The 57,671-nt window shown below is 69.4% G+C and carries 3 protein-coding genes (2 of these 3 only partly in view); all 3 read right to left on the minus strand.

Annotated elements, in window-relative coordinates; all coding sequences use genetic code 11:
* A protein-coding gene (locus JYK02_RS07255) for a non-ribosomal peptide synthetase (protein ID WP_207050171.1) crosses the window boundary here: on the minus strand, positions 1-25,349 show its 5' portion. 4,000 nt of this gene lie to the left of the window's left edge; only the first 25,349 of its 29,349 coding nucleotides appear in the window; its start codon is at positions 25,347-25,349; its stop codon lies beyond the left edge, outside the window.
* Positions 25,350-25,740: 391 nt separating this feature from the next.
* Positions 25,741-45,627 (minus strand): non-ribosomal peptide synthetase, encoded by a 19,887-nt coding sequence (locus tag JYK02_RS07260; protein ID WP_207050172.1) that lies wholly within the window; start codon positions 45,625-45,627, stop codon positions 25,741-25,743.
* 470 nt (positions 45,628-46,097) lie between these two features.
* Positions 46,098-57,671, minus strand: partial view of a non-ribosomal peptide synthetase gene (locus JYK02_RS07265; RefSeq protein WP_207050596.1) — the 3' end only. The gene runs 17,808 nt beyond the window's last position; only the last 11,574 of its 29,382 coding nucleotides appear in the window; its start codon lies beyond the right edge, outside the window — the gene reads right to left on this strand; its stop codon occupies positions 46,098-46,100.

A 57,671-nucleotide genomic window follows, 5' to 3' on the forward strand; every position in this document is an offset into this window, starting at 1 on the left:
AGTTGCGGCGCGCTGGTGCGAGTGAGGCCCTTCAGGCGAATGGCGAGGGCCTCCACGGTGGGCGACTCGAAGAGGGCGCGCAGCGGGAGTTCCACGCTGAACTCGGCGCGCACGCGTGACACCACCTGGGTGGCCAGCAGCGAGTGGCCACCCAGCTCGAAGAAGGAATCCTTCACGCCCACCTGGGGCAGACGAAGGACCTCCGCCCAGATGGATGCAAGCTTCGCCTCCGTCTCTGTGCGAGGCGCTTCGTAGGTGCTGCGCGACCGCGGGGCCTCCGGCTCGGGCAGGGCCTTGCGGTCGACCTTACCGTTGGCATTGAGGGGCAGGGCCTCCAGGACGAGGAGCGCGGACGGCACCATGTACTCAGGCAACTGCTGCCGGAGATGTGCCTTCAGTGACTCGGAGTCCAGCGAGTGGCCATCGCGCGCGGTGACGTAGGCGACCAGCCGCTTATCGGCGGCTTCGCCCATCGCGACGACGACCGCGTCCTTGAGACCGGGCACACGGCGGAGTGCCGCTTCGATTTCGCCCAGCTCGATGCGGAAGCCACGCACCTTCACCTGGAAGTCGATGCGGCCCAAGTACTCCAGCCGCCCATCCGCGCGGTAACGGACGCGATCGCCTGTGCGGTACATGCGGCCGCCAGGAGGACCGTAGGGCTCCGGCACGAAGCGTTCCGCGGTGAGCTCCGGGCGCAGCAGGTAGCCGCGTGCCTGGCCTTCACCCGCGAGGTACAGCTCACCGGCGACGCCTACGGGCACCGGCTGCAACGAAGCGTCCAGGACGTAAGCACGTGTCGCGGGAAGCGGACGCCCAATGAGGGGCACCTCGTCGCGGCCGACGAGCGAGGCCGTGGAGTAGGTGGTGTCCTCGGAGGGGCCGTAGAGGTTGTAGAGCTTCTGCACCGTGGGGACTGCGTAGACCTGCTTCGCCAACGTCTCCGGCAGGGCCTCACCCGCGAGGTTGATGACACGCACGGTGGGCGGTACCGCATTCAGGCGCAGCAGTTGCGCCATGGCGGAGGGCACCGTGTTGACGAGGGTGACGTGGGAGGCGGTCGGGAGCTCCGCCAGGTGAAGGGCGTTGCGTGCCACCACCACCGCGCCGCCACTGCTCAATGGAGCGAACAACTCGAAGACAGAGAGGTCGAAGTTGAGGCTCGTCGCGGCGAGGGTTCCCTTCAGCTCCTCCGGGGTGAACGTCGCGAGCGCCCAGTGGAGGAACGAGACGGCGTTGCCATGGGAGATGGCGACACCCTTGGGACGGCCGGTGCTGCCGGAGGTGTAGATGAGGTAGGCGAGGTGCCCGGGGTGGATGTTCACCTCGGGCGCCGTTGTGGGCTGGCTGGCCAGCTCCGCATCCGAGTCGAGGCACACGGGCGTAGCGGAGGTTTCAGGCAGCGCGGCGAGCAGGTGCGAGTGGGCGACGAGGGCAGGGCCCTGCGCGTCTTCCAGCAGCCAGCCCAGGCGCTCACGCGGGTAGCTGGGGTCCAGCGGCACGTAGGCGCCACCGGCCTTGAGGATGCCGAGGGCACCGATGACGAGGTCCTCGGTGCGCTCCACGCAGAGGCCGACGCGGACTTCAGGCCCGACGCCGAGTCCTCGCAGACGGTGGGCGAGTTGGTTGGCCTTCGCGTCCACCTCCCGATACGTCAGCTGCCGCTCCGGCGTGATGACAGCCAGCGCATCCGGCGTGCGGCGCACCTGGGCTTCCACCATCGCGGGGATGCTCGGCTCACGAATCGCCAGTCCCGCTTCAGAGTTCCACTCAACGAGGAGCTGCTGCCGCTCGGATCCCGTGAGCAGGGGCAGATCGCTCAGCCTGGTGTCCGGCTTGTTCGCGATGGCCTCCAGCAGCATGCCGAAGTGTCCGGCCATGCGCTGGATGGTCGCCGCGTCGAAGAGGTCCGTCGCGTACTCCAGCGTGCCGACGAAGCCGTCCTGCCCCTCACGCAAGCCCAGCGACAGGTCGAACTTGGCGAAGTGGGCCTCCAGCGGCATGCCCTGGAACGACAGGCCCGGCAGACGCAGCGCCTCGGTGGGCGTGTTCTGCAGGACGAACATCGCCTGGAAGAGGGGACTGCGGCTCAGGTCGCGTGCGGGCTGCACCGCTTCGACAAGCTTTTCGAAGGGCAGGTGCTGGTGGTCGTACGCCGCGAGCGTCGTGCCTCGCACCTGGGCCAGCAGCTCACGGAACGTCGCGCGCGGATTCAGCTGGGCGCGCAGGACCAGGGTGTTGATGAAGAAGCCGATGAGGCCTTCCGTCTCCGCCTGGGTGCGGCCCGCGATGGGTGAACCGACGCTGATGTCGTCCTGAGCGGAGTAGCGCGACAGCAGCACCTGGAAGGCCGCCAGCAGCGTCATGAAGGGCGTCGCGCCTTCTCGCTGCGCCAGCGCCTTGAGCGCGTGAGAGACCGCCGAAGAAATGCGGACGTCCACGGTGGCGCCGCGGTGTGACTGCACGGACGGACGAGGGCGGTCCGTAGGCAACTCCAGCGCGGCGGGGGCACCGGCCAGCTGCTGCTTCCAGTAGGCGATCTGCGCGTCCAGGGCCTCACCCTGGAGCCAGTTGCGCTGCCACGTCGCGAAGTCCGCATACTGCATGGGCAGCGGCGCGAGCTGCGGCGTGCCTCCCGTGGTGAAGGCTGCGTAGAAGGCAGCCATCTCCCGGACGAGGACACCCATGGACCAGCCGTCGGAGACGATGTGGTGCATCGTCACCAGCAGCAGGTGCGAGTCGTCCGTCAGGCGCACCAACGTGCTGCGCAGCAGCGGGCCCCTGGCGAGGTCGAAGGGCCGCCGCGCTTCCTCGTCGGCCAGCCGCCGCGCCTCGAGCTCTCGCTCCTTCTCGGGCAGGGAGGAGAGGTCCGTGAGCGGCAGCGTCCATGCAGCCGGAGCATGGATCCGCTGCGTGGGTTGCCCCTGGTGCTCGTGGAAGGTGGTCCGCAGGGCTTCGTGTCGCTGGACGAGCGACTCGAAGGCACGACGCAAAGCCTCCACATCAACGCGTCCAGAGAGATGGAGGGCGGTGGGGATGTTGTAGGACGCATCACCGGGCTGGAGCTGATCCAGCAGCCACAGTCGCTGCTGGGCGAAGGACAACGGCCGCAGGCCGTCGTGCGAGGCCCGAGTGAGCTTCGGAGCCTGGATGCTCGCGCTTCCATGCAGCCGCACGGCCAGGGCTGCCACCGTGGGGGACTCGAAGAGTGCACGCAGGGGCAGTTCCACGCCCAGTTCCGCGCGCACGCGCGAAACCACCTGCGTGGCCAGCAGCGAGTGGCCACCCAGCTCGAAGAAGGAGTCCTTCACGCCCACCTGGGGCAGCCGGAGCACCTCCGCCCAGATGGATGCAAGCTTCGCCTCGGTCTCCGTGCGAGGCGCTTCGTAGGTGCTGCGCGACTGCGGTGCCTCCGGCTCGGGCAGGGCCTTGCGGTCCACCTTGCCGTTGGAGTTGAGGGGCAGGGCGTCCAGCACCACGAAGGTGGAGGGCACCATGTACTCGGGGAGCCCCTGATGCAGGTGGGTCTTGAGGGCTTCCACCTCCAGAGAGGACTCCGCCCTGGGCGTGACGTAGGCGACCAGCCGCTTGTCGGCGGCTTCGCCCTTGGCGACGACGACGGCGTCCTTGAGACCGGGCACACGGCGGAGTGCCGCTTCGATTTCGCCCAGCTCGATGCGGAAGCCGCGCACCTTCACCTGGAAGTCGATGCGGCCGAGGTACTCCAGCCGCCCGTCCATGCGGTACCGGACGCGGTCACCCGTGCGGTACATGCGACCACCCGGAGGGCCGTAGGGTTCCGGGACGAAGCGCTCCGCGGTGAGCTCCGGGCGTAGCAGGTAGCCCCGCGCCTGGCCTTCACCCGCGAGGTACAGCTCACCGGCGACGCCCACGGGCACCGGCTGCAACGAAGCGTCCAGCACGTAGGCGCGTGTGGCGGGCAGAGGCCTGCCGATAAGCGGCACCTCGTCACGGCCGACGAGGGAGGCGGTGGAGTAGGTGGTGTCCTCGGAAGGCCCGTAGAGGTTGTAGAGCTTCTGCACCGTCGGGACGGCGTAGACCTGCTTCGCCAACGTCTCCGGCAGCGCTTCACCCGCGAGGTTGATGACACGCACGGTGGGCGGTACCGCATTCAGGCGCAGCAGTTGCGCCATGGCGGAGGGCACCGTGTTGACGAGGGTGACGTGGGAGGCGGTCGGGAGCTCCGCCAGGTGCAGTGCGTTGCGTGCCACCACCACCGTGCCGCCGCTGCTCAACGGCGCGAAGAGTTCGAAGACGGAGAGGTCGAAGTTGAGGCTCGTCGCGGCGAGGGTTCCCTTCAGCTCCTCCGGGGTGAAGGTCTCAAGGGCCCAGTGGAGGAAGGAGACAGCGTTGCCATGGGAGATGGCAACGCCCTTGGGACGGCCCGTACTTCCGGAGGTGTAGATGAGGTAGGCGAGGTGCCCGGGGTGGATGTCCACCTCGGGCGCCGTGGTGGGCTGCTTCGCCAACTCCGCATCCGAGTCGAGGCACACGGGCGTCGCGGAGGTTTCAGGCAACGCGGCGAGCAGATGCGAGTGGGCGACGAGGGCAGGGCCCTGCGCGTCTTCCAGCAGCCAGCCCAAACGCTCACGCGGGTAGCTGGGGTCCAGCGGCACGTACGCACCACCGGCCTTGAGGATGCCGAGGGCACCGATGACGAGGTCTTCGGTGCGCTCGACGCACAGGCCCACACGGACTTCAGGCCCGACGCCGAGTCCTCGCAGACGGTGGGCGAGTTGGTTGGCCTTCGCGTCCACCTCCCGATACGTCAGCTGCCGCTCCGGCGTGATGACAGCCAGCGCGTCCGGCGTGCGACGCACCTGTGCTTCCACCATCGCTGGGATGCTGGATTCCCGCGGCGTCTGCGAAGCGAGCGGATTCCACTCAACGAGGAGCTGCTGCCGTTCGGCCTCCGTGAGCAGGGGCAGGTTGCCCATCCGAGCATCCGGCTTCGCGGCGATGGCCTCCAGCAGCACGCCGAAGTGTCCAGCCATGCGCTGGATGGTCGCCGCGTCGAACAGGTCCGTCGCGTACTCCAGCGTTCCGACGAAGCCGTCCTGCCCCTCACGCAAGCCCAGCGACAGGTCGAACTTGGCGAAGTGGGCCTCCAGGGGCAGGGCCTGGAACGACAAGCCCGGCAGGCGCAGCGCCTCGGTGGGCGTGTTCTGCAGGACGAACATCGCCTGGAAGAGGGGACTGCGGCTCAGGTCGCGTGCGGGCTGCACCGCTTCGACAAGCTTTTCGAAGGGCAGGTGCTGGTGGTCATACGCCGCGAGCGTCGTGCCGCGCACCTGGGCCAGCAGCTCACGGAACGTCGCACGTGCATCCACTCGGGCGCGCAGGACCAGGGTGTTGATGAAGAAGCCGATGAGGCCTTCGGTCTCCGCCTGGGTGCGGCCCGCGATGGGTGAACCGACGCTGATGTCGTCCTGAGCGGAGTAGCGCGACAGCAGCACCTGGAAGGCCGCCAGCAGCGTCATGAAGGGCGTGGCGCCTTCTCGCTGCGCCAGGGCCTTGAGGGCCTCCGAGGTGTGCTTGGAAACGCGCACCTCCGCCATCGCGCCTCGGTGGGACTGCACAGGCGGGCGCGGGCGATCCGTGGGCAGTTCCAGCGCGGCGGGGGCACCGGCCAGCTGCTGCTTCCAGTAGGAGATCTGCGCGTCCAGGGCCTCACCCTGGAGCCAGTTGCGCTGCCACGTCGCGAAGTCCGCGTACTGCATGGGCAGCGGCGCGAGCTGCGGCGTGCTTCCCGTGGTGAAGGCCGCGTAGAAGGCAGCCATCTCCCGGACGAGGACACCCATGGACCAGCCGTCGGAGACGATGTGATGCATCGTCACCAGCAGCAGGTGGGAGTCGTCCGTCAGGCGCACCAACGTGCTGCGCAGCAGCGGTCCCCTGGCGAGGTCGAAGGGCCGCCGCGCTTCCTCGTCGGCCAGCCGCCGCGCCTCGTCCTCTCGCAGGGCTTCGGGGTGGGTAGAGAGGTCCACGAGCGGCAGCGTCCAGCCCTCCGCGGCGCGGACGGTCTGGGTGGGCTGCCCCTGGTGCTCGTGGAAGGTGGTGCGCAGGGCTTCGTGTCGCTGGACGAGCGACTCGAAGGCGCGGCGCAGGGCCTCCACGTCCACGCGTCCTGAGAGCTGGAGCGCGGTGGGGATGTTGTAGGACGCATCGCCCGGCTGGAGCTGATCCAGCAGCCACAGCCGCTGCTGGGCGAAGGACAACGGCCGCAGGCCGCCCGCGTGAGCCTGGGGGCTCGGGGGCAGTGGGTGACGGCTCGGCGTGCTCCCCTGGATGCGCTCCGCGAGCGTAGCGACCGTGGGGGCTTCGAAGAGGGACCGCAGCGGCAACTCCACGCGGAAGGCGGACCTCACGCGCGAGACGAGCTGGGTGGCCAGCAGCGAATGGCCGCCGAGCGCGAAGAAGTCGTCCTGGATGCCGACGCGCTCCACGCGCAATACCTGCGTGAAGAGGGCCGCGAGCTGCTCCTCCGTGGGGGTGCGCGGCGCGACGTAGGTCGAGGCGAGCGCGGTGCCCTGAGGCGCGGGCAGGGCCTTGCGGTCCACCTTGCCGTTGGTGTTGAGCGGCAGGGCCTCCAGCACGATGAGCGCGGAGGGCACCATGTACTCGGGCAGGTGCTGCTTGAGGAACGCACGCACCTCCGTGGCGTCGAGCGACTGGCCTTCTTCCGGGACCAGGTACGCGACGAGCCGCTTGTCACCGGGCACGTCCTCGCGCGCCAGCACCACGGCAGCGTGCACGGCGGGATGTCCCAGCAAGCGGGACTCGATCTCGCCCAGTTCGATGCGGAAGCCGCGCACCTTCACCTGGAAGTCCGCACGGCCCAGGTAGTCGATCATCCCGTCCACGCGCCAGCGCACCACGTCGCCGGTGCGGTAGAGGCGGGCACCGGGCGTGGAGGAGAAGGCGTCGGGGATGAACCGGTCCGCCGTCAGTTCGGGGCGGTTGAGGTAGCCGCGAGCGACGCCTTCGCCGCCGATGAAGAGCTCACCGGCGACACCGACAGGCACCGGGCGCAGCGTGCGGTCCAGCACGTAGACGCGCACGTTGGGCAGGGGCCGGCCGATGGTGGGCGTGGGCGAAGCGTCGAAGGCGCAGGCGGTGGCGTCGACGGTGCACTCGGTGGGGCCGTAGACGTTGAAGACGCGCGGGCGCGGGACTTCGGCCAGGTGACGCCACGTGGCCGGATCCACGGCTTCACCGCCCACGAGGACGCGACGGGGGATGGACTGGCTATGCAGCAGGCCTTCATCCACCAGCAGGCGCAGGTGCGCGGGCGAGCAGTCCAGGACGTCCAGCGCGTCCTGGCCAATCCGGTGGACGAGCTCACGCACGTCGGCGCGGGCCTCATCCGGGACGATGCAGAGGGTGTGGCCGTCGAGCACCTGGATGAGCTGCTTGACGGAGGCATCGAAGGACAGCGGCGCGTTGACGCTGACGCGCTCTCCAGGCTGAGCGCCCGCGTGCACGGTGGCGGCGAGGGCGACGCGCAGGTTCAGCACGGAGCGGTGCTGAATCATCACACCCTTGGGACGGCCGGTGCTGCCCGAGGTGTAGATGATGTACGCAAGGTGCTCCGGCGTGACGTCCGTCTTGGGCGCGTGCGAGGGCTCAAGAGCAAGGTCCGCGACATCGGAGTCCAGGCAGATGTCATGCGCGACATGCGGAGGCAGTGAGTCGCGCAGGCGCTGCTGGGTGAGGACCACCGGGGCGCTCGTGTCCACGAGGACGTGAGCCAACCATTCACGGGGATAGCTGGGGTCGATGGGGACGTAGGCGCCTCCGGCCTTGAGGGTGCCGAGGATGCCGACGAGTGCTTCCACCGAGCGCTCCACGCAGAGCACCACGCGGACATCGGGGCCAACGCCCAGCTTCACCAGCCGGTGGGCGAGCTGATTGGCGCGCGTGTCCAGTTCACGGAAGGTGAGCTGCTCATCGCGGCAGATGACGGCCAGGGCTTCGGGCGTGCGGAGGGCCTGGGCGGCGAAGGCCTCATGGAGGCAGAGGTCACGGGGGAACTCAGCACTCGGGCCGTTCCAGTCGACAAGCAACTGCTGACGCTCCTGCGCGGTGAGCAGCGGCAGGCTCGCGAGCGTCGCGTCCGGCTTCGCGGCGATGGCCTCCAGCAACACGCCCAGGTGGCCCGTCATGCGCTGCACGGTGGACACATCGAAGAGGTCCGTGGCGTACGTCAGTGCTCCGACGAAGCCCTGGGGCGACTCCTGCAGCGTCAGCGTGAGATCGAACTTGGAGGACCGGGTGTCCACCGCGACGGGCTGGAAGGACAGCCCGGCCAGACGAAGCGCTTCGGAAGGCGCGTTCTGCAGGGAGAACATCGCCTGGAAGAGCGCGCTGCGGCTCAGGTCACGCGCAGGCTGGAGGACCTCCACCAGCTTCTCGAACGGGACGTGCTGGTGCTCGTAGGCCGCGAGCGTCGTGCCTCGTACCTGGGAGAGGAACTCGCGGAAGGTCGACTGCGGCTGAACGTGGGCACGCAGCACCAGCGTGTTGACGAAGAAGCCGATGAGGCCCTCGGTCTCCGCCTGGGTGCGGCCCGCGATGGGGGTGCCCACGCTGATGTCATCCTGCGTGGAGTAGCGCGACAGCAACGCCTCCCAGGCCGCGAGCAGCACCATGAAGGGCGTCGCGCCCTCACGCTGGGCCAGCGCTTTGAGTGCCTGGGAGACCTGAGGCGGAATGTGCACGTCCACCGTCGCGCCTTGGCGTGACTGCACGGGCGGACGCGGGCGGTCCGTAGGCAGGTCCAGCGCGGACGGTGCCCCGGACAGCTGCTGCTTCCAGTAGCCAAGCTGCGCGTCCAGGGCTTCACCCTGGAGCCAGCCTCGCTGCCACACGGCGAAGTCCGCGTACTGCACGGGCAGCGGCGGAAGGGCCGGAGTGCTTCGCGAGCTGAAGGCTTCGTAGAGGGCCGCGACCTCGCGAACGAGGACGCCCATGGACCAGCCGTCGGAGACGATGTGGTGCATCGTCACCAGCAGCAGGTGCGAGTCCTGTCCCAGCCGCACCAATGTGCTGCGCAGCAGCGGGCCCGTGGTGAGATTGAAAGGACGCTGGGCCTCCGTGGCCGCCGCGCGCTGAGCCTCCTCTTCGCGCTGTGCCTCAGGGAGGACGCTCAGGTCGATGAGGGGCAGCTCCCAGCCGGAGGGCGGCTGGATGCACTGCGACGGCTCGTCGTGCTCGGAGGAGAGCGTGGTGCGCAGCGATTCGTGGCGCTCCACCAGCGCCTCGAAAGCCTGACGCAGGGACTCCACGTCCACCGGGCCTGTCAGCCGCAGGGCGGTGGGGATGTTGTACGAGATGTCACCGGGCTGGAGCTGATCCAACAGCCAGAGCCGCTGCTGGGCGAAGGAGAGCGGGATGGCTCCCTCGCGCGGCGAACGCAGCAGGGGCGGAGCACGGAGCGCGGCGGACGGGGCTCCCGCGAGCTTCGGCGCGAGGCCTTCGACGGTGGGGGCCTCGAAGAGCGCCCGCAGCGGCAGCTCCACGCGGAACGTGGCTCGCACGCGCGAGACGAGCTGGGTGGCCAGCAGGGAGTGGCCGCCCAGGGCGAAGAAGTCATCCCGAATGCCGATGCGCTCCACGCGGAGGACCTCGGCGAAGAGGGCTGCCAGCTGTTCCTCGGTGGCGGTGCGCGGCGCGACGAAGACGGAGCTCCGAGGCGTGTCCGAGGGTTCGGGCAGGGCCTTGCGGTCCACCTTGCCGTTGGCGTTGAGGGGCAGGGCCTCCAGCACCATCAGGGCCGACGGCACCATGTACTCGGGCAGCCGCTGCTTGAGGCTTGCCTTGAGGGTTTCTGGATCCAGCGACTGGCCGTCGCGCGCGGTGACGTAGCCGATGAGGCGCTTGTCCGCGTCCGTGCCTCGGGCCACCACGATGGCCTCGTTGACACCCGGGAAGCCACGCAGCGCTGCTTCGATTTCTCCCAGCTCGATGCGGAAGCCGCGCACCTTCACCTGGAAGTCGACGCGACCGAGGAAGTCGAGCGTGCCGTCCTCGCGCCAACGGGCCTTGTCGCCCGTGCGGTAGAGGCGCACACCCGGCGAAGAGGCGAAGGGATGGGGGACGAAGCGCTCCGCGGTCAGGTCCGGGCGATTGAAGTAGCCCCAGGCGAGGCCCTGGCCTCCGACGTACACCTCACCCGCGACGCCCACGGGCACGGGGTGCAGGTGCGCGTCGAGCACGTAGACGGTGGAGTTGGAGAGCGGCCGGCCAATGGGCACCGCACCCTCCACCACCGAGTCACGGTGCATCGCGAAGATGGCGGAGAAGGTGGTGTTCTCCGTGGGACCGTAGCCGTTGATGAAGGTGGCGCTGGAAGGAAGCCGCGTCAGGTGCTCGCGCACGCGATCCGCGGGCAGTACGTCGCCACCGGCGAGGACCTGACGCACACCCGCGAGGGCATCACCCTGGTGCAGGACCATCTGCTCGAAGAGAGCCGCGGTGAGCCACAGGGCTGTCACGCGGTGGTGGCGCAGCTGCGCGGCCAGCTCCTCCAGGGAGAGGGCGTGAGGCGGAGCGAGGACGAGCTTCGCGCCATGCAGCAGCGCGCCCCAGATTTCGAGCGTGGACGCGTCAAAGGCAACCGGGGCCGCCTGGAGCCAGACCTCGTCCGGTCCGAAGCGCATGAAGGAGTTGCCAAGCACCAGCCGGGTGATGCCCCGGTGGGGCACGGAGACGCCCTTGGGACGGCCCGTACTGCCCGAGGTGAACATGACGTAGGCCAGCGCCTCTCCGTCCACGCGGACATCGGGAGCGTGGGTCGGACGCGCGGCGATCTCACGAGCCTGCGCGTCCAACAAGACGCGTTCGCCGGAGGCAGGCAACAGCGAAGCGAAGGGCTCGTGCGTCAGCGTCACGCTGACGTCGGAGTCCTCCAGCAGGGCGGCGATGCGCTCCACGGGGGCGTTGCGGTCCACGGGAACGAAGGCCGCGCCCACCTTGAGGATGGCGAGCAGCGCCGTCACCATCTCGAACGAGCGTTCGATGGCGAGACCGACGCGCGCACCCCGGACGACACCCAGCGAGCCCAGGTGATGGGCCAGCTGGTTCGCGCGTGCGTCCAGCTGCGCATACGTCAGCGTGTCATCTCCCAGCACCAGCGCCACAGCGTGAGGCGTGCGCAGGGCCTGCCGGGCGAAGTGGACGTGGACGGGGACGTCCGTCGGGCTGACGGCCGCCGTGTCATTCCACTCCACGAGCAGCCGCTGACGTTCGTCCGCTGTCAGCAATGGCAGCTCGGACACGGGCAGCTCGGGCTTCGCGGCGACGGCCTCCAGCAGCGTGCGCAGATGGCTGGCCATCCGCTCCGCGGTGCTCTGCTCGAAGAGCGCGGTGCTGTACTCCAGCGAACCGACGAAGCCCTGAGGCGAGTCCTGCATCATCAGGGAGAGGTCGAACTTGGCGGAGCGTCGGTCGGAGGTGATCTGCTGGAAGGTGAGGCCAGGGATCCGCAGGTCCCCGGTGGGGGCGTTCTGCAGGCCGAACATCACCTGGAAGAGCGGGCTGCGGCTCGCGTCCCGCACGGGCTGAAGCGACTCCACCAGCTTCTCGAACGGCAGGTGCTGGTGTTCGTAGGCCGCGAGCGTCGTGCCGCGCACTTGAGCCAGAAGCTCACGGAACGTCGCGTGCGGATTCACCCGGGCCCGCAGGACGAGCGTGTTGACGAAGAAGCCGATGAGGCCCTCGAGCTCCGCCTGCGTGCGGCCCGCGATGGGCGTGCCCACGCTGACGTCGTCCTGGCCGGCGTAGCGCGACAGCAGGAGCTGGAATCCCGCGAGCAGCACCATGAACGGCGTGGCGCCCTCACGTCGGGCCAGGGACTTGAGGGTCTGTGAGGCTTCCGGCGAAAGCTGAAGGGCGATGACCGCGCCCTCGTGGGACTGCACGGACGGCCGAGGCTTGTCCGTCAACAGCTCCAGCGCGGCGGGCGCACCCGCGAGCTGCTGCTTCCAGTAATCGAGCTGCGCGTCCAGCGTCTCACCCTGGAGCCAGTCGCGCTGCCACGCCGCGAAGTCCGCGTACTGCACGGGCAGGGGGCTAGGGGGAGGCGCGGCACCCTGCGTGAAGGCCGCGTAGAACGTCACGAGTTCCCGGACGAGGACGCCCATGGACCAGCCGTCGGAGACGATGTGGTGCATCGTCACCAGCAGCAGGTGCTCCTCCTCACCGAGCCGCACGAGGGCCGTGCGAAGGAGCGGTCCGCGCTCCAGATGGAACGGCTGGCGGGCATCCTCCGTGACGTGGCGCTGGGCCTCGGTCTCGCGCTGCGCTTCCGGCAGCGAGGACACGTCGATGAGCGGCAGGGTCCAGGTGCCGGGCGCATGGATGTGCTGGGTGGCCTGACCCTGGTGCTCGTGGAAGGTGGTGCGCAGGGATTCGTGACGGGCGACGAGCGCTTCGAAGGCGCGCCGCAGCGACTCCACGTCCACGTGGCCCTTCAGGCGCAGCGCCGTGGGGATGTTGTACGACGCGTCCCCTGGCGTGAGCTGGTCCAGGAACCAGAGGCGCTGCTGGGCGAAGGACAGGGGCAGGGCGCCTTCGTGTGAAGAGGCGCGCAGCGGCGGCGGACGATGCTCGGAGCGCTGGGCACCGTCGAGCTTCGTCGCGAGTGCCGCCACCGTGGGCGCTTCGAAGAACACTCGGAGCGGCAATTCCACGCCGAAGGTGGAGCGCACGCGCGAGACGAGCTGGGTGGCCAGCAGGGAGTGGCCTCCCATGGCGAAGAAGTCGTCGTGGATGCCCACACGCTCCACGCGCAGCACTTCCGCGAAAAGGGCGGCCAGTTGCTCCTCGGTGTCGGTCCGAGGCGCGACGAAGTCGGACGAGCGCGCGAGGTTGCCCGGCTCGGGTAGCGCCTTGCGGTCGACCTTGCCGTTGGAGTTGAGGGGCAGCGCGTCCAGGACGAGGAGGGCGGACGGCACCATGTACTCAGGCAGCCCCTGCCGGAGGTGGGCCTTCAGTGCCTCGGAAGCCAGCGAGTGGCCGTCCCGCGCGGTGACGTAGGCCACCAGCCGCTTGTCGGCGGCTTCGCCCTTGGCGACGACGACGGCGTCCTTGAGACCGGGCACACGGCGGAGTGCCGCTTCGATTTCGCCCAGCTCGATGCGGAAGCCACGCACCTTCACCTGGAAGTCGATGCGGCCGAGGTATTCCAGCCGCCCGTCCGCGCGGTAACGGACGCGGTCGCCCGTGCGGTACATGCGGCCACCCGGAGGACCGTAGGGTTCCGGGACGAAGCGCTCCGCGGTGAGCTCCGGGCGCAGCAGGTAGCCACGCGCCTGCCCCTCACCCGCGAGGTACAGCTCACCGGCGACGCCTACGGGCACCGGCTGCAACGAGGCGTCGAGCACGTAGGCGCGCGTCGCAGGGAGCGGCCTGCCGATGAGAGGCACCTCGTCACGACCGACGAGGGAGGCGGTGGAGTAGGTGGTGTCCTCGGAGGGGCCGTAGAGGTTGAAGAGCTTTTGCACCGTGGGCACGGCGTAGACCTGCTTCGCCAACGTCTCCGGCAGCGCTTCACCCGCGAGGTTGATGACACGCACGCCCGACGGCACCGCATTCAGGCGCAGCAATTGCGCCATGGCGGAAGGCACCGTGTTGACGAGGGTGACGTGGGAAGCGGTGGGCAGCTCCGCGAGGTGCAGGGCATTGCGTGCCACGACCACCGCGCCGCCGCTGCTCAACGGGGCGAACAACTCGAAGACAGAGAGGTCGAAGTTGAGGCTCGTCGCGGCGAGGGTTCCCTTCAGCTCCTCCGGGGTGAACGTCGCGAGCGCCCAGTGGAGGAAGGAGACAGCGTTGCCATGGGAGATGGCGACGCCCTTGGGGCGGCCCGTACTTCCGGAGGTGTAGATGAGGTAGGCGAGGTGCCCGGGGTGGATGTCCACCTCGGGCGCCATGGTGGGCTGCTTCGCCAGCTCCGCATCCGAATCGAGGCACACGGGCGTAGCGGAGGTTTCAGGCAACGCGGCGAGCAGATGCGAGTGGGCGACAAGGGCCGGGCCCTGGGCGTCCTCCAACAGCCAGCCCAGGCGCTCACGCGGGTAGCTGGGGTCTAGCGGCACGTAGGCACCACCGGCCTTGAGGATGCCGAGAGCTCCAATGACGAGGTCCTCGGTGCGCTCGACGCAGAGGCCGACGCGGACTTCGGGACCGACGCCAAGTCCTCGCAGGCGGTGGGCGAGCTGGTTCGCCTTCGAGTCCACCTCGCGGTACGTCAACTGTCGCTCGGGCGTGATGACAGCCAGCGCGTCCGGCGTGCGGCGCATCTGGGCTTCCACCATCGCGGGGATGCTCGGCTCGTACTGCCTCTGCGAGGCAGGCGGATTCCACTCGACTAGGAGTTGCTGACGCTCGGGCTCGGTGAGCAGGGGCAGGTCGCTCAGCCTGGTGTCTGGCTTCGCGACGATGGCCTCCAGCAACACACCGAAATGCATGGCCATGCGTTGGATGGTCGCCGCGTCGAACAGGTCCGTCGCGTACTCCAGCGTGCCGCTCATTCCCTCCTGGAGCTCTTGGAGGGAGAGCGTGAGATCGAACTTCGCGAAGTGGGCGTCCGGCGACAGGGGCCGCAGGGAGAGGCCCGGGAGCTGGAGCGCCTCGGCGGGCGTGTTCTGCAGGGCGAACATCACCTGGAAGAGCGGGCTGCGGCTGGAGTCCCGGACGGGCTGGATCGCTTCCACCAGCTTCTCGAACGGCACGTGCTGGTGCTCGTAGGCCGCGAGCGTCATGCCGCGCACCTGGGCGACCAGCTTCCGGAAGGACTCCTCCGGCTTCATGCGCGCGCGAAGGACGAGCGTATTGACGAAGAAGCCGATGAGGCCTTCGGTCTCCGCCTGCGTGCGGCCGGCGATGGGAGTGCCAACGCTGATGTCGTCCTGCGCGGCGTAGCGCGACAGCAGCACCTGCCAGGCCGCGAGCAACACCATGAAGGGCGTGGCGCCTTCACGCTGGGCGAGCGCCTTGAGCGCGTGGGCGACCTCCGAGGGAATGCGAACGTCCACGTTGGCGCCCCGGTGCGACTGCACGGGCGGACGCGGGTGGTCCGTGGGCAGCTCCAGCGCGGCCGGTGCCCCCGACAGCTGCTGCTTCCAGTATCCGACCTGCGCCTCCAGCGTCTCGCCCTGGATCCACTGGCGCTGCCACGCCGCGAAGTCCGCGTACTGCACGGGCAGGGGCGCGAGTGACGGGCTCCGGCCCGCACTGAACGCCTCGTAGAGCGTCACGAGCTCACGCACGAGGACGCCCATGGACCAGCCGTCGGAGACGATGTGGTGCATCGTCACCAGCAGCAGGTGTTCCTCCGCGGCCAGTCGCACGAGTGCGGTGCGCAGGAGCGGGCCGTGCCGCAGATCGAACGGCTGACGTGCATCCGCTTCCACCTGCCGCCGGGCTTCGGCCTGGCGCTGCGCTTCCGGCAGCGACGACAGGTCCACGAGCGGCAACGTCCACACGTCCGGCGCGTGGATGTGTTGCGTGGCCTCCCCTTCATGCGCATGGAAGGTCGTGCGCAGGGATTCGTGACGGGCGACCAGGGACTCGAAGGCGTGGCGCAGGGCCTCCACGTCTACCCGGCCCTTCAAGCTCAGCGCGCTGGAGATGTTGTACGACGCATCCCCCGGCATGAGTTGATCCAGGAACCAGAGGCGTTGCTGGGCGAAGGAGAGCGGAATGGCTCCCTCGCGCGACGTGGGCCGCAGCGGTGGCGCCCGGAGCGCCGTGGGCCGCGCGCCCTCGAGCTTCAGCGCGAGCGCCTCCACCGTGGAGGCCTCGAAGAGGGCCCGCAGGGGCAGCTCCAGCTCCAACGTGGCCCGCACGCGCGAGACGAGCTGGGTGGCCAGGAGCGAGTGGCCTCCCAACGCGAAGAAGTCATCGTGGACGCCCACGCGCTCCACCCGGAGGACCTCGGCGAAGAGGGTGGCCAGCTTCTCCTCGGTGGGGGTGCGCGGTGCGACGAAGGCGACAGCGCGCGAGGCTTCTCCCGGCTCCGGGAGGGCCTTGCGGTCCACCTTTCCGTTGGCGTTGAGCGGCAGCGCCTCCAGCACGAGGAACGCGGAGGGCACCATGTACTCCGGCAGGTTCTGCCGGAGCTGGGCCTTGAGCGTTTCGGAGTCCAGCGCGTGGCCTTCGCGAGCGGTGACGTAGCCGATGAGGCGCTTGTCCGCGTCCGCGCCCCGGGCCACGACGACGACTTCGTTGACGCCAGGGGTGGAGCGCAGGGCGGATTCGATTTCACCCAGCTCGATGCGGAAGCCACGCACCTTCACCTGGAAGTCGACGCGGCCGAGGAAGTCGAGCGTGCCGTCCTCCCGCCAGCGGGCCTTGTCACCCGTGCGGTAGAGGCGTTCGCCAGGAATGGAGGCCAAGGGATGGGGGACGAAGCGCTCCGCGGTCAGGTCCGGGCGGTTGAGGTAGCCCCAGGCCAGGCCCTGGCCACCGACGTACACCTCACCCGCGACGCCCACTGGCACGGGGTGCAGGCGCGCGTCGAGCACGTAGACGGTGGAGTTGGAGAGCGGCCGGCCAATGGGCACTGCACCGTCCACCACCGTGTCGCGGTGCAGGGTGAAGGTGGCGGAGAAGGTGGTGTTCTCCGTGGGGCCGTAGCCGTTGATGAAGGCAGCGCCTTCGGGGATGCGCGAGAGGTGCTCACGAACGCGCGCGGCAGGGAGCACGTCGCCACCGGCGAGGACCTGACGCACGCCCGCGAGGGCTTCGCCCTGGTGCAGGGCCATCTGCTCGAAGAGGGCCGCAGTGAGCCAGAGCGACGTCACGCGGTGGTGACGCAGTTGCGCGGCCAACTCCTCCAGGGAGAGGGAGTGAGGAGGCGCGAGGACGAGCTTCGCCCCGTGCAGCAGCGCGCCCCAGATTTCGAGCGTGGAGGCGTCGAAGGCAACGGGCGCCGCCTGGAGCCACACCTCGTCGGGCCCGAAGCGCATGAAGGTGCTACCGAGCACCAGGCGGGTGATGCCCCGGTGAGGCACGCTGACGCCCTTGGGGCGGCCCGTGGAGCCCGAGGTGAACATGACGTAGGCGAGGGCTTCGCCTTCCACTCGGACGTCGGGCGCGTGCGTGGGCCGCGAAGCCAGCACGTCCTGCTGGGCGTCCAGCCAGACGCGAGTGCCGGAGGCGGGCAGCTTCGAGGCGAAGGGCTGATGCGTGAGCACCACGCCGACGTCGGCGTCCTCCAGCAGCGTCGCGATGCGCTCCACGGGGGCGTTGCGGTCCACGGGGACGAAGGCGGCGCCCACCTTGAGGATGGCGAGCAGGGCGGTCACCATCTCGAACGAGCGCTCGAGGGCGAGGCCGACGCGCGCGCCGGGGACGATGCCCAGCGAGCCCAGGTGGTGGGCCAGTTGGTTCGCACGGGCGTCCAGCTGCGCATACGTCAGCGAAGCGTCCCCCAGCACCAGGGCCACCGCGTCGGGGGTGAGCTGCGCCTGACGGGCGAAGTGGACGTGGACAGGGACGTCCGTGGGGCTCACGGCGGTCGTGTCATTCCACTCCACGAGGATGCGCTGACGCTCTTCGCTGGAGAGGAGGGACAGCTCCGTCACGGACTGCTCGGGCTTCGTGGCCACGGCCTCCAGCAGCGTGCGCAGGTGGCCCGCCATCCGCTCCACGGTGCTCTGCTCGAAGAGGGCGGTGCTGTACTCCAGCCAGCCGGTGAATCCCTGCGGTGAATCCTGGAGCGTCAACGTGAGGTCGAACTTGGCGGAGTGACCTTCGGCGGCGACCTGCCGGAAGGTGAGGCCCGGAACGCGCAACGCTTCCGCCGGCGCGTTCTGGAGGACGAACATCACCTGGAAGAGCGGGCTGCGGCTGGTGTCCCGGACGGGCTGGAGGGCCTCCACCAGCTTTTCGAAGGGCACGTGCTGATGGTCGTACGCCGCGAGCGTCGTGCCGCGCACCTGGGCGAGCAGCTTGCGGAAGGACTCCTCCGGCTTCACGCGCGAGCGGAGGACGAGCGTGTTGACGAAGAAGCCGATGAGGCCTTCGGTCTCCGCCTGCGTGCGGCCCGCGATGGGTGAGCCCACGCTGATGTCTTCCTGCGCCGAATAGCGCGACAGCAGCACCTGCCAGGCCGCGAGCAACACCATGAAGGGCGTGGCGCCCTCACGCTGGGCCAGGGCCTTGAGCGCGTCGGACGTCGGCTGGGGAATCCCCACGGCGAGGTTGGCGCCGGCGTGAGACTGGATGGCCGGACGCGGATGGTCCGTGGGCAGCTCCAGCGTGGTCGAAGCCCCCGATAGCTGCTGCTTCCAGTAGCCGAGCTGCGCCTCCAGCGTCTCGCCCTGGAGCCAGGTACGCTGCCACGTCGCGAAGTCCGTGTACTGCACGGGCAGCGGGGCGAGCGCGGGAGTCTGTCCTGCGCTGAAGGCCTCGTAGAAGGCCACCAGCTCGCGCACGAGGACGCCCATGGACCAGCCGTCAGAGACGATGTGGTGCATCGTCACCAGCAGCAGGTGCTCTTCGGCCGCAAGCCGCACGAGCGCGGTGCGCAGGAGCGGGCCGTTCCGAAGGTTGAACGGCTGACGTGCATCCGCTTCGACCTGCCGCTGGGCTTCGCTTTCGCGCTGCCCTTCAGGCAGCGATGACAGGTCCACGAGCGGCAACGCCCACTTATCGGGCGCGTGGATGTGCTGGGTGGCCTGGCCCTGGTGCTCGCGGAAGGTGGTGCGCAGGATGGTGTGGCGGGCGACCAGCGCTTCGAAGGCGCGGCGCAGCGACTCCACGTCCACCCGCCCCGTCAGCCGGAGCGCCGTGGGGATGTTGTAGGACGCATCGCCCGGCGTGAGCTGGTCGAGGAACCAGAGCCGCTGCTGGGCGAACGACAGGGGCTGGGGGCCTTCGACCTGGATCCGTGTGAGCGGCGGGAGGCGGAGGCTCGGCGCCTGGGATTGGAGGCGCTCGGCGAGGGCGGCCACGGTGGGCGCTTCGAAGAACACGCGCAGCGGCAGTTCCGCGCGGAAGGTGGCGCGCACGCGTGAGACGAGCTGGGTGGCCAGCAGGGAGTGGCCGCCGAGCGCGAAAAAGTCGTCGTGGATGCCCACGCGCTCCACGCGCAGCACCTGCGTGAAGAGGGCCGCGAGCTGTTCCTCCGCGGGGGTGCGCGGCGCGGCGTAGCTGGAGGCGAGCGCATTGCCCTGCGGCGCGGGCAGGGCCTTGCGGTTCACCTTGCCATTGGTGTTGAGCGGCAGAGCCTCCAGCACGAGGAACGCGGAGGGCCGCATGTGCTCGGGGAGGAACTGCTTGAGCCAGTCCTTGAGCGCGTCGGGCGTGGGCGGGGAGTCCACTCCTTCCGGAGGCACCACGTAGGCGACGAGCCGCTTGTCGCCGGGCACGTCCTCGCGCGCCAGCACCACGGCGGCGTGCACCTGGGGGTGCTTGAGGAGGGCGGCTTCGATTTCACCCAGCTCGATGCGGAAGCCACGCACCTTCACCTGGAAGTCCGCGCGGCCCAGGTAGTCGAGCATTCCATCCGCGCGCCAGCGCACCACGTCGCCCGTGCGGTAGAGGCGGGCGCCGGGCTTGGAGGAGAAGCCATCCGGGATGAAGCGATCCGCGGTGAGTTCCGGCCGGTTGAGGTAGCCGCGAGCGACGCCTTCACCACCGATGAAGAGCTCACCCGCGACGCCCACGGGCACCGGGCGCAGCGTGTGGTCCAACACGTAGGCGCGCACGTTGGGCAGCGGCTTGCCGATGGTGGGCGTGGGCGACGCATCGAAGGCGCAGGCGGTGGCGTCGACGGTGCACTCGGTCGGACCGTAGACGTTGAAGACGCGCAGGCTGGGGACCTGGCCCAGGTGGCGCCAGGTGGCGGTGTCCACGGCTTCGCCGCCCACGAGGATGCGGCGGAGGTTGGACTGGCTTTGCAGCAGGCCTTCATCCACCAGCAGGCGCAGGTGCGCGGGTGAGCAGTCCAGGACGTCCAGCGCGTCCTTGCCGATGCGGTGGACGAGTTCGCGCACGTCGGTGCGGGCCTCGTCCGGGACGATGCAGAGGGTGCGGCCGTCGAGCAACTGGATCAGCTGCTGCACGGAAGCGTCGAAGGACAGCGGCGCATTGACGCTGGCGCGCTCCCCCGGCTGGGCACCGGTGTGCACAGTAGAGGCGAGGGCGACGCGCAGGTTCAGCACGGAGCGGTGCTGAATCATCACGCCCTTGGGACGGCCGGTGCTGCCGGAGGTGTAGATGATGTACGCCAGGTGCTCTGGCGTGACGTCCGCTGCCGGAGCGTGCGAGGGCTCAAGAGCGAGGCCCGCGGCGTCGGAGTCCAGGCAGATGTCGTGCGCGGCGTGCGGGGGCAGCGAGTCACGCAGACGCTGCTGGGTGAGCACCACCGGCGCACCCGTGTCGGTGAGGACGTGGGCGATCCACTCGCGCGGGTAGCTGGGATCGACGGGGACGTAGGCGCCACCGGCCTTGAGGATTCCGAGGATGCCGACGAGCGACTCCACGGAGCGCTGCACGCAGAGCACCACGAGCACATCAGGGCCAACGCCCAGCTTCACCAGCCGGTGGGCGAGCTGATTGGCGCGCGTGTCCAGCTCACGGAAGGTGAGCTGCTCATCACGGCAGATGACGGCCAGGGCTTCGGGCGTGCGAAGGGCCTGGGCGGCGAAGGCCTCATGGAAGCAGAGGTCGCGAGGGAACTCCGCGCTGGATCCGCTCCACTCGACGAGGAGTTGCTGGCGCTCCGGAGCGGTGAGCAGCGGCAGGCTCGCGAGCGTTGCATCCGGCGTCGCGGCGATGGCCTCCAGCAACACTCCGAGGTGGCCCATCATGCGCTGTACGGTCGCGGTGTCGAAGAGGTCGGTGCTGTACTCGAGGGAGCCGGTAAGGCCCTGGGGCACCTCGAAGAGCGTGAGGGACAGGTCGAAGCGGGAGGAGTTGCCTTCCAGGGGGATGGGCTGGAAGGCCATGCCCGGGACGCGCAGTGCCTCTGCCGGGGCATTCTGCAGGACGAGCATCACCTGGAAGAGGGCGCTGCGGCTCATGTCGCGCGAGGGCTGGAGGACTTCCACCAGCTTCTCGAAGGGCACGTGCTGGTGCTCGTAGGCCGCGAGCGTGGTGGACTTCACCTGGGCGAGCAGTTGGCGGAACGAGTCCTCCGGGCGCACGTGGCTGCGCAACACCAACGTGTTGACGAAGAAGCCGATGAGGCCTTCGGCTTCGGCGTGGGTGCGGCCGGCGATGGGAGAGCCGACGCTGATGTCGTCCTGGCCGGAGTAGCGAGAGAGCAGCAACTGGAAGGCGGAGAGCAGCAGCATGAAGGGCGTCGCGCCCTCCCGCTGGGCGAGGCTTCGCAGCGAGTCCGTCAGCTCCGAGGGGAAGTGTACGGGCAGGGTGGCGCCACGACGCGACTGGACGGGCGGACGCGGACGGTCCGTGGGCAGCTCCAGCGCCGCGGGAGCGCCGGCCAGCTGCCGCTTCCAGTAGCCGAGCTGCGACTCCAGCGTCTCGCCCTGCAGCCACTGGCGCTGCCAGAGGGCGAAGTCCGCGTACTGCACGGGCAGCGGCGGCAGTGACGGAGCCCGGCCGCCACTGAAGGCTTCGTAGAGGCTCGCCAGCTCGCGGATGAGGACGCCCATGGACCAGCCGTCGGAGACGATGTGGTGCATCGTCACGAGGAGGACGTGGGAGTCCGCTGAAAGCTTGAGGAGCGCGGTGCGTAGCAGCGGACCGTGAACGAGGTGGAAGGGCTGCCGGGCTTCGCGGGTGGCAAGGCGCAGCGTCTCCGCGTCGCGCGCAGCGTCGTCCAACCGGGAAAGGTCCTCCACCGGAAGGGCCCACGCAGCCGGAGCATGGATGCGCTGGAAGGGCTGGCCTTCGTGCTCGAAGAACGTGGTGCGCAGGGCTTCGTGGCGTGCCACCAGCGCCTCGAAGGCGCGGCGCAGGGCTTCGACGTCCAGGTGTCCCTGGAGGCGGAGCGTGACGGAGAGGTTGTAGGACGCATCGTCCGGCGCCAACTGGTCGAGGAACCAGAGGCGCTGCTGGGCGAAGGAGAGCGGCTGGGGGCCTTCCGTGCGCGAGCGCGTCAGCGGCGGCAGACGCGTGCCCGTCGCCGAGCGCTGGAGGCGTTCAGCGAGGGAGGCAATGGTGGGAGCCTCGAAGAGGGCGCGGAGCGGCAACTCCACGTCGAGGGCGGCGCGCACGCGGGCCACCAGTTGGGTGGCGAGCAGCGAGTGGCCGCCCAATTCGAAGAAGTTGTCCGTGCGGCCCACGGTGGGCACGCGCAGCACTTCGCTCCAGAGCGCCGCGAGCTTCTCCTCCAGCGGCGTCACCGGCGCTTCGTAGGCGTGCGACGCACGAAGCAAGCTTGCGTCCGGGGCAGGCAGCGCCTTGCGATCCACCTTGCCGTTGGACGTCAGCGGCAGCGTCTCCAGGGAGACGAAGGCGGCGGGCACCATGTACTCGGGCAGGTGTTGCTTGAGGTGGGCACGAAGGGCGGAGACGTCGAGCGCATCGCCCACGACGTAGGCCACCAGTCGCTTGTCGCCCGGAGCATCCTCACGAGCCAGCACCACGGCGTCCTTCACGGACGGGGCGGCACGCAGGGCGCTTTCGACTTCACCCAACTCGATGCGGAAACCACGCACCTTCACCTGGGCGTCGATGCGGCCGACGAAGTCCAGCTGTCCATCCGCGCGCCAGCGCACCACGTCGCCCGTGCGATAGAGGCGAGCGCCCTCTTCACCGGAGAAGGCGTCCGGCACGAAGCGCTCGGCGGTGAGACCCGGACGTCCCGCGTACCCACGCGCGACGCCCACGCCACCGATGTGCAGCTCACCGCGCACACCCACTGGCACTGGCTGTCCCTGCGGGTCGAGCACGTAGACGCGCACGTTCGCCAGCGGCTTGCCGATGGACGGGATGTTTCCATCCGCGACCACCTCACCCAGCGTGGCGATGACGGTGGCCTCCGTCGGGCCATACGTATTGAGCAGGCGCCGTCCCGGAGCCCAGCGCGCGACGACATCCGCGGGCAGGGCTTCACCACCGGAGATGACGGTGCGCACCTCGGGCAGCCTCTCGGAGGACGTGGCCGCGAGTGCCGCGGGCGTGAGGCTGACGACGCTCAACTCCTGCTCGCGCAGCAGCACGGGCAAGGGTGCGCCCGGCATCAGCTTCTCCAGCGGCGCGAGCACCAGCGTGGCGCCGTTGCACAGCGTGGTGAAGATCTCCTCCACCGACAGGTCGAAGCTGAGGCTCGCGAACTGGAGCACGCGGCTGCCGGGCCCGATGCCGTACGCCACTGCCTCGTGGGTGACGAGGTTGGCGACGCTGCGGTGCTCCACCGCCGTGCCCTTGGGTGTGCCCGTGCTGCCCGACGTGTAGAGCAGGTACGCCATGTTCGCGGGCGTCACGCCCGTGCTGGGCGCCTCCGTGGGCTCCTTGGCGAGAGCACCGCGCTCCGTGTCCAGGCAGAGCGCCCGGCCATGCAGTGCCTCCGGGAAGCGGTCCACCAGCGGCTGCTGCGTGACAAGCACCTGCGCGGCGCTGTCCTCCAGCATGAAGGCCAGCCGCTCACGGGGCAGCAGCGGATCCACGGGCACCCAGGCGCCACCGGCCTTCAGGATGCCGAGCAGGCCGATGACGATGTCGAGGGAACGCTCGACGCTGAGGGCTACGCGAACTTCCGGGCCAACGCCGCGACGGCGCAGCGCGTGGGCGAGTTGGTTGGCGCGCGCGTCCAGTTGGGCGTACGTCAGCCGCGTCCCCTCGAACTCCGCGGCCACTGCTTTGGGCGTGGCGTACGCCTGCGCCTCGAAGAGCGAGTGCATGCACGCTTCAGGGAACGGCGCCCGCGTGGCGTTCCACGCCACCAGCATTTCGTGTCGTTCCTCCGCGCTCAGCAGAGGCAACCGGGCCACGGACTCATTCGGCCGTGCGACGGCTTGCTGCAGGAGCACGCGGAGGTGCTGGGCCATGCGGGCGGCGGTGGCAGGGGTGAAGAGGTCGGTGGTGTATTCGAGGTAGCCCTTGAGGCCCGCGTCCGTCTCCAGCACCTGGAGCGTCAGGTCGAACTTGGCGGAGAAGGTGTCCAGCTCCAGCGCTTCCAGCTTCACGCCTTCCACGGAGGCCGCGCCGCGGAAGGAGGCCTGGTAGGTGAGCATCACCTGGAAGAAGGGGGTACGCCCCGGGATGCGCTCGGGCTTCAACTCCTCCACGAGACGTTCGATGGGAAGCTCCTGATGCTCCTGGGCGCCCAGCACCGTCTCGCGCACCTGACGCAGCAGCGTGCGGAAGGAGTCGCGGCCCGTCACGCGGGTGCGAAGCACCTGGGCGTTGACGAAGAGGCCGATGAGGCCCTCCACCTCTCCGCGCGTGCGGCCGGCCATGGGCGAGCCGACGGTGACGTCCTCCTGGCCTGAGTAGCGGGCCATCAGCAGCTGCCAGCCCGTCAGCAGCGCCATGTAGAGGGACGCGCCCTCCTGCTGCGCCAGCGCCTTCAGCGCGTCCGTCAACTCGCGGGGCAGCAGCACGTCATGCCGGGCGCCTCGGCCGTCGCGGAGGGCGGGACGCGGGAAGTCGGTGGGCAACTCCAGCGCGGAGGGCACTCCGGCCAGCTGCTGCTTCCAGTAGTCGAGCTGCTTCTCCAGCCGCGAGCCCTGCAGCCACTCGCGCTGCCAGACGCCGAAGTCCGCGTACTGCACGCCCATGGGCGGCAGCGGCGCGGGCTGGCCTCGCGCGAAGGCGCCGTAGAGCAGCGCCACCTCGCGCACCAGCAGCGTCATGGACCAGCCGTCGGAGACGATGTGGTGCACCACCACCACGAGCAGGTGCTCCTGGGGGGCGGACGTCAGCAGCAGTGCGCGCAGCAGTGGGCCTTGCGCAAGAATGAAAGGCTGTGCCGCGGCTTCACGCGCCAGTCGCCAGGCCTCGGCCGGCGAGGAGCCCGTGAGGTCCTTGCGCTCCAGGGTGAGCACCGGCTCGGGCGACACCACCTGCACGGGGCCCGAGGCGTCCTCGCGGAAGGTGGTGCGGAGCACCTCGTGACGGCGCACCACCTCTCGCAGCGCTCGCTCCAGCACGGCTACGTCCAGCGCGCCCTCCAGCCGCACCGCCATGGGCACGTTGTAGAGAGGGCTGCCGGGTTGCAGCTGATCAATGAACCAGAGGCGCTGCTGGGCGAACGACAGCGGCAGCGGGCGCGAGCGGTCCTGCACCGGGATGAGGCCCTGCACGGTGTTGCCCGCGGCGGCCTTCTGCGCGGCCATCTTCTTGAGCAGCTCGGCGCGCTTCTCCGGTGAGAGGTTGGCGATCCGCTTCGACAGCTCGTTGCTCATCTCGTGTACTCCGCTCGGGGACGCCTGCGCGAGCACCACCAGGGGGAGGTGGCACTCGCGAGAACTTGAAGCTGCTGCTGATGCTGGGATGCCGTGTGCGCTGCGCTCCCGGGTGAAGCGCGGTCTTGGGCATTTCGCGGTGGCTACATTATTCCGTTACGACGTGACGTGTCATGAAGGCGCCCCAGCACCCCAGGCGCAGGCCCGTGGATCCAATAAATCCTCGTGTTTATGGGCGTCATCATAGGAGGGGGTTCCGACGTTGGAGCCTCGCCCGACCCAGGAACAACGCCACGGGCTCGGAGGCTTCCAGGGAACAGAGGCCCTCAACGAATCCGTGATGCAGCTCCCCGCGCCTGACTGATCAGCACAGGCGCGGGGCAGAAGGGTTTCAACCTCCCATGGGAGTCTGGGGCTCGCTGCGCGACGCACGGGTGAGAAGCGCGCGCAGCCGCTCCACGATGAACCCGAGGTGCGGATCCTGTAGCAGTTCATGGTGGCTGCCGGGGACGTCGTCCACCTCCAGGCCGCCTCGCACCAGGGGCTCCCAGCCCCGGTGACGCGGGAGCCCGGTGGGGGCCTCGCTGGCGCTCAGCAGCAGGGCGGTGCCGTCGTAAGGCCGGGGCACGTACTTCTCCTGGGCGAAGAGGTTGGCCTGGAAGACCCGGAAGAGGGCGCGCAGCTGAGCAGGCCCGGAGTGCGCATCGAGGATGTTCGCCCGGAGCCCTTCCTGCAGCAGATGATCCAGCATCGCCGCGTCGTCGCCCTGTGCCAGCGCTTCGGCGGAGACGGCGAGCTCCCGGCCAAAGGCGGTGGCGGTGGTCTGGGCGAAGGCGATCCTCACTCGGGCCTCGGAGGAGAAGTGGCTGTCCTCCGCGGCAGGTCCCGTGAGCCCGGGCACGTGCGCGTCGATGAGCGCGAGCAGGTCCACCGCTTCGCCGGAGTCGCGCAGCCTGCGAGCCATCTCGTAGGCGATGACGCCGCCGAGGGACCAACCTCCGAGCTGGTAGGGGCCATGCGGCTGCACGGAGCGGATCGCTTCGATGTAGAGGTCCGCCATCTCCTCGATGGACTCCGCGACCGGGCGTCCGTCGAGGCCGCGCGACTGGAGGCCGTAGACGGGCAGCGACGGCCCCAGGCGGCGCGCCAGCTCCGAGTAGGCGAGGACGTTGCCGCCGCCGGGATGGACGAGGAAGAGCGGCCGATGGCCGGGCTCTCCCCGCTCCAGCGGGACGAGGGGCGTCCATGCCTGCGAGGCGTCTTGGAGCACCAGGGCGAGCTGCTCCACGGTGGGCTGCTGGAAGAGGACGGAGAGCGGAAGGCTGAGGCCAAGGCGCTCGCGGATGGCCGCGAGCATTCGCACGGCGAGCAGGGAGTGACCGCCGAGTTCGAAGAAGCTGGAGCGAATGCCAACGGAGCGGACACCGAGCACGTCCTCCCAGATGCGCGCGAGCTGCATCTCGAGCGCATCGCGCGGGGCGACGAAGTTCCTGGCCTCGACAGCGTGGGCGTCGGGTTCGGGCAGGGCCTTGCGGTCGACCTTGCCGTTGGAGTTGAGCGGCAGTGCATCCAGGACGAGGAGGGTGGAAGGCACCATGTACTCGGGCAACTGCTGCCGGAGATGTGCCTTCAGTGACTCGGAGTCCAGCGAGTGGCCATCGCGCGCGGTGACGTAGCCGATGATGCGCTTGTCGGCAGCCTCGCCCCTGGCGACGACGACGGCGTCCTTGAGGCCCGGAGCGCGGCGGAGGGCTGCTTCGATTTCACCCAGCTCGATGCGGAAGCCGCGCACCTTCACCTGGAAGTCGATGCGGCCGAGGTACTCCAGCCGCCCGTCCATGCGGTACCGGACGCGGTCACCCGTGCGGTACATGCGACCACCCGGAGGGCCGTAGGGTTCCGGGACGAAGCGCTCCGCGGTGAGCTCCGGGCGTAGCAGGTAGCCCCGCGCCTGGCCTTCACCCGCGAGGTACAGCTCACCGGCGACGCCCACGGGCACCGGCTGCAACGAAGCGTCCAGCACGTAGGCGCGCGTCGCGGGCAGGGGCCTGCCGATGAGAGGCACCTCGTCACGACCGACGAGAGAGGCGGTGGAGTAGGTGGTGTCCTCGGAGGGGCCGTAGAGGTTGTAGAGCTTCTGCACCGTCGGGACGGCGTAGACCTGCTTCGCCAGTGTCTCCGGCAGCGCTTCGCCCGCGAGGTTGATGACGCGCACGGTGGGCGGTACCGCATTCAGGCGCAGCAGTTGCGCCATGGCGGAGGGCACCGTGTTGACGAGGGTGACGTGCGAAGCAGTGGGCAGCTCCGCCAGGTGCAGGGCGTTGCGTGCCACCACCACCGCACCACCGCTGCTCAACGGGGCGAAGAGCTCGAAGACGGAGAGGTCGAAGTTGAGGCTCGTCGCGGCAAGCGTGCCCTTCAGTTCCTCCGGGCTGAAGGTCTCAAGGGCCCAGTGGAGGAAGGAGACAGCGTTGCCATGGGAGATGGCGACGCCCTTGGGGCGGCCGGTGCTGCCAGAGGTGTAGATGAGGTAGGCGAGGTGCCCGGGGTGGATGTCCACCTCGGGCGCCGTGGTGGGCTGCCTGGCCAGCTCCGCATCCGAGTCGAGGCACACGGGCGTGGCAGCCGTTTCAGGAAGCGCGGCGAGCAGGTGTGAGTGGGCGACGAGGGCAGGGCCCTGGGCGTCCTCCAGCAGCCAGCCCAGACGCTCACGCGGGTAGCTGGGATCCAGCGGCACATACGCACCGCCGGCCTTGAGGATGCCGAGAGCTCCAATGACGAGGTCCTCGGTGCGCTCGACGCAGAGGCCGACGCGGACTTCGGGACCGACGCCAAGTCCTCGCAGGCGGTGGGCGAGCTGGTTGGCCTTCGCGTTCACCTCCCGGTACGTCAGTTGCCGCTCCGGCGTGATGACGGCCAATGCGTCCGGCGTGCGGCGTACCTGGGCTTCCACCATCGCGGGGATGCTGGGCTCACGCGGGGCTTCGGTAACAGGCGGGTTCCACTCGACGAGGAGCTGCTGACGTTCGGACTCGGTGAGCAGGGGCAGGTCCCCCAGCTTCGTGTCCGGCTTCTTCGCGATGGCGGCCAGCAACACGCCGAAGTGGCCGGCCATGCGCTGGATGGTTGCCGCGTCGAAGAGGTCCGTCGCGTACTCCAGCGACCCGACCAGTTCTCCCTGGACCTCTTGCAGGGCCAGCGAAAGGTCGAACTTGGCGAATCGCGCTTCCAGTGGCACGGCCTGGAACGACAGCTCCGGCAGACGCAGCGCCTCGGTGGGCGTGTTCTGCAGGACGAACATCGCCTGGAAGAGCGGGCTTCGGCTCATGTCCCGAGTGGGCTGCACGGCTTCGACAAGCTTCTCGAAGGGCAGGTGCTGGTGGTCGTACGCCGCGAAGGTCGTGCCTCGCACTTGAGCCAGCAGCTCACGGAACGTCTCGCGTGGATTCAGCCGCGCCCGCAGGACGAGCGTGTTGACGAAGAAGCCGATGAGCGCCTCGGTCTCCGCCTGGGTGCGGCCTGCGATGGGCGAGCCCACACTGATGTCGTCCTGCGCGGAGTAGCGCGACAGCAGCACCTGGAACGCCGCGAGCAGCACCATGAAGGGCGTGGCGCCCTCGCGTCCCGCCAGCGCCTTGAGCGCGTGAGAGACCTCCGGGGAAACGCGCACCTCCACCGTCGCGCCACGGTGCGACTGCACGGGCGGACGCGGACGATCCGTGGGCAGTTCCAGCGCGGCGGGAACTCCGGAGAGCTGCTGCTTCCAGTAGTCGATCTGAGCGTCCAGCGCCTCGCCCTGGAGCCAGTCGCGCTGCCACGCCGCGAAGTCCGCGTACTGCACGGGCAGCGGCGTGAGTCCAGGCTCCTTGCCGTCATGGAATGCGGCGTACAGCGAGATGAGCTCGCGCACGAGAACGCCCATGGACCAGCCGTCGGAGACGATGTGGTGCATCGTCACCAGCAACAGGTGGGAGTCGTCCGTCAGGCGCACCAACGTGCTGCGCAGCAGAGGACCCGTGGCGAGCCGGAAGGGACGCCGGGCTTCTTCGTCGGCCAGCCGCCGCGCCTCGTTCCCCCGCAGGTCCTCGGGCAGGAGGGAGAGGTCCATGAGCGGCAGCGTCCATTCCGCCGGAGCATGGATCCGCTGCGTGGGCTGACCCTGATGCTCGTGGAAGGTGGTGCGCAGGGCTTCGTGACGCGCGACGAGTGACTCGAAAGCGCGGCGCAGGGCCTCCACGTCCAGGTGGCCCGTGAGCTGGAGCGCTGCCGGGAGATTGTAGGATGCGTCTTCCGGCTGGAGCTGATCCAACAGCCACAGCCGCTGCTGGGCGAAGGACAGCGGCACCGGGCCCTCGTGCGTGGCCCGGGTGAGCTTCGGCGCCTTCGGTCCCACGCTCCCGTGCAGCCGCCCAGCCAGGGCTTCCACCGTGGAGGACTCGAAGATTGCTCGCAGCGGCAGCTCCACACCGAGTTCCGCGCGCACGCGGGACACCACCTGCGTGGCCAGCAGCGAGTGACCACCCAGCTCGAAGAAGGAGTCCTTCACGCCCACCTGGGGCAGACGAAGGACCTCCGCCCAGATGGATGCGAGCTTCGCCTCCAGCTCCGTGCGGGGCGCTTCGTAGGTGCTGCGCGACCGCGGGGCCTCCGGCTCCGGCAGGGCCTTGCGGTCGACCTTGCCGTTGGGGTTGAGCGGCAGTGCGTCCAGCACCACGAAGGTGGAGGGCAGCATGTACTCGGGGAGCCCCTGACGCAGATGGGCCTTGAGGGCTTCCACCTCCAGCGAGTTGGGCGCGACGTAGGCAACGAGCCGCTTGTCGGCGGCTTCGCCCTTCGCGACGACGACGGCGTCCTTGAGGCCCGGAGCGCGGCGAAGGGCCGCTTCAATCTCACCCAGTTCGATACGGAAGCCACGCACCTTCACCTGGAAGTCGATGCGGCCGAGGTATTCCAGCCGCCCATCCGCGCGGTAACGGACGCGGTCGCCCGTGCGGTACATGCGGCCGCCGGGAGGACCGTAGGGCTCCGGCACGAAGCGCTCCGCGGTGAGCTCCGGACGCAGCAGGTAGCCACGCGCCTGGCCTTCACCCGCGAGGTACAACTCACCGGCGACGCCCACGGGCACCGGCTGCAACGAGGTGTCGAGCACGTAGGCGCGCGTCGCAGGGAGCGGACGACCGATGAGCGGCACCTCGTCACGACCGACGAGGGAGGCGGTGGAGTAGGTGGTGTCCTCGGAGGGGCCGTAGAGGTTGAAGAGCTTTTGCACCGTTGGGACGGCGTAGACCTCCTTGGCCAACGTCTCCGGCAGAGCTTCGCCCGCGAGGTTGATGACACGCACGGTGGGCGGTACCGCATTCAGGCGCAGCAACTGCGCTATGGCGGAGGGCACCGTGTTGACGAGGGTGACGTGCGAAGCAGTGGGCAGCTCCGCGAGGTGCAGTGCGTTGCGTGCCACGACCACCGCGCCGCCACTGGAGAGAGGCGCGAAGAGCTCGAAGACGGAGAGGTCGAAGTTGAGGCTCGTCGCGGCGAGGGTGCCCTTCAGCTCCTCCAGGGTGAACGTCGCGAGCGCCCAATGGAGGAAGGAGACAGCGTTGCCATGGGAGATGGCAACGCCCTTGGGACGGCCCGTACTTCCAGAGGTGTAGATGAGGTAGGCGAGGTGCCCGGGGTGGATGTCCACCTCGGGCGCCGTGGTGGGCTGCTTCGCCAGCTCCGCATCCGAATCGAGGCACACGGGCGTAGCGGAGGTTTCAGGCAACGCGGCGAGCAGGTGCGAGTGGGCGACGAGGGCAGGGCCCTGCGCGTCTTCCAGCAGCCAGCCCAGGCGCTCACGCGGGTAGCTGGGGTCGAGCGGCACGTAGGCACCGCCGGCCTTGAGGATGCCGAGAGCACCGATGACGAGGTCTTCGGTGCGCTCCACGCAGAGGCCGACGCGGGTTTCAGGCCCGACGCCGAGTCCTTGCAGGCGGTGGGCGAGCTGGTTGGCCTTCGCATCCACCTCTCGATACGTCAGCTGCCGTTCCGGCGTGATGACGGCCAGCGCGTCCGGCGTGCGGCGCACCTGGGCTTCCACCATCGCGGGGATGCTCGGCTCGTACTGCGTCTGCGTGGCAGGCGGATTCCACTCGATGAGGAGTTGCTGACGTTCGGGCTCCGTAAGCAGGGGCAGGTCCCCCAGCTTCGTGTCCGGCTTGTTCGCGATGGCCTCCAGCAACACGCCGAAGTGGCCGGCCATCCGCTGGACGGTCGCCGCGTCGAAGAGGTCCGTCGCGTACTCCAGCGTGCCCGTCATGCCCGTGGGGGCTTCCCGTAGACCCAGGGAGAGATCGAACTTCGCGAAGTGGGTCTCCAGCGGCAGCGTCTGCATGGACAACCCGGGCAGGCGCAGCACCTCCGCCGGCATGTTCTGCAGGACGAACATCGCCTGGAACAACGGATTGCGGCTCAGGTCGCGCGTGGGCTGCACGGCCTCTACGAGCTTCTCGAAGGGCAGGTGCTGGTGATCGTAGGCCGCGAGCGTCGTGCCTCGCACCTGGGCCAACAGCTCGCGGAACGTCGCTCGAGGGTTCAGGTTCGATCTCAGGACGAGCGTGTTGACGAAGAAGCCGATGAGGCCTTCCGTCTCCGCCTGGGTGCGGCCCGCGATGGGAGAACCCACGCTGATGTCGTCCTGCGAGGAGTAGCGCGACAGCAGGACCTGGAACGCGGCGAGGAACACCATGAAGGGCGTAGCGCCTTCACGCTGGGCCAGGGACTTGAGCGCCTCCGCGATGCTGGCGGGAACTCGCACGTCCACCGTCGCGCCCCGGTGGGACTGCACGGGCGGACGCGGACGGTCCGTGGGCAGCTCCAGCGCGGCGGGGGCTCCGGCCAACCGCTGCTGCCAGTAGTCGAGTTGCGCTTCCAGGACCTCGCCCTGGAGCCAGTCGCGCTGCCACGTGGCGAAGTCCGCGTACTGCACCGGCAGCGGCGCCAGGGCCGGGGTGCTGCCCGTGCTGAAGGCCTCGTAGAAGGCCGCGACCTCACGCACGAGGACGCCCATGGACCAGCCGTCGGAGACGACGTGGTGCATGGTCACCAGCAGCAGGTGCTCCTCCGCTCCCAGGCGCACCAGGAGCCCTCGCAGCAGCGGTCCCGTGGCCAGATGGAACGGACGACGCGCCTCCGTGGCCACGATGCGCCGGGCCTCCTCCTCGCGCTGTGCCTGCGGCAGTGCCGTCAGGTCGACGATGGGCAGCTCCCACGCCGCCGAATCCTGGACCCGCTGCGAAGGGGCCTCGTGTGACGCGGCGAGCGTGGTGCGCAGGGACTCGTGCCGGGCGATCAGCGCTTCGAACGCGCGGCGCAGGGACTCCGCGTCCACCTGGCCCGTCAGCCGCAGCGCCGTGGGGATGTTGTACGACGCGTCCCCGGGCTGGAGCTGATCCAACAGCCAGAGGCGCTGCTGGGCGAAGGAGAGCGGGATGGCTCCGTTGCGCGACGCGGGCCGCAGCGGCGGCGCACGACGCGCGGCGGACGGCGACCCCTCCAGCTTCGGCGCGAGGGCTTCGACGGTCGGCGCTCCGAACAGGGCCCGCAGCGGCAGTTCGACGCCGAATCCGGCCCGCACGCGTGAGACGAGCTGGGTGGCCAGGAGCGAGTGGCCTCCCAGCGCGAAGAAGTCGTCCCGGATGCCGACCCGCTCCACCCGGAGGACCTCGGCGAAGAGGGCCGCGAGCTTCTCCTCGGTCGTGGTGCGCGGCGCGACGAGGGCGGCGGCTCGCGGTGCATCCGTCGGCTCGGGCAGGGCCTTGCGGTCCACCTTGCCGTTGGCGTTGAGCGGCAGCGCCTCCAGCACCAGGAGTGACGTGGGCACCATGTACTCGGGAAGCCGCTGCTGCAGGTGGGCGCGCAGTGCTTCCACGTTCAGCACGAGGCCTTCGTGCGCGGTGACGTAGCCGATGAGGCGCTTGTCCGCGTCCGCGCCCCGGGCCACGACGACGACTTCGTTGACGCCCGGGAAGGCGCGCAGGGCGGATTCGATCTCACCCAGCTCGATGCGGAAGCCGCGCACCTTCACCTGGAAGTCGACGCGGCCCAGAAAGTCGAGCGTGCCGTTCTCCAGCCAGCGGGCCTTGTCGCCCGTGCGGTAGAGGCGCTCTCCAGGAGTGGAGGCGAAGGGGTGGGGGACGAAGCGCTCCGCGGTCAGCTCGGGGCGGTGGAGGTAGCCCCAGGCGAGGCCGGGGCCACCAACGTACACCTCACCCGCGACACCCACGGGCACGGGGTGCAGGTTCGCGTCGAACACATAGGCCGTGGAGTTCGGGATGGGACGGCCGATGGAGACGGGGCCCTCCACGCGCGTGTCGCGGTGCAACGGCAACGTAGTGGAGAAGGTAGTGTTCTCTGTCGGGCCGTAAGCGTGAATCAGCGTCGCGTCTTCGGCGAGACGGGGCAGGTGGTCGCGAAGGCGGGACCAGGGCATCACGTCGCCACCGGTGAGGACCTGCCGCACGTGGGCCAGGGCTTCTCCCTGGTGCAGGGCCATCTGCTCGAAGAGGGCGGTCGTCAGCCACAGCGTCGTCACGCGGTGGCGCCGCACCTGCTCCGCCAGTTCCTCCAGCGAGAGGGCATGGGGAGGCGCGAGGACGAGCTTCGCGCCGTGCAGCAGCGCGCCCCAGATTTCGAGCGTGGAGGCGTCGAAGGCAACGGGCGCGATTTGCAGCCATACCTCGTCATGGCCGAAGCGCATGAAGGTGCTGCCGAGCACCAGGCGGGTGATGCCCCGGTGGGGCACGCTGACGCCCTTGGGGCGGCCCGTGGAGCCCGAGGTGAACATGACGTAGGCGAGGGCTTCGCCTTCCACTCGGACGTCGGGAGCATGCGTGGGCCGCGAGGCCAGCACGTCCTGCTGGGCGTCCAGCCAGACGCGGGTACCGGAGGCGGGCAGCTTCGAGGCGAAGGGCTGATGCGTGAGCACCACGCCGACGTCGGCGTCCTCCAGCAGCGTCGCGATGCGCTCCACGGGGGCGTTGCGGTCCACGGGGACGAAGGCGGCGCCTGCCTTGAGGATGGCGAGCAGGGCGGTCACCATCTCGAACGAGCGCTCGAGGGCGAGGCCGACGCGCGCGCCGGGGACGATGCCCAGCGAGCCCAGGTGGTGGGCCAGTTGGTTCGCACGTGCGTCCAGCTGCGCGTACGTCAGCGAAGCGTCCCCCAGCACCAGGGCCACCGCGTCGGGCGTGCGCTGGGCCTGCTGGGCGAAGTGGACGTGGACAGGGACGTCCATGGGGCTGACGGCCGCCGTGTCATTCCAGTCCACGAGGATGCGCTGGCGCTCCTCGGGCGAGAGCAGCGGCAGCGCGGACAGGGTTTGCTCGGGCTTCGCGGCGACGGCCTCCAGTAGCATGCGCAGGTGGCCTGCCATCCGCTCCACGGTGCTCTGCTCGAAGAGGGCGGTGCTGTATTCCAGCCAGCCGGTGAACCCCTGCGGCGAATCCTGCATCGTCAAGGTGAGGTCGAACTTGGCGGCCCGCGCGCCGGGAGCGAGCTGCTGGAAGGTGAGGCCGGGGACTCGCAGATCGCCGGTGGGAGCGTTCTGCAGGGTGAACATCACCTGGAAGAGCGGGCTGCGGCTGGTGTCCCGCACGGGCTGGAGGACTTCCACCAGCTTCTCGAACGGCAGGTGCTGGTGTTCGTAGGCCGCGAGCGTCGTGCCGCGCACCTGGGTGAGCAGTTCCCGGAACGTCTCGCGTGGATTCAGCCGGGCCCGCAGGACGAGCGTGTTGACGAAGAAGCCGATGAGGCCCTCGGTCTCCGCCTGCGTGCGGCCCGCGATGGGCGTGCCCACGCTGACATCGTCCTGGCCGGCGTAGCGCGACAGGAGCAGCTGCCAGCCCGCGAGCAGCACCATGAACGGCGTGGCGCCCTCGCGCCGGGCCAGGGACTTGAGGGCCTGGGAGGCTTCAGGCGAAAGCTGGAGGGAGAGGGCCGCGCCCTCATGGGACTGGACGGCCGGCCGGGGCTTGTCCGTCAACAGCTCCAGCGCGGCGGGCGCACCCGCGAGCTGCTGCTTCCAGTAGTCGAGCTGCGCGTCCAGCGTCTCTCCCTGGAGCCAGTTGCGCTGCCATGCCGCGAAGTCCGCGTACTGCATGGGCATGGGACTGAGTGCGGGGGCGGCGCCCTGGGTGAACGCCGCGTAGAACATCACGAGCTCCCGGACGAGGACGCCCATGGACCAGCCGTCGGAGACGATGTGGTGCATCGTCACCAGCAGCAGGTGTTCGTCGGCTGCCAGTCGCACGAGGGCCGTGCGCAGCAGCGGTCCGCGCTCCAGGTGGAACGGCTGACGGGCATCCTCCGTGACGTGGCGCTGGGCCTCGGCCTCGCGCTGCGCTTCCGGCAGCGAGGACACGTCGATGAGCGGCAGGGTCCAGGCTCCAGGCGCATGGATGTGCTGGGTGGCCTGACCCTGGTGCTCATGGAAGGTGGTGCGCAGGGATTCGTGGCGGGCGACGAGCGCTTCGAAGGCGCGCCGCAGCGACTCCACGTCCACGTGGCCCTTCAGGCGCAGCGCCGTGGGGATGTTGTACGACGCGTCCCCCGGCGTGAGCTGGTCCAGGAACCAGAGGCGCTGCTGGGCGAAGGACAGGGGCAGGGCGCCTTCGTGTGAAGAGGCGCGCAGCGGCGGCGGACGATGCTCGGAGCGCTGGGCACCGTCGAGCTTCGTCGCAAGTGCGGCCACCGTGGACGCTTCGAAGAACACGCGAAGCGGCAATTCCACGCCGAAGGTGGAGCGCACGCGCGAGACAAGCTGGGTGGCCAGCAGGGAGTGGCCTCCCATGGCGAAGAAGTCGTCGTGGATGCCCACACGCTCCACGCGCAGCACTTCCGCGAAAAGGGCGGCCAGTTGCTCCTCGGTGTCGGTCCGAGGCGCGACGAAGTCGGACGAGCGCGCGAGGTTGCCCGGCTCGGGTAGCGCCTTGCGGTCGACCTTGCCGTTGGAGTTGAGGGGCAGCGCGTCCAGGACGAGGAGGGCGGACGGCACCATGTACTCCGGGAGCCCCTGCCGTAGGTGAGCCTTGAGGGCGTCCACCTCCAGCGAGTGTCCATCTCGTGCGGTGACGTAGCCGATGAGGCGCTTATCGGCGGCTTCGCCCTTCGCGACGACAACGGCATCCTTGAGACCGGGCACACGGCGAAGCGCTGCTTCGATTTCGCCCAGCTCGATGCGGAAGCCACGCACCTTCACCTGGAAGTCGATGCGGCCCAGGTACTCCAGCCGCCCGTCCGCGCGGTAACGGACGCGGTCACCCGTGCGGTACATGCGGCCACCCGGAGGACCGTAGGGTTCCGGGACGAAGCGCTCCGCGGTGAGCTCCGGACGCAGCAGGTAGCCACGCGCCTGGCCTTCACCCGCGAGGTACAGCTCACCGGCGACACCCACGGGCACTGGCTGCAACGCAGCGTCCAGCACGTAGGCGCGCGTCGCGGAGAGCGGGCGGCCGATGAGCGGCACTTCGTCACGGCCGACGAGGGACGCGGTGGAGTAGGTGGTGTCCTCGGAGGGGCCGTAGAGGTTGAAGAGCTTCTGCACCGTGGGGACGGCGTAGACCTGCTTGGCCAACGTCTCCGGCAGCGCTTCACCCGCGAGGTTGACGACACGCACGCCTGACGGCACCGCATTCAGGCGCAGCAGTTGCGCCATGGCGGAGGGCACCGTGTTGACGAGGGTGACGTGCGAAGCAGTGGGCAGTTCCGCCAGATGCAGGGCATTGCGTGCCACGACCACCGCGCCGCCACTGGAGAGAGGCGCGAAGAGTTCGAAGACGGAGAGGTCGAAGTTGAGGCTCGTCGCGGCGAGGGTTCCCTTCAGCTCCTCCGGGGTGAAGGTCTCAATGGCCCAGTGGAGGAAGGAGACAGCGTTGCCATGGGAGATGGCGACGCCCTTGGGGCGGCCGGTGCTGCCGGAGGTGTAGATGAGGTAGGCGAGGTGCCCGGGGTGGATGTCCACCGCGGGCGCCGTGATGGGCTGCTTCGCCAGCTCCGCATCCGAATCGAGGCACACGGGCGTAGCGGAGGTTTCAGGCAACGCGGCGAGCAGGTGTGAGTGGGCGACAAGGGCCGGGCCCTGGGCGTCCTCCAACAGCCAGCCCAGGCGCTCACGCGGGTAGCTGGGGTCGAGCGGCACGTACGCACCACCGGCCTTGAGGATGCCGAGAGCACCGATGACGAGGTCTTCGGTGCGCTCCACGCAGAGGCCGACGCGGGTTTCAGGCCCGACGCCGAGTCCTCGCAGACGGTGGGCGAGCTGGTTGGCCTTCGCGTCCACCTCCCGATACGTCAGCTGCCGTTCCGGCGTGATGACAGCCAGCGCGTCCGGCGTGCGGCGCACCTGGGCTTCCACCATCGCGGGGATGCTGGGCTCGTACTGGCTCTGCGCGGCTGGCGGATTCCACTCGAGGAGGAGTTGCTGACGCTCGGGCTCGGTGAGCAGGGGCAGGTCCCCCAGCTTCGTGTCCGGCTTCTTCGCGATGGCCTCCAGCAACACGCCGAAGTGGCCGGCCATCCGCTGGACGGTCGCCGCGTCGAAGAGGTCCGTCGCGTACTCCAGCGTGCCACTTATCCCCTCCTGGAACTCTTGCAGCGAGAGCGTGAGATCGAACTTCGCGAAGTGAACCTCCAGGGGCAGGGGCCGCAGGGTGAGGCCCGGAAGCTGGAGCGTCTCCGTGGGCGTGTTCTGCAGAGCGAACATCACCTGGAAGAGCGGGCTGCGGCTGGAGTCCCGGACGGGCTGGATCGCTTCCACCAGCTTCTCGAACGGCACGTGCTGATGCTCGTAGGCCGTGAGCGTCGTGCCGCGCACCTGGGCGAGCAGTTCCCGGAACGTCGCGCGCGGCGCTACGTGGGCGCGCAGCACCAGGGTGTTGACGAAGAAGCCGATGAGGCCTTCGGTCTCCGCCTGGGTGCGGCCCGCGATCGGCGTGCCCACGCTGACGTCATCCTGCGCGGCGTAGCGAGACAGCAGCACCTGGAAGGCCGCGAGCAGCACCATGAAGGGCGTGGCACCTTCGCGTCCCGCCAGCGCCTTGAGTGAGTGGGCGACCTCCGCGGGAATGCGCACGTCCACTTTGGCCCCCCGGTGCGATTGCACGGGCGGACGCGGACGATCCGTGGGCAGCTCCAGTGCGACCGGCGCACCCACGAGCTGCTGCTTCCAGTACTTGAGGTGCGTCTCCAACGTCTCGCCCTGGAGCCACTGGCGCTGCCACGCCGCGAAGTCCGCGTACTGCATGGGCAGTGGCGCGAGCGATGGACTCCGGCCCGCGCTGAACGCCTCGTAGCGGGACACCAGCTCCCGGACGAGCACCCCCATGGACCAGCCGTCGGAGACGATGTGGTGCATCGTCACGAGCAACAGGTGTTCTTCCGCTCCCAGTCGCAGGAGGGCGGTACGCAGGAGCGGACCTGCCTCCAACTGGAAGGGCTGGCGAGCGTCCTCGGTGACCCGGCGTCGTGCTTCGGCTTCACGCCGCGCTTCGGGGAGGACGGACAGGTCCTGCACGGGCAGGAGCCATTCGCTCGGGGGATGGATGGACTGCGTGGCCTGGCCCTGGTGTTCACGGAAGGTGGTGCGCAGGGCTTCGTGGCGCGCGACCAGCGCTTCGAAGGCGCGGCGAAGGGACTCCACGTCCACCCGGCCCTTCAAGCTCAGCGCGCTGGAGATGTTGTACGACGCATCCCCCGGCGTGAGCTGATCCAGGAACCAGAGCCGCTGCTGCGCGAAGGACAGGGGCGCCGTGGTGGCTCGCACCCTGGGGATGTTCGGCGGGGCTTGCACCCCAGAGGTCCGAGCGGAGTCGATGCGCTGGGCAAGCCCGGCCACGGTCGGGGCTTCGAACAGCGCGCGCACCGGCAACTCACGCCGGAAGGTGGTGCGCACTCGGGACATGAGCTGGGTGGCCAGCAGCGAGTGGCCACCGAGCGAGAAGAAGTCATCGTGAATGCCCACGCGTTCCACGCGCAGCACCTGCGTGAAGAGGGCCTCGAGCTGCTCCTCGGTGGCTGTTCCCGGCGCGACGTAGGTGGACGCGACCGCGGTGCCCTGCGGCGCCGGCAGGGCCTTGCGGTCCACCTTGCCGTTGGCGTTGAGGGGCAGGGCGTCCAGGACGAGGAAGGCGGAGGGCACCATGTACTCGGGCAGCCGCTCCTTGAGGAAGGAGCGCACCGCGCTGGTGTCCAACTGCTGGCCCGAAGTGGGCACGAGGTACGCGACGAGACGCTTGTCGCCAGGGACGTCCTCACGGGCGAGGACAACGGCCTCGTGCACGGAGGCATGGGCGAGAAGGGAGGCTTCGATTTCCCCCAGCTCGATGCGGAAGCCGCGCACCTTCACCTGGAAGTCGAGCCGCTGCAGGTAGTCCAGCTGGCCGTCGGCCCGCCAGCGCACGACGTCGCCGGTGCGGTAGAGGCGCGCGCCCGGGGTTGAGGAGAAGGGGTGCGGGATGAAGCGCTCGGCACTCAGGGCCGGCTGGCCGAGGTAGCCCCAGGCGAGGCCTTCACTGGCGAGGAAGAGCTCGCCAGGGACGCCAATGGGCACCGGCTGCAGGTGGGCATCGAGGACGTAGGTGCGGGTGTTGGCGATGGGGCGGCCAATGGGAGGCCGTGTGCCGTCGTCGCGCGCGGAAGGCGGGACGGGCGTGAAGGTGGCGACGACGGTGCTCTCGGTGGGCCCGTAGTGGTTGAAGAGGGTGGCGGGGACGGAGGGAGGCGGGCCGTGGTGCAGGGCGTCGCCGCCCGTCAGCAGGGCACGCAGGGCCATGGGGCGGGGCCACTCCTCACGCAGGACGGCCTCGGCCAGCGGCGTCGGCATGAAGCAGGTGGTGATGGCCTCGCGGGCCATCCACCGCAGCAGTTGAGAGGGCTCCGCGCGCACGGCTTCCGGCGGGATGACGAGGCTGGCGCCGGAGGCAAGAGAGGGCCACACCTCCCAGGTGGAGGCGTCGAAGGCGACGCCGGCGGTGAGGGCGGTGGAGTCGTCCGGCGACAGCGAATAGGTGCGCTGGTGCCAGGAGACGAGATTCATCAACGCGCGGTGGTGGACGGCGACGCCCTTGGGACGGCCGGTGCTGCCGGAGGTGTAGATGACGTAGGCCAGGTCCTGCGGGCCCACGGCTGCCACGGGCAGCGGCTGCCGCGCTGCCGCACCCTCTTCCATCTCCAGGGAGAGGACGCGCGCGGAAAGCGCGGGCAGAGAGGGCCGCAGGTGCTGCTGGGTGAGGAGGACGGAGGCAGCGGAGTCCTCCAGCATGAAGGTGAGGCGCTCCGGCGGGACGCCAGGAGCGATGGGGACGTAGGCGGCGCCCACCTTGAGGACGGCCAGCAAGCCCGCCACCAATTCAGGCGAACGCTCGGCGAGGACAGCGACGCGGTCACCTCGGGAGACACCCGCCGCGTGCAACTGGACGGCGAGGCTGTGAGCCCAAGTGTCGAGGCCTGCGTAGGTGACGCTTCGCTCGCCCATGCGCACGGCAGTGGCGTCCAGCGTGCGACCGGCATCGGTGATGCTTTGCTCGCCCATGCGTACGGCAATGGCCTCCGGAGCGCGGCGGGCCTGCTCGGCGATGACGTGGTGGATGCAGGTGTCGCGCGGGAAGGCGACGTCCGTCTCATTCCACTCGATGAGAAGCTGCTGGCGCTCGGAAGCGGTGAGCATCTCCAGGGAGGAGACGCGGGCGTCGGGCTGGGCGGCGAGGGCGGAGAGGAGGACCGCGAAGTGGCCCATGAGACGCTGGACGGAGGCGGCGTCGAAGAGGTCGGTGCTGTACTCGAGGAAGCCGGTGAGGCCCTGGGGCACCTCGAAGAGGGTGAGGGCCAGGTCGAAGCGGGAGGAGTTGCCCTCCAGGGGGATGGGCTGGAAGGCCATGCCCGGGACGCGCAGTGCCTCGGCGGGGGCATTCTGCAGGACAAGCATCACCTGGAAGAGAGGGCTGCGGCTCAAGTCTCGCGAGGGCTGGAGGACTTCCACCAGCTTCTCGAAGGGGACGTGCTGGTGCTCGTAGGCCGCGAGGGTGGTGGCCTTCACCTGGGAGAGCAGTTGACGGAACGAGTCCTCCGGGCGCACGTGGGCGCGCAACACCAACGTGTTGACGAAGAAGCCGATGAGGCTTTCGGCCTCGGCGTGGGTGCGGCCGGCGATGGGAGAGCCGACGCTGATGTCGTCCTGGCCGGAGTAGCGAGAGAGCAGCAACTGGAAGGCGGAGAGCAGCAGCATGAAGGGCGTCGCGCCCTCCCGCTGGGCGAGGCTTCGCAGCGAGTCCGTCAGCTCCGAGGGGAAGTGTACGGGCAGCGTGGCGCCACGACGCGACTGGACGGGCGGACGAGGACGGTCCGTGGGCAACTCCAGCGCCGAGGGGGCCCCGGCCAGCTGCCGCTTCCAGTAACCGAGCTGCGACTCCAGCGTCTCGCCCTGCAGCCACTCGCGCTGCCAGAGGGCGAAGTCCGCGTACTGCACGGGCAGCGGCGGCAGTGACGGGGCCCGGCCGCTACTGAAGGCTTCGTAGAGGCTCGCCAGCTCGCGGATGAGGACGCCCATGGACCAGCCGTCGGAGACGATGTGGTGCATCGTCACGAGGAGGACGTGGGAGTCCGCTGAAAGCTTGAGGAGCGCGGTTCGCAGCAGCGGACCGTGAACGAGGTGGAAGGGCTGCCGGGCTTCCCGGGTGGCAAGCCGCACCGTCTCCGCTTCGCGCGCGAAATCGTCCAAGCCAGACAGGTCCTCGACCGGAAGCGCCCACGCAGCCGGCGCATGGATGCGCTGGAAGGGCTGGCCTTCGTGCTCGAAGAAGGTGGTGCGCAGGGCTTCGTGGCGTGCCACCAGTGCCTCGAAGGCACGGCGCAGGGCTTCGACGTCCAGATGCCCCTGGAGGCGGAGCGTGACGGGGAGGTTGTAGGACGCATCGTCCGGCGCCAACTGGTCGAGGAACCAGAGGCGCTGCTGGGCGAAGGAGAGCGGCTGGGGGCCCTCCGTGCGCGAGCGCGTCAGCGGCGGAAGCCGTGTGCCGGTAGAAGCCCGCTGCAACTTCTCCGCGAGGGAGGCGATGGTGGGGGCCTCGAAGAGGGCGCGGAGCGGCAACTCCACGTCGAGGGCGGAACGCACACGGGCCACCAGTTGGGTGGCGAGAAGCGAGTGGCCGCCCAATTCGAAGAAGTTGTCTGTGCGGCCCACGGTGGGCACGCGCAGCACTTCGCTCCAGAGCGCCGCGAGCTTCTCCTCCAGCGGCGTCACCGGCGCTTCGTAGGCGTGCGACGCACGAAGCAAGCTTGCGTCCGGGGCAGGCAGCGCCTTGCGGTCCACCTTGCCGTTGGACGTGAGCGGCAGCGTCTCCAAGGAGACGAAGGCGGCGGGCACCATGTACTCGGGCAGGTGCTGCTTGAGGTGGGCACGAAGGGCGGAGACATCGAGCGCTTCGCCCACGACGTAGGCCACCAGCCGCCTGTCGCCTGGAGCGTCCTCACGGGCCAGCACCACGGCGTCCTTCACGGACGGGGCGGCACGCAGGGCGCTTTCGACTTCACCCAACTCGATGCGGAAACCACGCACCTTCACCTGCGCGTCGATGCGCCCGACGAAGTCCAGTTGTCCATCCGCGCGCCAGCGCACCACGTCGCCCGTGCGATAGAGGCGAGCGCCCTCTTCACCCGAGAAGTCGTCCGGCACGAAGCGCTCGGCGGTGAGGCCCGGACGCCCTGCGTATCCACGTGCGACACCCACGCCACCGATGTGCAGTTCACCGCGCACGCCCACGGGCACTGGTTGCCCGTGCGGGTCGAGCACGTAGACACAGACGTTCGCCAACGGCTTGCCAATGGACGGGACGTTCCCATCCGCGACCACCTCACCCAGCGTGGCGATGACGGTGGCCTCCGTCGGGCCGTAGGTGTTGAGCAACCTGCGCCCCGGAGCCCAGCGCGCGACGACATCCGCGGGCAGGGCTTCACCGCCGGAGATGACGGTGCGCAGCTCGGGCAGCCTCTCGGAGGACGTGGCCGCGAGTGCCGCGGGCGTGAGGCTGACGACGCTCAACTCCTGCTCGCGCAGCAGCACGGGCAAGGGTGCGCCCGGCATCAACTTCTCCAGCGGCGCGAGCACCAGCGTGGCGCCGTTGCATAGCGTGGTGAAGATCTCCTCCACCGACAGGTCGAAGCTGAGGCTCGCGAACTGGAGCACGCGGCTGCCGGGCCCGATGCCGTACGCCACTGCCTCGTGGGTGACGAGGTTGGCGACGCTGCGGTGCTCCACCGCCGTGCCCTTGGGTGTGCCCGTGCTGCCCGACGTGTAGAGCAGGTACGCCATGTTCGCGGGCGTCACGCCCGTGCTGGGCGCCTCCGTGGGCTCCTTGGCGAGAGCACCGCGCTCCGTGTCCAGGCAGAGCGCCCGGCCATGCAGTGCCACCGGGAAACGGTCCACCAGCGGCTGCTGCGTGACGAGCACCTGGGCGGCGCTGTCCTCCAGCATGAAGGCCAGCCGCTCACGGGGCAGCAGCGGATCCACGGGCACCCAGGCGCCACCGGCCTTCAGGATGCCGAGCAGGCCGATGACGATGTCGAGGGAACGCTCGACGCTGAGGGCTACGCGAACTTCCGGGCCAACGCCGCGACGGCGCAGCGCGTGGGCGAGCTGGTTGGCGCGTGCGTCCAGTTGCGCGTACGTCAGCCGCGTCCCCTCGAACACCGCGGCCACAGCCTCGGGCGTGGCCTGCGCCTGTGCCTCGAAGAGCGAGTGCATGCACGCTTCCGGGAACGGTGCCCGCGTGGCGTTCCACTCCACCAACACCTGCTCTCGCTCCTTCCCCGTGAGCAGCTGCAGCGAAGATGCGTGATGATCAGGCTGCGCGACGGCTTGCTGCAGGAGCACGCGGAGGTGCTGGGCCATGCGGGCGGCGGTGGCAGGGGTGAAGAGGTCGGTGGTGTATTCGAGGTAGCCCTTGAGGCCCGCGTCCGTCTCCAGCACCTGGAGCGTCAGGTCGAACTTGGCGGAGAAGGTGTCCAGCTCCAGCGCTTCCAGCTTCACGCCTTCCACGGAGGCCGCGCCGCGGAAGGAGGCCTGGTAGGTGAGCATCACCTGGAAGAAGGGGGTGCGCCCCGGGATGCGCTCGGGCTTCAACTCCTCCACGAGACGCTCGATGGGCAATTCCTGGTGCTCTTGCGCGCCCAGCACCGTCTCGCGCACCTGACGCAGCAGCGTGCGGAAGGAGTCGCGGCCCGTCACGCGGGTGCGAAGCACCTGGGCGTTGACGAAGAGGCCGATGAGGCCCTCCACCTCTCCGCGCGTGCGGCCGGCCATGGGCGAGCCGACGGTGACGTCCTCCTGGCCGGAGTAGCGGGCCATGAGCAACTGCCAGCCCGTCAGCAGCGCCATGTAGAGGGACGCGCCCTCCTGCTGCGCCAGCGCCTTCAGCGCGTCCGTCAACTCGCGGGGCAGCAGCACGTCATGCCGGGCGCCTCGGCCGTCGCGGAGGGCGGGACGCGGGAAGTCGGTGGGCAACTCCAGCGCGGAGGGCACTCCGGCCAGCTGCTGCTTCCAGTAGTCGAGCTGCTTCTCCAGGCGCGAGCCCTGCAGCCACTCGCGCTGCCAGACGCCGAAGTCCGCGTACTGCACGCTCAGCGGCGGCAGCGGTGCGGGCTGGCCTCGCGCGAAGGCGCCGTAGAGCAGCGCCACCTCGCGCACCAGCAGCGTCATGGACCAGCCGTCGGAGACGATGTGGTGCACCACCACCACGAGCAGGTGCTCCTGGGGGGCGGATGTCAGCAGCAGTGCGCGCAGCAGTGGGCCTTGCGCGAGATTGAAGGGCCAGGCCGCGGCTTCACGCGCCAGTCGCCAGGCCTCGTCCGGCGAGGAGCCCGTGAGGTCCTTGCGCTCCAGGGTGAGCACCGGCTCGGGTGACACCACCTGCACGGGGCCCGAGGCGTCCTCGCGGAAGGTGGTGCGGAGCACCTCGTGACGGCGCACCACCTCTCGCAGCGCTCGCTCCAGCACGGCCACGTCCAGCGCGCCCTCCAGCCGCACCGCCATGGGCACGTTGTAGAGAGGGCTGCCGGGTTGCAGCTGATCAATGAACCAGAGGCGCTGCTGGGCGAACGACAGCGGCAGCGGGCGCGAGCGGTCCTGCACCGGGATGAGGCCTTGAGTGGAGGTCCCCGCGGCGGCCTTCTGCGCCGCCACCTTCTTGAGCAACTCGGCGCGCTTCTCCGGTGAGAGGTTGGCGATCCGCTTCGACAGCTCGTTGCTCATCTTGTGTACTCCGCGCTCGGGGACGCCATCGCGAGCGCCACCCGGGGCGGTGACGTTCGCGAGAACTCAGACCTGCTGCTGATTCCGGATTGCCCCCTGCGCCGCTCTCCCGGGAGAAGCGCGAGGGTGGGTCAAATCCACGCGGATAAGATTATTCCGCCTACGAAGGTCCTGTCATGACCCCGGCGGAAAGGCGCCCGAATGAATTCAGGTATTTGCGGGATTGCTCTGGCTCCCCGGGTTCAGGGAGGGAAGGACGTCCCATGTCCTCCGCAGTGAGACCTGCTCCTGGAGTCTCCTCCCTGAGGGCGGATGTATCACGCCCCAGACTTCGCCATTGAAACAGCCGCGAGCCACCGTTGAAACCCGATGGCTCATGCCTGGAAACATGTTTCAGGGGCGCTGCACGAACGGCCCCACCGTCGCGACGAGCCGCGACAGTGGGATCTCACTTCACTTGAAGCTCGACGTCAGTGCCCTGTGGCCTGGCGGGGGGCGCTGCCCGAAACCTGCGTGAGCGCATCCCGCAGACGCTCGATGACAGGCCCGAGGTGCGGGTCCTGCATCAGGGCGTGGTGGCCCCCCGGGACGGTATGCACGTCCAGGCCGCCGCGGACGAGGGGCTCCCAGCCGCGATGTGCCGGGAGCGTGGCGGGGGCTTCGCCGGCGCTCAAGAGCAGGGCGGTGCCGTCGTACGGCCGGGGCACGTACTTCTCCTGGGCGAAGAGGTTGGCGCGGAAGACGTTGAAGAGGGCACTTAGCTGCGCAGGCCCGGAGTGCGCATCGAGGATGCGCGCCCGGAGCCCTTCCTCCAGCAGGTGGCCCAACATCGTGTCGTCGTCGCCCGCCGCGAGGGCCTCGTCGGAGACGGAAAGCGCCTGACTGAAAGCCGTCGCGGTGGCGTGAGCGAAGGCGAGCCTTGCGCGGGCCTGGGCGTCGAGGTGCGAGATGCCCTGCGAGGGCTTCGTCAGGCCGGGGACGTGGGTGTCGATGAGGGCGAGCACATCCACGGCTTCGCCAGCTTCGCGCAACTGCTGGGCCATCTCGTAGGCGACGAGTCCACCCAGGGACCAGCCTCCGAGTTGGTAGGGCCCGTGAGGCTGCACGGTGCGGATGGCCTCGATGTAGAGGGTGGCCATCTCCTCGATGGACTCCGCGACGGGACGGCCGTCGAGGCCGCGCGACTGGAGGCCGTAGACGGGCAACGAGGGCCCCAGGCGGCGCGCCAGCTCCGAGTAGGCGAGGACGTTGCCGCCGCCAGGGTGGACGAGGAAGAAGGGCCGGTGGCCGGGCTCGCCGCGCTCCATCGGGACGAGGGGCGTCCAGGCCTGCGAGTCCTCGCGGAGCACCTGGGCGAGCTGCTCGACGGTGGGCTGCTGGAAGAGGACGGAGAGGGGGAGCGTCTGGCCCAGATGCTCGCGGACAGCGGCGACCATGCGCACGGCGAGCAGCGAGTGGCCGCCAAGTTCGAAGAAGCTGGTGCGGACGCCGACGGAGCGGACGCCGAGGACGTCCTGCCAGATGCGCGCGAGCTGCATCTCGAGGGTGTCACGGGGGGCGACGAAGTCCCGGGCCTCGACGGCGTGGGCGTCGGGTTCGGGCAGGGCCTTGCGGTCCACCTTGCCGTTGGCGTTGAGCGGCAGGACGTCGAGAACGAGGAGGGCGGAAGGCACCATGTACTCGGGCAGCCGCTGCTTGAGGTGGGCCTTGAGCGCGTCGGAGTCCACTGCGTGGCCTTCGCGAGCGGTGACGTAACCGATGAGGCGCTTGTCCGTGTCCGAGCCCTGGGCCACGACGACGGCCTCGTTGACGCCCGTGAATGCACGCAGTGCCGCTTCGATTTCACCCAGCTCGATGCGGAAGCCGCGCACCTTCACCTGGAAGTCGACGCGACCGAGGAAGTCGAGCGTGCCGTCCTCCCTCCAGCGGGCCTTGTCGCCCGTGCGGTAGAGGCGTTCGCCAGGACTGGTGGCAAAGGGGTGCGGAACGAAGCGCTCCGCGGTCAGGTCCGGGCGGTGGAGGTAGCCCCAGGCGAGACCCTGGCCACCGACGTACACCTCTCCCGCGACGCCTACCGGCACAGGGTGCAGGTGCGCGTCGAGCACGTAGACGGTGGAGTTGGAGAGCGGCCGACCAATGGGCACTGCGCCGTCCACCACCGAGTCGCGGTGCATGCTGAACGTCGCGGAGAAGGTGGTGTTCTCCGTGGGGCCGTAGCCGTTGATGAAGGTGGTGCCTTCGGGGATGCGCGAGAGGTGCTCCCGCACGCGAGCAGCGGGTAGCACGTCGCCACCAGCAAGCGCCTGACGCACGCCTGCAAGGGCTTCGCCCTGGTGCAGTGCCATCTGCTCGAAGAGGGCCGCGGTGAGCCAGAGTGACGTCACGCGGTGGTGACGCAGCTGCGCGGCCAGTTCCTCCAGCGAGAGGGCGTGAGGCGGAGCAAGGACGAGCTTCGCGCCATGCAGCAGTGCGCCCCAGATTTCGAGCGTGGAGGCGTCGAATGCAACCGGAGCCGCCTGGAGCCAGACCTCGTCGGGCCCGAAGCGCATGAACGAGTTGCCCAGCACCAGGCGGGTGATGCCCCGGTGGGGCACGGAGACGCCCTTGGGACGACCTGTGCTGCCCGAGGTGAACATGACGTAGGCCAGCGCCTCGCCGTCCACGCGGACATCCGGTGCATGCGTGGGCAGCGCGGCAATGACGTCCCGCTGCGCATCCAACAAGACGCGGGTGCCGGAGGCAGGCAGCAGTGACGCGAAGGGCTGGTGCGTCAGTGTCACGCTGACGTCCGCATCTTCCAAGAGCGCAGCGATGCGCTCCACGGGGGCGTTGCGGTCCACGGGTACGAAGGCCGCGCCCACCTTGAGGATGGCGAGCAGCGCGGTCACCATTTCGAAGGAGCGCTCGACGGCGAGGCCGACGCGTGCGCCCGGGACGACGCCCAGCGAGCCCATGTGATGGGCCAGCTGGTTCGCGCGTGCGTCCAACTGCTCATACGTCAGCGTGTCATCTCCCAGCACCAGCGCGACGGCGTCAGGCGTGCGCAGGACCTGCCGGGCGAAGTGGACGTGGACGGGGAGGTCCGTCGGGCTGACGGCCACGGTGTCATTCCACTCCACGAGGATGCGCTGACGCTCTTCGTGGGAGAGGAGGGACAGTTCCGCCACGGACTGCTCAGGCTTCGCGGCGATGGCCTCCAGCAGCGTGCGCAAGTGGCTCGCCATCCGCTCGATGGTGCCCTGCTTGAAGAGGGCAGTGCTGTACTCCAGCGTGCCGCGCAGGCCTTCAGTGCCTTCGGTGAAGAAGACACTCACGTCGAACTTCGACGTGGAGTGGGTGGCCTCCAGGCCTCGCAGCCGGAGGTCCGGCAGGCGCACGTCCTCGGTGGGCACGTTCTGGAGCGCCAGCAGCGTCTGGAAGAGCGGCGTGTGGCTGAGGCTGCGGGTCGGCTGCAAAGCCTCCACCAGCTTCTCGAAGGGCACTTCCTGGTGCTCGTAAGCCTCCAGCACCGTGGCACGCACCTGCTTCAGCAGCGTCCTGAAGGACTGGCCCTCGTCCACCTTCGCGCGAAGGACGAGCGTGTTGACGAAGAAGCCGATGAGGCCTTCTGTCTCCGCACGGGTCCGGCCGGCGATGGGCGAACCCACGCTGACGTCGTCCTGGCCCGTGTAGCGCGCCATGAGTCCCTGCCAGGCGGCCAGTAGCACCATGAAGAGCGAGCCGCCTTCCCGGTGAGCCAGGCCGCGCAGGGCCTCCGTCAACTCACGCGACAGGGTGAAGCTGAAGGTGGCACCCGCGGTGCTCCGGATGGCCGGGCGGGGGAAGTCAGTCGGCAGCTCCAGCACAGCAGGCGCGCCGGAGAGCTTCGTTTCCCACCAGGCGACTTCCTGCCGCAGCGTCTCACCCGAGAGGGTACGGCGCTGCCAGTCGGCGTAGTCCGCGTACTGTACGGGAAGGGCAGGAAGAGGCGACGGCTGTTCCGCGGAGAAGGCTGAGTAGAGGGCGGTGATTTCCCGCACCAGGACGCCCAGCGACCAGCCGTCTGAGACGATGTGGTGCATCGTGACGACAAGGACGTGCTCGGTTTCGCCCAGCTTGAAGAGCAGCGAGCGGAGGAGGGGACCCGTGCGCAGGTCGAAGGGCCGGCGCATCTCCACTTCCACTCGGGCCCGCGTCTCGGACTCGCGCTGCGCTTCAGGCACGTCCGAGAGGTCCACGATGGCCAGGGGCTGGTGGCCGTCAGGATGGATGATCTGGACCGGTGTCCCCTCCACCTGGGCGAAGGTGGTGCGCAGGGCGTCGTGGCGGCGCACGACTTCCTGCAGGGCACGCTCCAGCATGTCGGCGCGCAGGTGGCCCTCCAGCCGGACGGCGACGGGCACGTTGTAGAGCGAGCTGCCCGGCTCCAGTTGGTCGATGAGCCACAGCCGCTGCTGGGCGAAGGACAACGGCAGCGGGCCATCATGCGAGACGCGGGTGAGTTGCGGCGCGCTGGTGCGAGTGAGGCCCTTCAGGCGAATGGCGAGGGCCTCCACGGTGGGCGACTCGAAGAGGGCGCGCAGCGGGAGTTCCACGCTGAACTCGGCGCGCACGCGCGACACCACCTGGGTGGCGAGCAGCGAGTGGCCACCCAGCTCGAAGAAGGAGTCCTTCACGCCCACCTGGGGCAGACGAAGGACCTCCGCCCAGATGGATGCAAGCTTCGCCTCCGTCTCGGTGCGAGGCGCTTCGTAGGTGCTGCGCGACTGCGGGGCCTCCGGCTCGGGCAGGGCCTTGCGGTCGACCTTGCCGTTGGCATTGAGGGGCAGGGCGTCCAGCACCACGAAGGTGGAGGGCACCATGTACTCAGGGAGCCCCTGGCGCAGATGGGCCTTGAGGGCTTCCACCTCCAGCGAGGACTCCGCCTTGGGCGCGACGTAGGCAACGAGCCGCTTGCCGGCGGCTTCGCCCTTGGCGACGACGACGGCGTCCTTGAGACCGGGCACACGGCGGAGTGCCGCTTCGATTTCGCCCAGCTCGATGCGGAAGCCGCGCACCTTCACCTGGAAGTCGATGCGGCCCAGGTACTCCAGCCGCCCGTCCGCGCGGTAACGGACGCGGTCGCCCGTGCGGTACATGCGGCCGCCAGGAGGACCGTAGGGCTCCGGGACGAAGCGCTCCGCGGTGAGCTCCGGGCGCAGCAGGTAGCCCCGCGCCTGGCCTTCACCCGCGAGGTACAGCTCACCGGCGACACCCACGGGCACCGGCTGCAACGAAGCGTCCAGCACGTAGGCGCGCGTCGCGGGCAGGGGCCTGCCGATGAGAGGCACCTCGTCACGACCGACGAGAGAGGCGGTGGAGTAGGTGGTGTCCTCGGAGGGGCCGTAGAGGTTGAAGAGCTTCTGCACCGTGGGGACGGCGTAGACCTGCTTGGCCAACGTCTCCGGCAGGGCCTCGCCCGCGAGGTTGATGACACGCACGGTGGGCGGTACCGCATTCAGGCGCAGCAACTGTGCCATGGCGGAGGGCACCGTGTTGACGAGGGTGACGTGCGAGGCAGTGGGCAGCTCCGCGAGGTGCAGTGCGTTGCGTGCCACGACCACCGCGCCGCCACTGGAGAGAGGCGCGAAGAGCTCGAAGACGGAGAGGTCGAAATTGAGGCTCGTCGCGGCAAGCGTGCCCTTCAACTCCTCCGGGGTGAACGTCGCGAGGGCCCAGTGGAGGAAGGAGACAGCGTTGCCATGGGAGATGGCGACGCCCTTGGGACGGCCGGTGCTGCCGGAGGTGTAGATGAGGTAGGCGAGGTGCCCGGGGTGGATGTCCACCTCGGGCGCCGTGGTGGGCTGCTTCGCCAAGTCCGCATCCGAGTCGAGGCACACGGCCGTGGCCGCTGTTTCAGGCAGCGCGGCGAGAAGGTGCGAGTGGGCGACGAGGGCAGGGCCCTGCGCGTCTTCCAGCAGCCAGCCCAGGCGCTCACGCGGGTAGCTGGGGTCCAGCGGCACGTAGGCGCCACCGGCCTTGAGGATGCCGAGGGCTCCGATGACGAGGTCCTCGGTGCGCTCCACGCAGAGGCCGACGCGGACTTCAGGCCCGACGCCCAGGCCACGCAGACGGTGGGCGAGTTGGTTGGCCTTCGCGTCCACCTCGCGGTACGTCAGCTGGCGCTCGGACGTGATGACGGCCAGCGCGTCCGGCGTGCGGCGCACCTGGGCCTCCACCATCGCGGGGATGCTCGGCTCGTACTGCGTCTGCGAGGCCGGCGGATTCCACTCGATGAGGAGCTGCTGCCGCTCGGACTGCGTGAGCAGGGGCAGGTCGCTCAGCCTGGTGTCTGGCTTCGCGACGATGGCCTCCAGCAACACGCCGAAGTGCCCGGCCATGCGCTGGATGGTCGCCGCGTCGAACAGGTCCGTCGCGTACTCCAGCGTACCGGTGAATCCGTCCCGTCCCTCGCGCAGACCCAGGGAGAGGTCGAACTTGGCGAAGTGGGCCTCCAGCGGCAGGCCCTGGAACGACAGGCCCGGCAGACGCACTGCCTCGGTGGGCGTGTTCTGCAGGACGAACATCGCCTGGAAGAGGGGACTGCGGCTCAGGTCACGCGCGGGCTGCACCGCTTCGACAAGCTTTTCGAAGGGCAGGTGCTGGTGGTCGTAGGCCGCGAGCGTCGTGCCGCGCACCTGGGCCAACAGCTCACGGAACGTCGCGCGCGGGTTCAGCTGGGCGCGCAGGACCAGGGTATTGATGAAGAAGCCGATGAGGCCTTCGGTCTCCGCCTGGGTGCGGCCCGCGATGGGTGAACCGACGCTGATGTCATCCTGGGCGGAGTAGCGCGACAGGAGCACCTGGAAGGCCGCCAGCAGCGTCATGAAGGGCGTGGCGCCTTCACGCTGAGCCAGGGTCTTGAGGGCCTCCGCAACGTTGGCGGGGATCCGCACATCCACGGTGGCGCCACGGTGGGACTGCACGGGCGGACGCGGACGGTCCGTGGGCAGCTCCAGCGCCGCAGGCGCACCGGCCAACTGTCGCTTCCAGTAGGCAATCTGCGCGTCCAGGGTCTCACCCTGGAGCCAGTTGCGCTGCCACGTCGCGAAGTCCGCGTACTGCACGGGCAGCGGCGCGAGGGCCGGCGTGCTTCCCCTGGTGAAGGCCTCGTAGAAGGCCACCATCTCGCGCACGAGGACGCCCATGGACCAGCCGTCGGAGACGATGTGGTGCATCGTCACCAGCAGCAGGTGCGAGTCGTCCGTCAGACGCACCAGCGTGGTGCGCAGCAGCGGACCCCTGGCGAGGTCGAACGGCCGCCGCGCTTCCTCGTCGGCCATCCGCTGCGACGCTTGCTTCCGCTGGGACTCCGGCAGGGAAGAGAGATCCACCAGCGGCAGTGTCCAATCCACCGAAGCGTGGATGCGCTGGATGGGTTGGTCCTGATGCTCGTGGAAGGTGGTGCGCAGGGCTTCGTGACGTTCAACGAGCGATTCGAAGGCGCGGCGCAGCGCTTCGACATCCAGGTGCCCGGAGAGCTGGATCGCCGTGGGGATGTTGTAGGACGCATCGCCGGGCTGAAGCTGATCCAACAGCCACAGCCGCTGCTGCGCGAAGGACAGGGGGCTCGGTCCGTCCGCGTGGGAGCGGGTGAGCGGAGGCCGGTGGACGTTCGGGGTGATCGCCTGGAGGCGCTCGGCGAGGGCGGCCACGGTGGGCGCTTCGAAGAGGGCCCGGAGCGGCAGCTCCACACGGAAGGCGGAGCGCACACGCGAGACGAGCTGGGTGGCCAGCAGCGAGTGGCCTCCGAGCGCGAAGAAGTCGTCGTGGATGCCCACGCGCTCCACGCGCAGCACCTGCGTGAAGAGTGCCGCGAGCCGCTCCTCCGCGGGGGTGCGCGGCGCGACGTAGGTGGAGGCGAGCGCGTTGCTCTGAGGCGCGGGCAGGGCCTTGCGGTCCACCTTGCCGTTGGTGTTGAGCGGCAGGGCTTCCAGCACGAGGAACGCGGAGGGCCGCATGTGCTCGGGCAGGAACTGCTTGAGCCAGTCCTTGAGGGCGTCGGGCGTGGGCGGGGAGTCCACTCCTTCCGGAGGCACCACGTAGGCCACGAGCCGCTTGTCACCGGGCACGTCCTCACGCGCCAGCACTACGGCGGCGTGCACCTGGGGATGCTTGAGGAGGGCGGCTTCGATTTCGCCCAGCTCGATGCGGAAGCCGCGGACCTTCACCTGGAAGTCGGCACGGCCCAGGTAGTCGAGCATCCCGTCCGCGCGCCAGCGCACCACGTCGCCGGTACGGTAGAGGCGGGCACCGGGCGTGGACGAGAAGGCGTCGGGGATGAAGCGGTCCGCCGTCAGCTCGGGGCGGTTGAGGTAGCCGCGAGCGACGCCCTCGCCGCCGATGAAGAGTTCACCCGCGACGCCCACGGGCACCGGGCGCAGCGTGCGGTCCAGGACGTAGACGCGCACGTTGGGCAGCGGCCGGCCGATGGTGGGCGTAGGCGAAGCGTCGAAGGCACAGGCGGTGGCGTCGACGGTGCACTCGGTGGGGCCGTAGACGTTGAAGACGCGCGGGCGCGGGACTTCTGCCAGGTGACTCCACGTGGCGGGGTCCACGGCTTCGCCGCCCACGAGGACGCGGCGGGGGATGGACTGGCTCTGCAGCAGGCCTTCATCCACCAGCAGGCGCAGGTGCGCGGGCGAGCAGTCCAGGACGTCCAGGGCGTCCTTGCCGATGCGGTGGACGAGTTCACGCACGTCGGCGCGGGCCTCGTCCGGGACGATGCAAAGGGTGTGGCCGTCGAGTACCTGGATGAGCTGCTTGACGGAGGCATCGAAGGAGAGCGGCGCGTTGACGCTGACGCGCTCTCCGGGCTGAGCGCCCGCGTGCACGGTGGCGGCGAGAGCGACGCGCAGGTTCAGCACGGAGCGGTGCTGAATCATCACGCCCTTGGGACGGCCGGTGCTGCCAGAGGTGTAGATGATGTACGCCAGGTGCTCCGGCGTAACCGACGTCACGGGAGCCTTCGCGGACTCAAGGGCGAGGTCCGCGGCGTCGGAGTCCAGGCAGATGTCTTGCGCGGTATGCGGGGGCAGCGAATCACGCAGGCGCTGCTGGGTGAGGACCACCGGAGCTCCCGTGTCCAGGAGGACATGGGAGAGCCACTCGCGCGGATAGCTGGGGTCGATGGGGACGTAGGCGCCGCCAGCCTTGAGAATGCCGAGGATGCCGACGAGGGCTTCGACGGAGCGCTCCACGCAGAGCACCACGCGGACATCAGGGCCGACGCCCAGCTTCACCAGCCGGTGGGCGAGCTGATTGGCGCGCGTGTCCAGCTCACGGAAGGTGAGCTGCTCATCGCGGCAGATGACGGCCAGGGCCGCGGGCGTGCGAAGGGCCTGGGCGGCGAAGGCCTCATGGAGGCAGAGGTCACGGGGGAACTCAGCACTCGGGCCGTTCCAGTCGACAAGCAACTGCTGACGCTCCTGCGCGGTGAGCAGCGGCAGGCTCGCGAGCGTCGCGTCCGGCTTCGCGGCGATGGCCTCCAGCAACACGCCCAGGTGGCCCACCATGCGATGCACGGTGGACGCATCGAAGAGGTCCGTGGCGTACGTCAGTGCTCCGACGAAGCCCTGGGGCGACTCGACGAGGGTGAGCGTGAGATCGAACTTGGAGGAGCGGGTGTCCACCGGGACGGTCTGGAAGGACAGCCCGGCCAGACGAAGCGTTTCGGTGGGTGCGTTCTGCAGGGAGAACATCGCCTGGAAGAGCGCGCTGCGGCTCAGGTCGCGTACGGGCTGGAGGACCTCCACCAGCTTCTCGAACGGGACGTGCTGGTGCTCGTAGGCCGCGAGCGTCGTGCCTCGCACCTGGGAGAGGAACTCGCGGAAGGTCGAATGCAACTGAACGTGGGCACGCAGCACCAGCGTGTTGACGAAGAAGCCGATGAGGCCCTCGGTCTCCGCCTGCGTGCGGCCCGCGATGGGCGTGCCCACGCTGATGTCGTCCTGCGTGGAGTAGCGCGACAGCAACACCTGCCAGGCCGCGAGCAGCACCATGAAGGGCGTCGCGCCCTCGCGCTGGGCCAGCGCCTTGAGGGCGTGGGTAACATGCGATGGGACTCGCACGTCCACCGTGGCCCCCCGGCGTGACTGCACGGGCGGACGCGGGCGGTCCGTGGGCAGATCCAACGCGGACGGCGCCCCCGACAGCTGCTGCTTCCAGTATCCAAGCTGCGCGTCCAGGGCTTCACCCTGGAGCCAGCCTCGCTGCCACATGGCGAAGTCCGCGTACTGCACGGGCAGCGGCGGAAGGGCCGGAATGCTTCGCGAGCTGAAGGCTTCGTAGAAGGCCGCGACCTCGCGAACGAGGACGCCCATGGACCAGCCGTCGGAGACGATGTGGTGCATCGTCACCAGCAGCAGGTGCGAGTCCTGTCCCAGCCGTACCAGCGTGCTGCGCAGCAGCGGGCCCGTGGTGAGGTGGAAGGGACGACGGGCCTCCGTGGCCGCCGCGCGCTGGGCCTCTTCCTCGCGCTGTGACTCAGGGAGGGCGCTCAGGTCGATGAGGGGCAGCTCCCAGCCGGAGGACCCCTGGATGCACTGCGACGGTTCGTCGTGCTCGGCGGAGAGCGTGGTGCGCAGCGATTCGTGGCGCTCCACCAGCGCCTCGAAGGCGCAGCGCAGCGCTTCCAGGTCCACCGGGCCCGTCAGCCGCAGGGCAGTGGGGATGTTGTACGAGATGTCACCGGGCTGGAGCTGGTCCAACAGCCAGAGCCGCTGCTGGGCGAAGGACAGCGGAATGACGCCTTCGCGCGGCGAGGGCCGCAGCGGCGGAGCACGGAGCGCGGCGGACGGAGCTCCCGCGAGCTTTGGCGCGAGGCCTTCGACCGTCGGGGCTTCGAAGAGGGCCCGCAGCGGCAGTTCCACCGCGAACGTAGCCCGCACGCGCGAGACGAGCTGTGTGGCCAGCAGGGAGTGTCCGCCCAGGGCGAAGAAGTCGTCCTGCAAACCGACTCGCTCCACGCGGAGGACTTCGGCGAAGAGGGCCGCGAGCTTTTCCTCGGTGGGCGTGCGAGGCGCAACGAAGGCGCGAGGCGCGTCCACGGGTTCCGGCAGTGCCTTGCGATCCACCTTGCCATTGGTGTTGAGCGGCAGTGTGTCGAGGACGACCAGCGCGGACGGCACCATGTACTCGGGCAGCCGCTGCTTGAGGTTTGCCTTGAGGGTGTCTGGATCCAGCGACTGGCCGTCGCGCGCGGTGACGTAGCCAATGAGGCGCTTGTCCGCGTTCGTGCCCCGAGCCACGACAATGGCCTCGTTGACGCCAGGGGTGGAGCGCAGGGCCGCTTCGACTTCACCGAGTTCGATGCGGAAGCCACGCACCTTCACCTGGAAGTCGACGCGGCCGAGGAAGTCGATCGTGCCGTCCTCCCGCCAGCGGGCCTTGTCACCCGTGCGGTAGAGGCGCGCACCCGGCGTAGAGGCGAAGGCGTGGGGAACGAAGCGCTCCGCGGTCAGGTCCGGGCGATTGAGGTAGCCCCAGGCGAGGCCTTGGCCACCAACGTACGCCTCTCCCGCGACGCCTACGGGCACAGGATGCAGACGCGCATCCAGCACGTAGACGGTGGAGTTGGAGAGCGGGCGGCCAATGGGCACCGCACCGTCCACCACCGAGTCACGGTGCATGGCGAAGGTGGCGGAGAAGGTGGTGTTCTCCGTGGGGCCGTAGCCGTTGATGAAGGTGGTGCCTTCGGGGATGCGGGCGAGGTGCTCGCGCACGCGGGCGGCGGGCAGTACGTCGCCACCGGCGAGGACCTGACGCACGCCTGCGAGGGCCTCGCCCTGGTGCAGGGCCATCTGCTCGAAGAGAGCCGCGGTGAGCCACAGGGCCGTCACGCGGTGGTGGCGCAGCTGCGAGGCCAACTCCTCTAGCGAGAGCGACTGGGGAGGCGCGAGGACGAGCTTCGCGCCGTGCAGCAGCGCGCCCCAGATTTCGAGCGTGGAGGCGTCGAAGGCAACCGGGGCGGCCTGGAGCCAGACCTCGTCGGGCCCGAAGCGCATGAAGGCGTTGCCGAGCACCAG

This window comes from Corallococcus macrosporus, assembly GCF_017302985.1.
Taxonomy (GTDB): Bacteria; Myxococcota; Myxococcia; order Myxococcales; family Myxococcaceae; genus Corallococcus; species Corallococcus macrosporus_A.

What these genes read in the sequence shown, in the direction of transcription:
- JYK02_RS07260 (WP_207050172.1), bottom strand. Translation starts at nt 45,627, where the DNA reads ATGAGCAACGAGCTGTCGAAGCGGATCGCCAACCTCTCACCGGAGAAG.